General features: G+C 56.5%; 69 protein-coding genes, 1 tRNA gene and 1 pseudogene (1 of these 71 only partly in view). 55 read left to right on the top strand and 16 right to left on the bottom strand.

Features of this window, described 5'->3' with window-relative positions; all coding sequences use genetic code 11:
- Window positions 1-700: 700 nt before the first annotated feature.
- From EJA70_RS23670 to EJA70_RS23680, 3 genes are all read left to right on the top strand, one after another.
- Window positions 701-1,069 carry a hypothetical protein gene (locus EJA70_RS23670; RefSeq protein WP_158833904.1) on the top strand — a complete coding sequence of 123 codons (369 nt, stop codon included), beginning with the start codon at window positions 701-703 and terminating at the stop codon, window positions 1,067-1,069.
- Entirely contained in the window at window positions 1,066-1,311 is a 246-nt protein-coding gene (locus EJA70_RS23675; protein WP_158833906.1) for a hypothetical protein, read from the top strand. The genes EJA70_RS23670 and EJA70_RS23675 overlap by 4 nt, the downstream gene beginning before the upstream one ends.
- A gap of 464 nt (window positions 1,312-1,775) precedes the next feature.
- Window positions 1,776-2,072, top strand: a complete 297-nt coding sequence (locus tag EJA70_RS23680) for a DUF1654 domain-containing protein (protein ID WP_158833908.1) — start codon at window positions 1,776-1,778, stop codon at window positions 2,070-2,072.
- A 104-nt stretch (window positions 2,073-2,176) separates the two neighbouring features.
- On the opposite strand, the gene EJA70_RS23685 is transcribed toward EJA70_RS23680, so the two are convergent.
- The 3 genes from EJA70_RS23685 to EJA70_RS23695 all read right to left on the bottom strand — a co-directional run bounded on the left by EJA70_RS23685 (window position 2,177) and on the right by EJA70_RS23695 (window position 6,610).
- Window positions 2,177-4,396, bottom strand: coding sequence for a S8 family serine peptidase (locus EJA70_RS23685; RefSeq protein ID WP_158833910.1), 2,220 nt, complete (start codon window positions 4,394-4,396; stop codon window positions 2,177-2,179).
- Window positions 4,397-4,400: 4 nt separating this feature from the next.
- Complete coding sequence (locus EJA70_RS23690; protein WP_158833912.1) at window positions 4,401-5,516, bottom strand: AAA family ATPase; 1,116 nt, start codon at window positions 5,514-5,516, stop codon at window positions 4,401-4,403.
- A gap of 227 nt (window positions 5,517-5,743) precedes the next feature.
- Entirely contained in the window at window positions 5,744-6,610 is an 867-nt protein-coding gene (locus EJA70_RS23695) for a S24 family peptidase (RefSeq protein WP_158833914.1), read from the bottom strand.
- Between the two features lie 107 nt (window positions 6,611-6,717).
- Between EJA70_RS23695 and EJA70_RS23700 the strand changes: the two genes are divergently transcribed.
- From EJA70_RS23700 to EJA70_RS23745, 10 genes are all read left to right on the top strand, one after another.
- Window positions 6,718-6,924: a Cro/CI family transcriptional regulator gene (locus EJA70_RS23700; RefSeq protein ID WP_158833916.1), complete on the top strand. Its 207-nt coding sequence runs from the start codon at window positions 6,718-6,720 to the stop codon at window positions 6,922-6,924.
- A 79-nt stretch (window positions 6,925-7,003) separates the two neighbouring features.
- Complete coding sequence (locus EJA70_RS23705; RefSeq protein WP_158833918.1) at window positions 7,004-7,429, top strand: phage regulatory CII family protein; 426 nt, start codon at window positions 7,004-7,006, stop codon at window positions 7,427-7,429.
- Between the two features lie 151 nt (window positions 7,430-7,580).
- The gene (locus EJA70_RS23710; protein WP_158834097.1) at window positions 7,581-8,303 is read left to right on the top strand and encodes a Rha family transcriptional regulator; all 723 of its coding nucleotides are present in this window, start codon (window positions 7,581-7,583) and stop codon (window positions 8,301-8,303) included.
- 1 nt (window position 8,304) lies between these two features.
- Entirely contained in the window at window positions 8,305-9,276 is a 972-nt protein-coding gene (locus EJA70_RS23715; protein ID WP_158834099.1) for a phage replication protein, read from the top strand.
- Window positions 9,263-10,060 (top strand): hypothetical protein, encoded by a 798-nt coding sequence (locus tag EJA70_RS23720; RefSeq protein WP_158833920.1) that lies wholly within the window; start codon window positions 9,263-9,265, stop codon window positions 10,058-10,060. Before EJA70_RS23715 ends, EJA70_RS23720 begins: the two co-directional genes overlap by 14 nt.
- Window positions 10,057-10,416 carry a hypothetical protein gene (locus tag EJA70_RS23725; protein WP_158833922.1) on the top strand — a complete coding sequence of 120 codons (360 nt, stop codon included), beginning with the start codon at window positions 10,057-10,059 and terminating at the stop codon, window positions 10,414-10,416. The genes EJA70_RS23720 and EJA70_RS23725 overlap by 4 nt, the downstream gene beginning before the upstream one ends.
- Window positions 10,413-10,883 (top strand): hypothetical protein, encoded by a 471-nt coding sequence (locus EJA70_RS23730; protein ID WP_158833924.1) that lies wholly within the window; start codon window positions 10,413-10,415, stop codon window positions 10,881-10,883. Before EJA70_RS23725 ends, EJA70_RS23730 begins: the two co-directional genes overlap by 4 nt.
- A complete protein-coding gene (locus EJA70_RS23735; RefSeq protein ID WP_158833926.1) occupies window positions 10,880-11,461 on the top strand; it encodes a recombination protein NinG in 582 nt (193 codons plus the stop codon). Before EJA70_RS23730 ends, EJA70_RS23735 begins: the two co-directional genes overlap by 4 nt.
- The gene (locus tag EJA70_RS23740; protein WP_158833928.1) at window positions 11,458-12,003 is read left to right on the top strand and encodes a hypothetical protein; all 546 of its coding nucleotides are present in this window, start codon (window positions 11,458-11,460) and stop codon (window positions 12,001-12,003) included. The genes EJA70_RS23735 and EJA70_RS23740 overlap by 4 nt, the downstream gene beginning before the upstream one ends.
- 200 nt (window positions 12,004-12,203) lie before the next feature.
- Window positions 12,204-12,506: a hypothetical protein gene (locus EJA70_RS23745; RefSeq protein WP_158833930.1), complete on the top strand. Its 303-nt coding sequence runs from the start codon at window positions 12,204-12,206 to the stop codon at window positions 12,504-12,506.
- Window positions 12,507-12,597: 91 nt separating this feature from the next.
- On the opposite strand, the gene EJA70_RS23750 is transcribed toward EJA70_RS23745, so the two are convergent.
- Window positions 12,598-12,837 carry a hypothetical protein gene (locus EJA70_RS23750; RefSeq protein ID WP_158833932.1) on the bottom strand — a complete coding sequence of 80 codons (240 nt, stop codon included), beginning with the start codon at window positions 12,835-12,837 and terminating at the stop codon, window positions 12,598-12,600.
- Window positions 12,812-13,090: a DUF6555 family protein gene (locus EJA70_RS31170; protein ID WP_256677721.1), complete on the bottom strand. Its 279-nt coding sequence runs from the start codon at window positions 13,088-13,090 to the stop codon at window positions 12,812-12,814. Before EJA70_RS31170 ends, EJA70_RS23750 begins: the two co-directional genes overlap by 26 nt.
- A gap of 207 nt (window positions 13,091-13,297) precedes the next feature.
- On the opposite strand from EJA70_RS31170, the gene EJA70_RS23755 reads away from it, so the two are divergent.
- The 24 genes from EJA70_RS23755 to EJA70_RS23870 all read left to right on the top strand — a co-directional run bounded on the left by EJA70_RS23755 (window position 13,298) and on the right by EJA70_RS23870 (window position 31,071).
- On the top strand, window positions 13,298-13,627 hold the full coding sequence (locus tag EJA70_RS23755; RefSeq protein ID WP_158833934.1) for an MFS transporter: 330 nt from the start codon (window positions 13,298-13,300) through the stop codon (window positions 13,625-13,627).
- Window positions 13,624-13,971 (top strand): hypothetical protein, encoded by a 348-nt coding sequence (locus tag EJA70_RS23760; RefSeq protein WP_158833936.1) that lies wholly within the window; start codon window positions 13,624-13,626, stop codon window positions 13,969-13,971. Before EJA70_RS23755 ends, EJA70_RS23760 begins: the two co-directional genes overlap by 4 nt.
- A 53-nt stretch (window positions 13,972-14,024) precedes the next feature.
- Complete coding sequence (locus tag EJA70_RS23765; protein WP_158833938.1) at window positions 14,025-14,246, top strand: hypothetical protein; 222 nt, start codon at window positions 14,025-14,027, stop codon at window positions 14,244-14,246.
- Entirely contained in the window at window positions 14,243-14,434 is a 192-nt protein-coding gene (locus tag EJA70_RS23770) for a hypothetical protein (RefSeq protein WP_158833939.1), read from the top strand. Before EJA70_RS23765 ends, EJA70_RS23770 begins: the two co-directional genes overlap by 4 nt.
- Complete coding sequence (locus EJA70_RS23775) at window positions 14,431-14,685, top strand: hypothetical protein (protein WP_158833941.1); 255 nt, start codon at window positions 14,431-14,433, stop codon at window positions 14,683-14,685. Before EJA70_RS23770 ends, EJA70_RS23775 begins: the two co-directional genes overlap by 4 nt.
- A 324-nt stretch (window positions 14,686-15,009) precedes the next feature.
- Window positions 15,010-15,609: a hypothetical protein gene (locus EJA70_RS23780; RefSeq protein WP_158833943.1), complete on the top strand. Its 600-nt coding sequence runs from the start codon at window positions 15,010-15,012 to the stop codon at window positions 15,607-15,609.
- A gap of 1 nt (window position 15,610) precedes the next feature.
- On the top strand, window positions 15,611-17,101 hold the full coding sequence (locus EJA70_RS23785) for a terminase (protein ID WP_158833945.1): 1,491 nt from the start codon (window positions 15,611-15,613) through the stop codon (window positions 17,099-17,101).
- Window positions 17,101-18,561: a DUF4055 domain-containing protein gene (locus EJA70_RS23790; RefSeq protein ID WP_158833947.1), complete on the top strand. Its 1,461-nt coding sequence runs from the start codon at window positions 17,101-17,103 to the stop codon at window positions 18,559-18,561. The genes EJA70_RS23785 and EJA70_RS23790 overlap by 1 nt, the downstream gene beginning before the upstream one ends.
- Entirely contained in the window at window positions 18,479-19,591 is a 1,113-nt protein-coding gene (locus EJA70_RS23795; protein WP_178116966.1) for a minor capsid protein, read from the top strand. Before EJA70_RS23790 ends, EJA70_RS23795 begins: the two co-directional genes overlap by 83 nt.
- 8 nt (window positions 19,592-19,599) lie before the next feature.
- Entirely contained in the window at window positions 19,600-20,085 is a 486-nt protein-coding gene (locus EJA70_RS23800) for a DnaT-like ssDNA-binding protein (RefSeq protein ID WP_158833949.1), read from the top strand.
- Window positions 20,086-20,167: 82 nt separating this feature from the next.
- Window positions 20,168-20,941: a hypothetical protein gene (locus tag EJA70_RS23805; protein ID WP_158833951.1), complete on the top strand. Its 774-nt coding sequence runs from the start codon at window positions 20,168-20,170 to the stop codon at window positions 20,939-20,941.
- 3 nt (window positions 20,942-20,944) lie between these two features.
- Window positions 20,945-21,922, top strand: coding sequence for a phage coat protein (locus EJA70_RS23810; RefSeq protein WP_158833953.1), 978 nt, complete (start codon window positions 20,945-20,947; stop codon window positions 21,920-21,922).
- A gap of 57 nt (window positions 21,923-21,979) precedes the next feature.
- Window positions 21,980-22,285: a HeH/LEM domain-containing protein gene (locus EJA70_RS23815; protein WP_158833955.1), complete on the top strand. Its 306-nt coding sequence runs from the start codon at window positions 21,980-21,982 to the stop codon at window positions 22,283-22,285.
- Window positions 22,286-22,295: 10 nt separating this feature from the next.
- Window positions 22,296-22,673 carry a hypothetical protein gene (locus EJA70_RS23820; RefSeq protein ID WP_158833957.1) on the top strand — a complete coding sequence of 126 codons (378 nt, stop codon included), beginning with the start codon at window positions 22,296-22,298 and terminating at the stop codon, window positions 22,671-22,673.
- Between the two features lie 2 nt (window positions 22,674-22,675).
- Entirely contained in the window at window positions 22,676-23,065 is a 390-nt protein-coding gene (locus EJA70_RS23825) for a hypothetical protein (protein ID WP_158833959.1), read from the top strand.
- Window positions 23,066-23,067: 2 nt separating this feature from the next.
- Window positions 23,068-23,724 carry a hypothetical protein gene (locus tag EJA70_RS23830; RefSeq protein ID WP_158833961.1) on the top strand — a complete coding sequence of 219 codons (657 nt, stop codon included), beginning with the start codon at window positions 23,068-23,070 and terminating at the stop codon, window positions 23,722-23,724.
- Window positions 23,721-24,140 carry a phage tail terminator-like protein gene (locus EJA70_RS23835; RefSeq protein ID WP_158833963.1) on the top strand — a complete coding sequence of 140 codons (420 nt, stop codon included), beginning with the start codon at window positions 23,721-23,723 and terminating at the stop codon, window positions 24,138-24,140. The genes EJA70_RS23830 and EJA70_RS23835 overlap by 4 nt, the downstream gene beginning before the upstream one ends.
- 70 nt (window positions 24,141-24,210) lie before the next feature.
- Entirely contained in the window at window positions 24,211-24,867 is a 657-nt protein-coding gene (locus EJA70_RS23840) for a phage tail protein (RefSeq protein WP_158833965.1), read from the top strand.
- A gap of 3 nt (window positions 24,868-24,870) precedes the next feature.
- A complete protein-coding gene (locus EJA70_RS23845) occupies window positions 24,871-25,260 on the top strand; it encodes a phage tail assembly chaperone (protein WP_008076942.1) in 390 nt (129 codons plus the stop codon).
- A gap of 17 nt (window positions 25,261-25,277) precedes the next feature.
- Window positions 25,278-25,571 (top strand): DUF1799 domain-containing protein, encoded by a 294-nt coding sequence (locus EJA70_RS23850; RefSeq protein ID WP_142579744.1) that lies wholly within the window; start codon window positions 25,278-25,280, stop codon window positions 25,569-25,571.
- A 10-nt stretch (window positions 25,572-25,581) separates the two neighbouring features.
- Entirely contained in the window at window positions 25,582-29,208 is a 3,627-nt protein-coding gene (locus tag EJA70_RS23855) for a phage tail tape measure protein (RefSeq protein ID WP_158833967.1), read from the top strand.
- Complete coding sequence (locus EJA70_RS23860; RefSeq protein WP_158833969.1) at window positions 29,208-29,546, top strand: phage tail protein; 339 nt, start codon at window positions 29,208-29,210, stop codon at window positions 29,544-29,546. Before EJA70_RS23855 ends, EJA70_RS23860 begins: the two co-directional genes overlap by 1 nt.
- Before the next feature lie 9 nt (window positions 29,547-29,555).
- Window positions 29,556-30,305, top strand: coding sequence for a phage minor tail protein L (locus tag EJA70_RS23865; protein WP_158833971.1), 750 nt, complete (start codon window positions 29,556-29,558; stop codon window positions 30,303-30,305).
- 1 nt (window position 30,306) lies between these two features.
- Window positions 30,307-31,071: a C40 family peptidase gene (locus tag EJA70_RS23870; protein ID WP_158833975.1), complete on the top strand. Its 765-nt coding sequence runs from the start codon at window positions 30,307-30,309 to the stop codon at window positions 31,069-31,071.
- A 109-nt stretch (window positions 31,072-31,180) separates the two neighbouring features.
- On the opposite strand, the gene EJA70_RS23875 is transcribed toward EJA70_RS23870, so the two are convergent.
- On the bottom strand, window positions 31,181-31,459 hold the full coding sequence (locus EJA70_RS23875; protein WP_158833977.1) for a hypothetical protein: 279 nt from the start codon (window positions 31,457-31,459) through the stop codon (window positions 31,181-31,183).
- An 80-nt stretch (window positions 31,460-31,539) separates the two neighbouring features.
- Window positions 31,540-31,848, bottom strand: a complete 309-nt coding sequence (locus tag EJA70_RS23880) for a hypothetical protein (protein ID WP_158833979.1) — start codon at window positions 31,846-31,848, stop codon at window positions 31,540-31,542.
- A 241-nt stretch (window positions 31,849-32,089) separates the two neighbouring features.
- On the opposite strand from EJA70_RS23880, the gene EJA70_RS23885 reads away from it, so the two are divergent.
- The 8 genes from EJA70_RS23885 to EJA70_RS31180 all read left to right on the top strand — a co-directional run bounded on the left by EJA70_RS23885 (window position 32,090) and on the right by EJA70_RS31180 (window position 39,740).
- Window positions 32,090-32,596 (top strand): N-acetyltransferase, encoded by a 507-nt coding sequence (locus EJA70_RS23885; RefSeq protein ID WP_158833981.1) that lies wholly within the window; start codon window positions 32,090-32,092, stop codon window positions 32,594-32,596.
- 86 nt (window positions 32,597-32,682) lie between these two features.
- Window positions 32,683-33,084 carry a hypothetical protein gene (locus EJA70_RS23890; protein ID WP_158833983.1) on the top strand — a complete coding sequence of 134 codons (402 nt, stop codon included), beginning with the start codon at window positions 32,683-32,685 and terminating at the stop codon, window positions 33,082-33,084.
- A gap of 51 nt (window positions 33,085-33,135) precedes the next feature.
- Window positions 33,136-33,744 carry a tail assembly protein gene (locus EJA70_RS23895; RefSeq protein WP_158833985.1) on the top strand — a complete coding sequence of 203 codons (609 nt, stop codon included), beginning with the start codon at window positions 33,136-33,138 and terminating at the stop codon, window positions 33,742-33,744.
- A 58-nt stretch (window positions 33,745-33,802) separates the two neighbouring features.
- On the top strand, window positions 33,803-37,366 hold the full coding sequence (locus EJA70_RS23900) for a host specificity protein J (protein ID WP_158833987.1): 3,564 nt from the start codon (window positions 33,803-33,805) through the stop codon (window positions 37,364-37,366).
- A gap of 15 nt (window positions 37,367-37,381) precedes the next feature.
- Window positions 37,382-37,687 (top strand): hypothetical protein, encoded by a 306-nt coding sequence (locus EJA70_RS23905; RefSeq protein WP_158834103.1) that lies wholly within the window; start codon window positions 37,382-37,384, stop codon window positions 37,685-37,687.
- A complete protein-coding gene (locus EJA70_RS23910; RefSeq protein WP_158833989.1) occupies window positions 37,687-38,367 on the top strand; it encodes a hypothetical protein in 681 nt (226 codons plus the stop codon). The genes EJA70_RS23905 and EJA70_RS23910 overlap by 1 nt, the downstream gene beginning before the upstream one ends.
- A 24-nt stretch (window positions 38,368-38,391) precedes the next feature.
- Entirely contained in the window at window positions 38,392-39,609 is a 1,218-nt protein-coding gene (locus EJA70_RS31175; protein WP_256677722.1) for a hypothetical protein, read from the top strand.
- 2 nt (window positions 39,610-39,611) lie between these two features.
- Window positions 39,612-39,740 (top strand): hypothetical protein, encoded by a 129-nt coding sequence (locus EJA70_RS31180; protein WP_256677723.1) that lies wholly within the window; start codon window positions 39,612-39,614, stop codon window positions 39,738-39,740.
- 159 nt (window positions 39,741-39,899) lie between these two features.
- Here EJA70_RS31180 and EJA70_RS23920 read toward each other — a convergent pair whose 3' ends face one another.
- Entirely contained in the window at window positions 39,900-40,856 is a 957-nt protein-coding gene (locus EJA70_RS23920) for an acyltransferase (protein WP_158833991.1), read from the bottom strand.
- A 135-nt stretch (window positions 40,857-40,991) separates the two neighbouring features.
- Between EJA70_RS23920 and EJA70_RS23925 the strand changes: the two genes are divergently transcribed.
- The 3 genes from EJA70_RS23925 (at window position 40,992) to EJA70_RS23935 (ending at window position 42,332) form a co-directional block, all read left to right on the top strand.
- Window positions 40,992-41,417, top strand: coding sequence for a cell wall hydrolase (locus EJA70_RS23925; RefSeq protein ID WP_158833993.1), 426 nt, complete (start codon window positions 40,992-40,994; stop codon window positions 41,415-41,417).
- Window positions 41,417-41,920: a lysis system i-spanin subunit Rz gene (locus EJA70_RS23930; RefSeq protein ID WP_158833995.1), complete on the top strand. Its 504-nt coding sequence runs from the start codon at window positions 41,417-41,419 to the stop codon at window positions 41,918-41,920. The genes EJA70_RS23925 and EJA70_RS23930 overlap by 1 nt, the downstream gene beginning before the upstream one ends.
- Window positions 41,921-42,101: 181 nt before the next feature.
- Entirely contained in the window at window positions 42,102-42,332 is a 231-nt protein-coding gene (locus EJA70_RS23935) for a hypothetical protein (RefSeq protein ID WP_158834105.1), read from the top strand.
- A gap of 1 nt (window position 42,333) precedes the next feature.
- On the opposite strand, the gene EJA70_RS23940 is transcribed toward EJA70_RS23935, so the two are convergent.
- Complete coding sequence (locus tag EJA70_RS23940; protein WP_158833997.1) at window positions 42,334-43,014, bottom strand: SOS response-associated peptidase family protein; 681 nt, start codon at window positions 43,012-43,014, stop codon at window positions 42,334-42,336.
- A gap of 112 nt (window positions 43,015-43,126) precedes the next feature.
- Here EJA70_RS23940 and EJA70_RS23945 point away from each other — a divergent pair, with 112 nt between their 5' ends.
- The gene (locus tag EJA70_RS23945) at window positions 43,127-43,408 is read left to right on the top strand and encodes a helix-turn-helix domain-containing protein (protein ID WP_158833999.1); all 282 of its coding nucleotides are present in this window, start codon (window positions 43,127-43,129) and stop codon (window positions 43,406-43,408) included.
- A gap of 78 nt (window positions 43,409-43,486) precedes the next feature.
- Here the strand turns inward: EJA70_RS23945 and EJA70_RS23950 are convergent, their stop codons facing one another.
- The gene (locus EJA70_RS23950; protein ID WP_158834001.1) at window positions 43,487-44,209 is read right to left on the bottom strand and encodes a hypothetical protein; all 723 of its coding nucleotides are present in this window, start codon (window positions 44,207-44,209) and stop codon (window positions 43,487-43,489) included.
- A gap of 431 nt (window positions 44,210-44,640) precedes the next feature.
- On the opposite strand from EJA70_RS23950, the gene EJA70_RS23955 reads away from it, so the two are divergent.
- From EJA70_RS23955 to EJA70_RS31425, 4 genes are all read left to right on the top strand, one after another.
- Window positions 44,641-44,865, top strand: a complete 225-nt coding sequence (locus EJA70_RS23955; RefSeq protein ID WP_158834003.1) for a hypothetical protein — start codon at window positions 44,641-44,643, stop codon at window positions 44,863-44,865.
- Between the two features lie 131 nt (window positions 44,866-44,996).
- Entirely contained in the window at window positions 44,997-45,848 is an 852-nt protein-coding gene (locus EJA70_RS23960; protein WP_158834005.1) for an HNH endonuclease signature motif containing protein, read from the top strand.
- A 231-nt stretch (window positions 45,849-46,079) separates the two neighbouring features.
- On the top strand, window positions 46,080-46,646 hold the full coding sequence (locus EJA70_RS31185) for a hypothetical protein (protein ID WP_256677724.1): 567 nt from the start codon (window positions 46,080-46,082) through the stop codon (window positions 46,644-46,646).
- Window positions 46,647-46,672: 26 nt separating this feature from the next.
- Window positions 46,673-46,822 carry a hypothetical protein gene (locus tag EJA70_RS31425; protein WP_371924618.1) on the top strand — a complete coding sequence of 50 codons (150 nt, stop codon included), beginning with the start codon at window positions 46,673-46,675 and terminating at the stop codon, window positions 46,820-46,822.
- A gap of 51 nt (window positions 46,823-46,873) precedes the next feature.
- Here the strand turns inward: EJA70_RS31425 and EJA70_RS31275 are convergent.
- A pseudogene (locus EJA70_RS31275) lies at window positions 46,874-46,996 on the bottom strand (site-specific integrase); the annotation flags it as partial.
- A gap of 208 nt (window positions 46,997-47,204) precedes the next feature.
- Window positions 47,205-47,292, bottom strand: a tRNA-Ser gene (locus EJA70_RS23980).
- A 122-nt stretch (window positions 47,293-47,414) separates the two neighbouring features.
- On the opposite strand from EJA70_RS23980, the gene EJA70_RS23985 reads away from it, so the two are divergent.
- A complete protein-coding gene (locus tag EJA70_RS23985; RefSeq protein WP_008081508.1) occupies window positions 47,415-48,086 on the top strand; it encodes a Bax inhibitor-1/YccA family protein in 672 nt (223 codons plus the stop codon).
- 71 nt (window positions 48,087-48,157) lie between these two features.
- Here EJA70_RS23985 and EJA70_RS23990 read toward each other — a convergent pair whose 3' ends face one another.
- Together EJA70_RS23990 and EJA70_RS23995 are read right to left on the bottom strand one after the other, a co-directional pair.
- Complete coding sequence (locus tag EJA70_RS23990) at window positions 48,158-48,484, bottom strand: YceK/YidQ family lipoprotein (protein WP_158834006.1); 327 nt, start codon at window positions 48,482-48,484, stop codon at window positions 48,158-48,160.
- Window positions 48,485-48,542: 58 nt separating this feature from the next.
- Window positions 48,543-48,980, bottom strand: a complete 438-nt coding sequence (locus EJA70_RS23995; protein ID WP_158834008.1) for an Lrp/AsnC family transcriptional regulator — start codon at window positions 48,978-48,980, stop codon at window positions 48,543-48,545.
- 149 nt (window positions 48,981-49,129) lie between these two features.
- Here EJA70_RS23995 and EJA70_RS24000 point away from each other — a divergent pair, with 149 nt between their 5' ends.
- Window positions 49,130-50,029 (top strand): DMT family transporter, encoded by a 900-nt coding sequence (locus EJA70_RS24000; protein WP_158834010.1) that lies wholly within the window; start codon window positions 49,130-49,132, stop codon window positions 50,027-50,029.
- Here EJA70_RS24000 and EJA70_RS24005 read toward each other — a convergent pair.
- The gene (locus EJA70_RS24005) at window positions 50,026-51,927 is read right to left on the bottom strand and encodes an acyltransferase family protein (RefSeq protein ID WP_158834012.1); all 1,902 of its coding nucleotides are present in this window, start codon (window positions 51,925-51,927) and stop codon (window positions 50,026-50,028) included. The genes EJA70_RS24000 and EJA70_RS24005 overlap by 4 nt on opposite strands.
- 83 nt (window positions 51,928-52,010) lie before the next feature.
- Window positions 52,011-52,926: the 3' portion of an FUSC family protein gene (locus EJA70_RS24010; RefSeq protein ID WP_178116969.1), read on the bottom strand. The gene runs 125 nt beyond the window's last position; 916 of the gene's 1,041 nt are visible here — the last part of the coding sequence; its start codon lies off the right edge, out of view — the gene reads right to left on this strand; its stop codon occupies window positions 52,011-52,013.

The raw sequence follows: 52,926 nt of genomic DNA on the forward strand, positions 1-52,926 counted from the left end.
CGAGAAAGTCGTCTTCCGGGATGGGCTTGCGTAGAGCTGACATGGTCGTCTCCAGAGTGGCGAGGTGTTGATCCAACAAAACTCGGATGCACTCATCCGCTCCGCTGGTTGCCGTTGGGCGCGGAGGTGAGTGCATTCGGGTGGTGTCGGAGGATAAGGAAGGGAAAACGGAGTGGCGGGGCAGTGGGGCCGGCGGTGGAGTCTTAGTCCGAGCCGCCGGCAACGAGCATGGTTACTCTACGATGCAGATCCAGCGGTGGTTGTAACGGTAAGGAGCGCGAGTGAAGTGCACATCTGAAACCAGATTCATGCCTCGCTCTTGAAGCGCTTCGGTCAGTTGTACGAGTGTCTCTGCTTGGATAGTCATTGCTGTCACCTCGTCAGATTTACTGCGTTCATAATTCTTGACCGAGCGGGCAACTGGCTAATTCAATTTTTCTAGCTGAGCGTTTCGGGAAGCGCTATCGGTCTCAGGTGATTTCCCGTCTGGCCCTGTAGCCAAGGCCAGCCAGTGAAGTCTGTTTTCCATTCCATGCTTGGCGCCGCGGTTTCCCCACCTGGCCGGCGTCACACATTTCGTGTTCGGTGTTATTCGCCGGCTGGCTTGCATGGATTGGCGTCCTCCCATATGGGGAGTCCGGCAGGTTCCATAGCCTGCATGGACTGGTGCTACTCTGTGGATTCCAAGGGAGGGTGATTGATGGATTTCGATCTGCTTACGCATGAGCTGAAAAAGGCATTTGCTCAACTGGACGTAACTGAAAAGCAGGAAGCGGCGAAAGCAGAAAAGCTCCAGCGAAAAACCGAACGTGCTGCCCGGCGCAAAGCTGCGCGGAGAAAGCCGGTAACCGTCAAAACAACTCAAAGACCGCCTGCAACAACAGCGTGTAGTGATTGCGGCAAGCCCACGAAGGCAGATGATGAGCTTTACTTCATTCCGGTGCAGTGCAACCACTGCCAAGATCTCTCAAGGTCAATCGACTTGGGAATTCATCCAAGAAGCCCCGTTGATTTTTCATTTGTGCACATTGTTCCGGGAGGGGCCCCGGGACTAGGAAGGCGTAAATGACAACCAAGAACAATCCAGACGAATCCCCCCAAGAAAGGCTTGATCGATTCCGCAGTAATCTGGAAAAACTAAAAAAGCGTTTTGACGAAATGCCGCCAGGGCGCGGAGCGGGAATGCCCGGCGAGATCAGAGCTCTTGAGCAGCGTATTAAGAGGGAAGAAATGCATATCCTCTCCGGCTATTACGAGCACAAAGGGCGGCCAGTTGGCGGCGGATCACCCGGCGGCGGGCGTCGTAAGTAGTCAGCTTTCCACAAAGCCCTTTTCAAGGCTCTCTGGAGAGCTTCCTGCCCGTTTTATTGCGGGCAGGCGGTCTCTATTTCTTGCACAGGCCAACGGTCGCTTTCCCGTCCGTGATTTTCCAGGCGCCTGTTAGGGCCAAGCCGCTGTACTCATCACCACGCAGCTTCTCCAGCTACGCCCTCCGAATGAGGTTTCCTGTGCCCAGCGCCGACATGAGGTCGAATCGCTGCGTACCGTTGCGCGGTACGTCCGCTGGCTATGCATCGGCCAGCTCGGCGTCCATCAGATTGTTAAAGAGCGGCGGGTCTGTTGAGGCCCTTCGCAGTGGCTATGTATCAATGCGATGGATGTAAATTAACCGGCGGTTTCCTTGTCGTCAATACCGGCGGTTAATTTATTTTGCAAAGGATTTAGTTATGCTTCGGCTTTACTGTATGGATGTACAGCTATCAGGAGCGAAGTAGATGGCGATGACAAAAAAACAACCTGAGAGAGGCCCTATGTCAGGTCTGGAGCGGCTATCGCTCAGGGTGTCGTCAATGATCAACCATCCAGTTGCGCAGATTCAGCGCTGGGTAACGATTCACCGCCTGGACACCGATGGCAACCGGGAGTGGGGGGAGGTGATGGGACTGTTGACCGAGACAGATGGCATAGGCATGACGTTCAACGACGATGAATCGGTGACATTGAAGTGGGAAGCGGGCACCGATGAAGACCGGCCTATCGAGGTAATGGCCGAGGAGCCAGCACCTTTTTGAGGAGCAATAAAAAGCCCGCTCATTGGCGGGCTTCTGTATTTTCTCGACCGGAAAGCTTATGCGAAGTTGTAACGCGCTTCCGTTTAAAGCATGTGGCGGTAGCACTAAAGCTCAAGATTTATTTCTTGTTCAATGACTGCGCTCTCTACTTCGCTTCCAAGTTCGTTGACCATGCTGCCATATATATCGTCATTAGGATCTGATGATTTAAAAGTTAGCACGAACGAAACTTCTTGATCTCCGAGTTCTGAGTGATGAGCCATCTGGAATTGATAGAGATCTCTTGCAAAAATACGTGCATGAATGCGAGCAGTAGTCTTGCCCAGTATCTTCGAAGAAAAATCCTTAACATGTCGACGGATCGGGCTCCATTTGGCGAGATCTTCTCGGGCGGTGAGCTCTTTTTCTTTGTGTTCTTTCATTGATCCGAGCAAATTTTCAGTTTTTCCCGCGCGAGTCGTCCCCTGTAAGGCTACCTGTAAACGAGTGGAGAAGTAATTAGGCCCGGTTAGAGTTGAGACTATCGGTTTGATTATGGCGGTTAACGCTATCGTGCCGGATAGTTTTTTGTCTTCGATCATGTCCGGCGGTAAGGGTATGTCGTTCCAGTAGTAAGAAAATCCGGGTTTTATTTTAGCAGTCCAGGCGAGGGTGACTGTGCCGCTTTCGCACATCCAAGGCAGACTATCTGCGGTCCACGGAGTTCCCCATCCGAGACCACTATCGTGAGTGTGTAGCTCGGATGTGTTGATAAGTAGGGCGCGCACCAGATCAGGTGTGGGCTGCTTTAAATTATTAAATGTGTGGGCTGCTAGCGAAGAAACAAGAGGCGTACTGAAGCTTGTACCGGTCTCGATAACTCCACCAATCATTCTTAGTGTGGAAAACCAAGAAAGATCGGGTTTGATCATCCCCGCAGCAGCAGGCCCTTTCAGGCTTTGCTTGCAAGCAAGACCTGGTGTCCCGTCTGCTTTCGCGATGCGCCCACTTACCGTGAGTGCCGCCTCGCAGTCAGCGGGCGGGCACAACGTCCTGTCCCCAAGCGCTGCAACATTTCCAATCGAAATAATAGGTAGGATATCAAAATCGCGCGCAATCTTGCTTATTTCATGTCCGAGGTAACTAACTTCATTCTTAGAAAGCGACGGCTTTTCCTGATTGAAGGACATGTTCCACACTTTGGTATGGCTGGCGGTGTCTTTTGCTACTGTCTTGAGGTAGGCCACCAGTTGGTGGAGCGAGGGTGACTTGGTAGCGCCTCTTTTTGCAATGGCCTGTGCAGATATAAATTTGCAATTCAGCGGGGGCAGTGATCGGTTGTTGTTCCATGAGTGCGCTTGGCAGATTAGAGAAGCTACCTGATTTCCATGCTTTATGTCGGCGTGTACGTCGTCAACTAGTACATTTATCTTTGATGTATGCAGGTGGCTGTAGCTGGCGGCATTCACTCCGCCATCGACTACGAGTACCGTTGGCAAACTCTGGACGGAGATCGGGGGCGTTGGTTCCATGCCAATCCCAGGTGTAGCTACGAGGCTAACAGGGGTCACCGGATCGACCCGATAGATTGCTCCAGATCCTACCAAGGCTGCAAGGGCTTCTTCCGAGCGAAGCATTATCGAGGCCGTGGCATAGCCAGTCTTCAAATATTCAACAAGTACTGAATCTAATTGTGCGTCATCCAGTTGTTGTTGCGTTTTGTGGGTCTTCTGATCTGGATAGAACTCAATATCGCCAAAGCCTAAATGGTACTGCTTATGAATCGACAGCAAACTGCTTTTCACAGAATTACGTGAGGCCACGCTTGTGAATGGTAGTAGCCATACATTGAAGTATCCGCCGGAATTAGACTTTTCGGTCTCTAGCCAAAGGACGGAAGTGTCGTGGTTGCGGAGCGTCTCTTTTGAATTAAAAAGACCTACTTCGCTCACTCGTGATATGTCCACTTTCTCGTTTACAGTTTTGCTTTTTTTTATGTTCAACGCGAGTGACGAGAACTTTTCTGTCGAGATTTCTATCAGATATCCATCGTGTGCGGGTGCGACTATTCTACACCCGGAGTCCGACCCGAAAATATCGCTAGGTGTCCATGATGGAGCGTGGGAGTCATCAAACATGCGCGCGATCAAGTGCGTCATTCCGCTATGCACGATCTTTTGCTCTTTGGCAATTTCAAGCACTTCGTTTGAAAGCTTTTCCTGCTGTAATTGCAATCTTGCGCCGACTATGCTTTTGGCGCTTTTTCCGCCACCCGGTACAGTGGCCGGCGAAGGCTCACGCATGAAGCGTAGTACTGGGTTAACTAAAGGCTTCCCTGCGTTCATCTATCTAACCTCTGAGGTATCCGGAAACTGTCTGTCTACTAATATTAAGGACTTTAGATATTTCTATATGGCTTAAGCCAAATTTCTCATGCAAATAATTTGTAGCCTGCTTGTTAGACTTTCCGTGCCATTCATCGCCATTTCCCTCGGAGTTTTGCGTTTCGAACTCAATTGCTGCCATGGCTGCAAGGGAAACATCGACTTCAGAATCTTTTTTGATAGCGTCTCTTCTCGCTGCCATTGATATGGATTCAATATCTGCTCCTGAAAGAGACTTGGAAAGTCGAGACAACAAAGTTAAATTCAGCTCTATTCCCTTGCCCTTAAATAAAAAATGATCCCAGAGGTGTTTTTTTAAGTCGTTAGAGGGCAGCGCAAAATTCATTCTGTAAGGGAACCTCCGCCAAATAGCTCTATCTAGAAGCTCTGAGTGGTTTGTGGCGGCAATTAGGATTGCTCTGTCATCAAGGGCGTCAATGGCTTGGATGAGCGTATTGACCACCCTTTTTAACTCTCCGAGTTCGTGCTTATCGTCGCGCACTTTTGCAATCGCATCGAATTCATCTAGAAAGAGGACGCCGCCCATCTTCGGTACATAATCAAAAACCCCGCGGATGTTCTTAGCGGTATCTCCTAGAAGCGACGAGACTAGTGAGTCGAGCCGCACGATATATAATGGCAATCCAAGCTGTGCAGCGATGTGTCCAGCGACTAATGTCTTTCCTGTACCGGGTGGTCCTGACATCAGGAGATTAGACTTCCCAGCCAGACCATGCTTAGCCAATTTCTCGTGATGTTTTATATCGCTCAGAAAGGAATCAAAAACATTTTTTATTTTTTCCTCAAGAAATATTGGAGTCACGGGCCATGGCTGTTCTTCAACAAGTGGGGCTCTTGATTTCGGGTCAGTCGGTAGGCTTTCACTGTACCCCGACGTACGCAACGGAACCCCTCGCTTCTGAAGCGAGGTTTTAATGAGCTGCCCGATCTCTAGGTCGGCCTTGGCAGACTGTGCCGCCAGTTTGCTTCCAACCTTACGAACGTCTGAATAATTCGCTTCCAGGGCCGCGTTTACGAGTAAGACGAGGTCATGCCCGTTGATGGTTACTGGTGATTGCACAGCTGGGACCTAAAATTGGTGTTGAAGGGCTAGAACTGTCTGCTTCAGCGGTCGCCATGTCAAGAATTTAAGGCTGTATGTTAAGTATTTCCGGCGAGAGGTTATGTTATTCAGGGATTTTGCTTAAGAATCTCTACCTGTCGAGTGCGTTAAGCCCTGCCGATGGACCACAGAGCAGAGATTTCTGGATCTGCGAACTGCGCTATCACTGACGTTTCAAGAACCTTTCAGACGAGGTGAGCATTCCAAACCAGCAGCACTCGCGCCTGGATGAAGGTTTCATCCGCCCTGATCGTCTGCGGCGTGTGCCTTTCGTTATCAGAAATCATCTTTATCTGGTCGTCGCCAATCCACTGAAGGCGCTTGATGTAGAGATGACCTTCCCAAGAGAACATGTAGATCCCATCGCCGGCGAACTCACGGACGCTGACATCGACCAGAAGCGGGTCGCGGTGCTTAATCGTCGGCGCCATCGACTGGCCCCAGCCTGTAACCATCTTCAGGTGGAAGTGTTCTTTGAATTCAACGCCCATCTCGCGCAAATGCTGCGGGCTGACACGCACGTCCTGGAACATCTCGGGATAGTCGTGCGGGATCTGTCCGCCACCCATGGCAGCGCGCACGTCGTAGTGCGCAATCCACACTTCGTCACCCACAACTCCTGGCCGGTAGTAGTCAATCTCGATGGCGCCTCCGGCATCATCTGCTTCAGCGGCGGCCATCAATCTTTGTCTGGCTGTGTCAGTAAGCCCTTTGCCCTGCTTATCGAGCATCTGGCGGACCATATCAGCGGCTGAAATCGTCGAAGTCGACGGCGCTTCGGAGACACTTGTCAGGCCGCTGATCTCGCGCGCAAGGCGCTTGCTGAAGCGCTCGACTGGGACGCCAAGTAAGCGCGATAGAACCGCCGCAAACTTGGCGTTTAAAGAATTCGTTCCGTTCAGGTACATCGCCACCGCAGCGGCCGATATATCGGCCTCCGCAGCAAGACTCGCCTGGGTTAATCCGAGCGCGTTCTTTTTCGATACGAAAAGCGCCTTTGCGGCGTCGCACTCAGCCTTCAGTTCTGGGGACAGCTCTTTCTTTCTGCTCATCCGTGAAATTTAACCGTTGGTTAATTTTAATGCGGCAACCGCCGGTGTTGCTTGAAAACTAACCGGCGGTTAATATTGGGGCCGACAATGTTTGCTGAGGCAACGACATGAAAAAGACGCCACTGCCAGAACTGGTTGAGCGAATTGGTCAGTCCGCTGTCGCCAAGGGCCTTGGTGTCAGCGCTCCCGCCATTTCGAAAGCCTTGAAGGCGGCCAGGGAAATCCTGGTCATTGAACATGAGGACGGAAAGCTGACAGCGGAGGAGGTTCGTCCATTCCCGTGTCAGCTGGCGGTTCAAAGAACCGCCGCCTGACATCGAAGTCCGCCGTTCCTTGAGCAAATGATCGCGCCGCTGGTGGCGCAAAGCCACGTAACAATTTTCGAGGTGTGACATGCAGGAATTGATGAGAGCGATCTACGACGTGGTTGACGACCATGGCACCAAAAAGATTGCCGAGGGCGCGGACTTCAAATCCCGGACGTTGCTTTCGCAGAAGGCTAACCCTGACTACGACACCCACCGCATGAACGTGGAGGAGCTGCACCGGATCATGAAGTTCACCCGGGACTTCCGCCCGCTCAAGGTTTGGGCAGAGGTGTTCGGTTTCGACCTGGTCCCGAAGGAGCGGCCGGAAGGGATCAACCTCAACGCTGCTCTGCTGCGACTGCATGCCGATCTTGCCGACGTTACCCGGCTTGCGTTCGACGCACAGGCTGACGGTCGAGTCTGTTCGGTCGAGAAAACGAGTCTGCTCAAGGAGGCTGAGGAAGTAATCGTCAGCTTGGAAGTGTTCAAGCAGTCCGTGAAGGCAGCCTGAATTTCAGACACAAAAAAGCCGACGTACGAGGTCGGCTTTTTCAATAGCGGTAAAACAAGTGGAGCCGATTATGCACGCACAGCCACAACAGGACAATACCGGACGTGTCGCGACACGTTTTTCGAATTCTGAAAACATGTCGCGTACCGTTATGTCCTCTCGCGAGATCGCCAACGTCACCGGTAAGCGTCACAACAACGTGAAGCGGGACATTGCTGCGATGCTGAAAGAATTAAAATTAGATGTGCTCAGTTTTGAGCACATCTATCTGGACGGCCAAAACCGCGAGCAGGTTGAGTACATGCTTGACCGCGAGCACACCGACTGCCTGCTCACCGGCTACAGCGCGCCGATGCGCATGAAGGTGATTCGCCGCTGGCGCGAACTGGAGCAGCAACATGGCGCCCGCGAGCAGGTCATGCTTAACGGGACCAAAGTTGTCGGCGAGCTCGCAATCCTTGAATGCTTCACGCGTCTGCTGAAGCCCGCGCCATCCAGCCAAGTCATGATGCTGAATCAGATCGCCGCCAACAACGGACTCGATGCCAAGTTCTTGCCGGGCTATGCCGTGGACGCAGCACGAGACGCTGTGGGTGGCTCATCCATGCCAACCAAGGCTGTTACCGCCCTGATCAAAGACAACGCGATCAGCAGCACCGCGCCTGGCTTCAACCGCGCATTGGCGGCCCATGGCTTCCTGAAGACCGTGCAACGCAAAAACTCCAAGCAGGAGACGGTTGAATTCTGGTCGGTGACTGAGAAAGGCCTGGCCTACGGCAAAAACCTCACCAGCCCGCAATGCCCACGCGAAACCCAGCCTCACTGGTATGTGGATCGTTTCCCTGAATTGGCCAAACTGGTCGGGAAGGCCTGAAATGCAATTCACCGTTACGATCAATCAGGTGAAGGCGTTGGAGTGGGGGCTGAATTCTCAGCAGGCCCTGCTGTTCGCCTTCGTCTACGGATGCCCGAGCTGGACCAAGCCAATCAAGACTGACGACGGGATCTTCTTCGCGTTGAGCAAGGCCAAGATCACGGAGGAGCTGCCGCTGCTCACTGACAAGCCGGACACTGCCTACCGCATGCTGAAGGCCCTGGAAGAAGCCGGTTTGATTGAGCTTTCCAGCACTTCGAACATCACTCTGTTTCGCCTCACCGAGAAAGCAATCGAGTGGAACCAGAAGCTGGACGGGTCGGAAAAATATCCGACCCCACCAAAGAACGAAGGTCGGAAAAAAATTCGATCTACCTCGGAAAAAAATCCGAGCAAGGTCGGAGAAAAATCCGAACAAGGGTCGGAAAAATCTCCGACAAATCAGGATACCAATCATCAGGGTACCAATCAGGATACCAGTCAGGACTTGCAAGGCAGCCCGGACAAGCCGGCCTGCAATCTGGTGCTGGTGGTTGATCGTACCGATACGCCACGGGTTGAGATTCCCGCCGACATGCCTGGCCCGAAAGACCAATCCTGCAAAACCTTCAAGGTGTGGGCGAACTACGCCATGGCCTACCGCAAGCGCTACAGCACCTGGCCGGTGTGGAACGCCAAGGTTGGTGGCCAGCTCGGTCAACTGGTCGACCGCCTCGGCGCCGATGTCGCTCACCACGTCGCTGCACACTTCCTGAAAACCGCCGATGCCGCGGTGCTGCGCAAGTGCCACAGCCTCAACGAACTGCTGGCCAACGCAGAGAGCTACCACACCCAGTGGGTGACCGGTCAGCGCATCAACGGCACGACAGCGCGCCAGATGGAACGGACCGAAGCGAACGTCTCCGCCGCCGAGCAGGCCGCGCAAATGGTCTTGGCCAAGCGCCAAGCAGGGGAGCGCAATGAATACCTTTGAAATGAATGACCAACAGGTTGCCGGGCTAGCTGCAGCGATCTGCGCCACCGCCGAGGCCATGGGTCAGGAAATGAACCCAGGCACCGCGGCGATGATGGCGGAAGACCTCTGCGCTTACTCAGTGCCCACCGTGAGAGCCGCGCTGAAGGCCTGCCGTTTCGAGGTGAAGGGCAAGCTGGCCATGGCTGACATTCTCCAGCGCGTGCAGGCCGCTGACGGTCGCCCGGCCAAAGACGAAGCATGGGCGATCGCCATGACCACAAACGACGAGTTCGAAACGGTGGTGCTGACCGACGAGATCCAGCTCGCGCTGGCTGCCGCAAAACCGATTCTTGATGCTGGCGACAAGGTCGGTGCGCGCATGGCGTTCATCAGCGCCTACGAGCGTTTGGTGACCCGGGCTCGCTCGGATGCGGCTCCGCCAAGTTGGAGCGTATCGCTCGGCCATGATCCAGTTCGGAGGATCACTGCGATTGAGTCGGCTGTGCGTATGCAGCTAATTAGCCAACAAGCAGGCGATCAGCATCTAACAGATCTGCGGGTTTCAGCAGTTAGCGCTGACGGCCAAGCCATTGCCGGATTGCTGACAGGGCGAGTGGTCGACGCCTCTCCAAGAGTGCGAGAGAAGTTGGCAGAGGTCCGCTCGATCATTGAAGGCAACCAAAAACAGCAGGCGCGCCAAAGGCTGAAAAAAGCTCAAGCAGCGCGAGTCGACACATACCTGCGCCGGCGCCGATTTCGCGCACAGGTCGCAGCGTTGCAAGGAAGGGAAACCAGCAGATGACCATTGATAAAAAGAAGCTCCAGAAGCTGCTGTGGGCTGAAGCCGCATCGTGGAGCGCGGACTGCGCCGACTGGAAGCGCAACACCGAGGCGCTGCAGGAATTCCTCGGGGAGAAGACCGTGGAGGAGGTGGCGCTTGATCTGCTCGCCGAGAACGAGAGACTCACTGCATTCGAAGAGGCGTATGCAACGGCCTGCAACGTCCGCAACCGGCTGATCAAAGAGAACGAGGCGCTGCGCAAAGCAATCGCCGACGTCGACGGCGCGCTGGAGCGTGAATACTGGAGCGAGTACGCCGGGCTTGAAGAGACTCGCTCCATCCTTGACACCGCCATTGGCAAGGCGGCTCAGGCATGACTGACAAGATTAGCGTTAACTGCCAGGCCAAGCTCTCCGAAGCCATCACCGCGCTCAGCACCATGTTCCGCGACAAGAAGTTCGTCGTCGTATCGCTGCGCCCGGGAAAGGACCGCACACTCGACCAAAACCGGCTGTGGTTCGCGATGTACAAACGCATCGCAGAGATGACCCAGATCGGCGACGAGGCCGACGCTCGCCGGTACTGCAAGTTACACGTCGGCGTGCAGATCCTGCTGAACGAGGACGCCGGGTTTCAGGCTGAGTGGTACCGCGTCATGCGTCACCTCCCGTACGAGACGAAGCTGGCCATGATGAGCGGCTGCAAACTCTTCGGCCCGGACGGATTTCCGGTGACGAGCCTTTTCAATCGCGCCCAGGGCGTGGCGTATACCGACCGCATCGTCGCGCGCTTCGCACAGCAGGGCGTGTACTTCGATGATCTGCTAAGCCAGGAGGCCGCATGAGTCTCACAGCAAGGAAGCCACGCCCCAAAAAATGCGCAGTTAAGGCATGCAGGGCCTCATTCGTTCCGCATGTGAGTTTCCAGTCTTGGTGCTCGCCGGACTGCGCCGTTGTCATCGCTCGCGGTAACCAGGAGAAAAAGCGCAAGGCACTTGCCAGCATTGAGCGCCGTGAGATCAAGGTACGCAAGGAGAAGCTGAAGAGCAGGGCGGAGCACATGCGCGAAGCCCAAGCCGCGTTCAACGAGTGGGTCCGCCTGCGTGATTCCCATCGCCCTTGCGTGAGCTGCGGTCGCCACCACGAAGGCCAATACCACGCAGGGCACTACCGCTCTGTGGGGGCGAACCCCGAGCTACGATTCGAGCCGCTCAACGTGTGGAAGCAATGCGCACCATGCAACACATACCTGTCTGGCAACCTTGTGAATTACCGGCTTTCGCTCCTGCAGCTGATCGGCCCGGATAAGGTCGATTGGCTGGAAGGACCGCACCCGGCTCGCAAGCACTCCATCGAAGAAATCAAAACGATCAAGGCCGAATTTAGGGCAAAGACCAAAGAACTTAAGAGGGCTGCTGCATGATTTATCGTAACGTGATTTCCGCCGTAGTCCGAGCGCTCGCGGCTGAGACCATCACCTCTGCCGGTGGCTGCGACTTTGAGCCCAAAGTGCAGTGCGCCAAGCAGAAGGGGGAGATCGTTGGCAAAGAGGCGGCGCTGCTCCAAGACTGCTGGGTGTTTGGTCGGTTGCACAAGGCGCTTACTCCAGCGCACTGGCGGGCACTGGTAGCGAAGTACTCCACTCACGAAGAGCGGAAGCACAGCGCCATTCTGGAATTACTTAACTCGGTCAAGACGCCAGCGCCGAAGCGCTTCCGGGAATGTGCAGTTTTGACCTGGGCAATTCCTCAAGTCGCTGGTGCGGAGGGTAAGCGCACTGCCGCCGTACTGCCGGCAGCTTGGTACGACATCACCAACTGGGGCAACGACGGCAAGCCGGAGTCGACCCGGTATCGGTGGCGATCCTCTATCCGCAAGGCGCTGGACGATCAGGTAAATGAGGCGCTCAGCGCTGCTCAGGAGTTGCTTGACGCAGAGGGTTTGATCGAAAGTTGCGCGGCGTAGCAAAAAGCAATTGCAATGAGTGAGAAAGTGAGAGAATATTTATCCATCCTGACGATCTTGCGCGTTAGGGATTCATAATTCGAAGCCTCGCCAAAATGCGGGGTTTTTTTTCGCCCGCTCGTCGATGAAAATGCACTACGTGTATTCAATCCTTCTCTCAGTAGTAAGCGCAGCACCTGCGCCCCTGACGGGAGAACATTATGATCGAAGACAATAACGGCCCTGATGCGCCATACCCGGGGCCAAGCGAGCAAACGCCTAAAGCTAGTGAAGGACATGATTCGGGCTTAGAGAATGCCGAATCTGAGCCGAAGCAGGGCGCTAACGAACGGCCAGAAGATTGGAACCCACCACCCGGAAACCCAGGCTCTGATCAAGACGCCCAAACAAACCGAGGTAATGGCGGTGCGGCTCTTACTGATGATTCGAACTCGGTCGACCAGCGCGATGATTTGAAAGAACCGCGCGACGCTCCGGCGTCCGATCCTGAATCCGGAGCTTGAAATAGAATTTCCCATTGCCCGCTCCGTGCGGGCTTTTTTATGCGACAAATTGCGCTAGCCCCGCATATCGCGGGGCTTCGGAACAATCAATTCAATTCCTCATCGCGCGCTTAATTCGCATCCAGTCCTGATAACCGGCCGTTCGTTTTGCATCCGCAACAGCTTCTGCTTCAGAGAAGCGCGCCCAGGCTTCAGCACTTCCTCGGTCGTACTGGATGATCCTATAAGCAGCTTCATCGAGCGCGTCTGCTTGACGAAAAAGCTCGGTGTTGGCAGCTATCTCGTCGTCCCAATAACGCTCATCTCTAAAGCCCAGAATGCTCTCGGTCATTGGAGTGCTCCTCGTCCCAGGTGAGAGCTGATGACTCTCGCCACCGGACATCTGTAACGCCAAACCTTTCCGCCATAGGCTTGGAAAAACGTTTAAGCGGCGGCCGGCCTGGCTTGGGTATTGGAACGAGGCCTGCGTCGCAGCTCGCCCACTGCCACGCTTCCGTGTTGTTCATCAGCTTCGTTCGAATGATGAATGACTTCGGTTTCCCGTGAAGTCTGTATTCAATTACGAAAAGGTCTATCGGTTTCATGAGTCCTCCTATTGCTCATGAACTAATGATTTTTGCTAGACGAAAAAATTCAAAGAATTGTCCGACAATCTTTAACGGACTGATTTGGATAAAAATTCCGGCCTACGCCATCGCGTAGCCCTTTGTTTTCGGCTCCGCCACACCCATCGCCTCAAGCTGGGAGTGCAGCGGATGCCGACCTATTCACATGCCCACGGAGTCGAGTGCATGGATTCTTTGCACCGCCTGCTCGACAGGTTGGATCTGCTGATCGCCGGCCTGTTTGGCGTCATTGTCGCCAGCTGGTGGCACAAGGACGATCTGACAGATTGGCGAGCCTGGCTTATTTTTCTCACTACCGGCTTGGCCTGTTCCGTGTACCTGACTGGCATGGTGAGCGCTTACCTTGGTGTGACTGAGCCGAACATCGTCATCGGTGTTGGGTTTCTGCTGGGTACCTTTGGCGGATCGCTGCTCGCGGCCATCAATCGGGCCATCAAAGCTGCTGACCTCTGGGCGCTTATTCGCCAGCGGTTCGGGGGAGGCAATCCACCATGAATCTTGAACTGATCAACTCGATCGCCTGCGGCTTGATTGCCTTGTGGGCGACTTGGTGTGTTCTGAGTGGACGAGTGCGGGACGGAGTCCTCGGCAAGCTGATCTATTCGGCGATCGCCATCAGCGGTTTCGTCGTGATGAGCCGGGAGCAGAACATCTTCATGATGGGGCCGACCACCGCCGGGATTACGTTGCACGTATCGCTCGCGCTCGCAGGTCTGCGCCACATCTTCATGGTCATCTGGTGGCAGCGAGTGAAAGCCTGGCTCTGCCGGACGCTGAACTGCGAACACTGCCTGCGCTGTGACAAGGCGCCGGGCGTTATCGAGCGTCGATCCAAGTAAGTCGCGACACGTTTCGCGAATCAGCAAATTGTGTCGCGACACTGGAGAAGAGCATGAGTGATCAATCGGGCGAGCACGTTCACTGGGTTGCCGACGGCCGCGGCCGGCGGTTGGTGTTCATAGATGGTGTGCGCACCAACTGGGTGGCGTATGCCGACACCAAGGCAGGTATCGCTGTTGTCTTCGATGACCCGGTAAAGTCCTCAGATGGCGAGCACATCGATTTTCATCCTGTGTGGGGTGAGATCACTGTTGTTCCCGTGGAGGACGCATGAGCAACGTAACTCGCCTTTATCATGCGCTGCCGCTGAGCGCGGACATCAACAAGGCTGTGACGGATTTGGACACTGCCATCGCCGAGGCAATCGATGCAGACAAAGCTGCCGGCTTGCCTCAAGGTCTGGTGTTGGCAATCCTCCACGGACAGGCCCACGCCCAGACGCACGAAATGGTGAAGGCATGACCGCCAAGCTGATCGACTTCAAGCGGGAAGGATGGCGAGACGCTGCGAAGACACTGCGCAAGATCGCTGACGACCTTGATGCTGGCGTCCATCCGGAATGCACCGTAGGCGCGCTCACCCTCGTAGGGCCGAAAGGCGAGGTGACGGTGTTCGGTCTCGGGCCCAAGTGCGACGACCTGCAGTGCTTAGGTGCGATGCGCTTGGGTGAGCAGAAGCTGATTGATGTCTTGCTCGATGGCGGGGAAGGGTAGGTGTGCCGCAGGTGAGTGCGGCACGGGCAGATCACTTAACTTTCAATGCCTCTTGGATTTGGTCGGCATATTTAGAAAGGTTGTCAAGCTCTTGCGAGAGGTGAACCGACGCCGAGCTTGATGCGCGTGCTGCGATCAGTTCCAGTGCACTAGCGACGGCATGAGCGCGGGCGACTTCCGAAGGGATCCTTGGACCTACAGCGGTAGTGGAGGCGCTGTGAAGTGTTTGAGACATGTTTCTTTCCTTCCGTTGAGTTGATCCCTACCAATACCGGCAACCCGTCACTACTTCAATCCCTGCTTTAGACTTACCTGAGACAATTTATGACAACCAAGCAACCCGACTGGGAGGTGATCGAACGAGCCTACCGGGCCGGTTCGCTTTCCATCAGAACCATCGCTGAGCGCCAGGGCGTGAGCGACACCGCGATCAGGAAGAAAGCCAAAGCCCTTGGATGGGCGAGAGATCTTTCTGACCAGGTACGAAAAGAGGTTCGCAGCAAGCTGGTTCGCGGAGAGGTTCGCAACGACCAAGGCGCGAACTGCGAACTCGACGCCGAGATCATCGAAGAGGCCGCAGAGGAAGGCGCCCGGGTGGTTCGCAGTCACCGGCGAGACATTCGCAAGGCGACGAATCTTGCGAACCTGCTGATGGATGATCTGCTGTCGACCATTCAGCGCCGCGAAGAGATCGAAGAAGACATCGAGGCCGAGACCTCCGAAGACAACAACGGTATGCGTCGCGCATCAATGCTCGCCGCCGTCTCGCTGCCCAGCAATTCCAAAACACTGTTCCAGCTTTCCTCTGCAATGAAGAACCTGCAGGTTCTGGAGCGTCAGGCATACAGCCTGGACGAGAAGGAGAAGACGGACGAAGCCGACGAACTCTCGAAGATGATGGACGAACTATCGAAGGACGCCTGACATGAAGCCCGAGCACATGAAGCTGCTCCGGGATAAGCGTTGGAGGCTGAACAATCTCTACTTCATCACTGACAAGCAGGGGAAGAAAACCCGCTTCCGGATGACGGACGAGCAGATCGAATACTTCGACGGGATGCATACCCGGAACATCATCCTTAAAGCTCGGCAGCTGGGCTTCACCACCGAATGCTGCATCATTCAGCTCGACGCAGCTCTGTTTGAGTCGGCCAAGTGCGCGTTGATCGCCCACACCCTGAACGATGCCAAGCGCCTGTTTCGGGAAAAGGTGAAGTACGCCTACGACAATCTGCCGAAGGAGATCCGCGCCGCTAATCCGGCGAGCAACGACGCAGCCGGTGAGTTGGTGTTCAGCAAAGGCGGTTCGCTCTACGTCAGCACTTCGTTCCGGGGCGGCACGCTGCGTTACCTGCACGTATCCGAGTTCGGGAAGATCTGCGCCAAGTTTCCGCACAAGGCGCGCGAGATCGTTACCGGCGCGTTTGAGGCTGTGGCCACCGATTGCTTCGTCACGATTGAATCGACAGCGGAAGGCCGAGCCGGCTACTTCTTCGATTACTCGCAGACGGCCGAGAAGCAACTCCTGTCCGGTACGCCGCTCGGCAAGCTGGACTGGAAGTTCTTCTTTTTCAGTTGGTGGAAGAACAAGGCCTACTGGCTCGACCCGACTGAGGCGGTCATCCCGCAGCGACTGACCGATTACTTCAACGAGCTGTTCGCCAAGCACGGCATCGACACGAACCCGGGCCAGCGCGCCTGGTACGCCGCCAAGGAGAAGACCCTCGGCGACGACATGAAGCGGGAATACCCGTCTCTGCCGGCAGAAGCCTTCCAGCAGTCAATCGAGGGCGCCTACTACGCCAAGCAATTTACGAAGCTCTACGCCGCTCAGCGCATCGGCGCGCTACCGGACAACAGCCATCTGCCGGTGCACACGATCTGGGATATCGGCGTCGGCGACTCTACGGCGATCTGGTTTGTCCGGATCGTCGGCGAGGAATACCACGTCATCGACTTCTACGAGAACAGCGGTGAAGGCCTTCGGCATTACATGAAAGTGCTCAAGGATCGCAAATACACGTATGGCGATCACTGGGGCCCCCACGACATCGATAACCGAGAATTCGGCAGCGACGGCAAGACTCGCCGCGAGCTGGCACGCGAGGGCTACGAGATCGACGGGCAGAAATACAGCCTCAAGTTCAGCGTTGTTCCGAAGCTTGGCATCGACGAAGGCATTGAGCAGGTGCGGGAGATCCTTCCGGCCTGCGCCTTCGATGAGTCCAAGTGCGAACTGGGTATCTCCTGTCTGGAGAATTACCGAAAGGAGTGGGACGACAAGCGGGGCTGCTGGAAAGACAAACCACTTCACGACTGGTCATCGCACGGCGCGGACGCCTTCCGCTACTTCGCCGTATCGATGGGCCGACGCAAACGCACAGGCGGAACACGCCGAATTGGAGGCTTGGCCTGATGCCAGTGCAATCGACAAACCCCGATTACGACGCGCACATCGCCGAATGGGAAATGATGGACGACGCGCTCGAGGGTGAGTGCGCCGTAAAGCGCAATGAACGCAACCTGCCCAAGCCGAGCGGCATGGTCGAAGCTGAGAAGCTCGACGCTGGGGGCAACAAGTACCTCTACGAAAATTACACGAACCGGGCTCAGTACGAACACTGGGTGCGTGATTCTCTGCGCTCGATGATGGGCTTGGTATCTCGGCTGATCCCGGAGATCGAACTGCCCACCGGTTTGAAAGGGCTGGAGGACAACGCTACAGCGGACGGCTTCGGCCTGAAGCAGTTATTCTTCCGTATGGTGCGCCAGGCTATCTCGCACGGTCGGGTGCCGCTGGTGGTGAACATCGACGATAACGGCGAGCCGTATTTCTCGACGTACGCCACGCGCAACGCCATCAACTGGGACACCGCCGATCAAGGCGGCCGGCAGGACCTGGTGCTTTCTGTGTTCCGCGAGTTCCGCAAGAAGGGCGGCGACCGATACAGCCATGACTGCGACACGGTGTTCCGCGAGTTCTACATGCAAGGCGAGGTCTGTTACACCGCGGTGCGCAATGAAGGTGGTGAGCTAGTCGAAGATGAGAAGCCGTTGGGTACTACCGGCACCGACAACCGCCTGATCAAGGGCCTGTCGTATTTGCCTGTGATCTACTGCGGATCGACCGACAACTCTCCGGACGTCGATGAGGTTCCGCTTCTGACGATGGCGCGGGCGGCATTGAAGTCCTATCAGATCAGCGCTGACTACTTCAGCTCTTTGCATCAGACAAGTCATCCACAGCCATGGGTATCCGGCCTGGATGAGGCGGTAGAGTTGAGCGTAACCGGTCCATCCGCTGCCTGGGATCTTGGTCCGAATGGCAAGGCTGAATATCTGGAGTTCAAGGGCACGGGCATTGAAGCCAACCGCAAGGCGATGGATGACCAAAAGAACGCTGCGCTTGAAGCCGGCGCCAAGGTCATGGACGTGGCCGGTACGGAGTCGGGTGAAGCGCGCAAAACCCGCCAAAACGACCAGCACGCCACGCTACACAGCATCGTTATCACGGTGGCCGAGGCAGTAGAGCAGGGTCTGCGTTACGCCGCTGAGTGGAAGGGCTACGACCCCAAGCAGGTCAAGTTCAAGGTAAATCCTGAGTTTGTGACCCCTACGGTCGACGCCCAGGTGCTCGCGGAACTGCTTAAGGGTGTGATGGCTGGAACGATCAGCGCCGACACCTACTGGCAGTACCTCACCACCGGCAAGCTGCCGGAGCGCCCATACGAAGACGAAGCCGACCTGATCAGCGATGAGCGCGAGTCGGCCGGCATCAACCTGGACAAAGAAGATGCCAACAGCAAACCAGGAACAGGCGGACAGCCAACTGCTGGAGCAGACGACACGTCACTCGGTAATGCTGGAGCGGCTTAAGGCCGGCGAGGTCAAGAAGTTTGAGAAGTACTTGCGCCAGATCGACGCACTGGTGCGGGAGCAACTGACCCGCAAGGAGTTGACGACCTACAGTCGCGATCGCCTTGAGCAGTTCCTGGCCCGAGTCGACGGAAAGCTGCTGGAGATTTACAAGGCCTTCGGCGATGTTGTGCAGGTCGACCTGGTGGAGATTGCGCTGTATGAGTCCACCTTCGAGGCCAGCAGCCTCAGCCATGCGTTGTCGATTGATGCAGTTATCCCAGCCAACGTCGTGATCCGGGCCGCGGTGTTCTCGTATCCGCTTCAGGTCAAAGGGTTGGATGGCGGCAAGCTGCTGAAGAGCTTTCTCAGCGGCTGGACCAGGACTGAAACAATGCGGGTGACGAACACGATCCGGCTCGGCTTTGGTCAGGGCCAGACGAACGCCCAGATCATTCAGGCAGTGCGCGGCACCGCGGCGCAGAACTTCACCGACGGCATTCTCGCTGTGAGCAACCTTAACGCAGCGTCAGTCGTGCAGACGGCGATTCAGCATGTGGCTACGACTGCGCGGATGGAAACCCTCAAGGCTAACAGTGACGTGGTGCTGGGTTATCGCTGGTTGTCGACACTGGACCGCAAGACGTCTCAGCAGTGCAAAGGCTTGGACGGAATGCGCTTCGACCTGGGCAAAGGGCCGTTGCCGCCGGCGCACATCAACTGTCGCTCCACGACGGTGCCGATAACGAGGCTGTCAGAGATGTTTTCAAAGGGCGCCACGCGCGCATCGGTAGGCAATACTGGCGTTGGCCAGGTCGATGCCAGCATGAATTATTACGAGTGGCTGGCGACGCAGCCGGCGAGCTTTCAGGATCATGCGCTCGGACCGGTGCGAGGCAAGCTGTTTCGCAATGGTGGCCTGACGCCCGAGAAGTTTGCCATGCTGCAGCTCGACAAGAGATTCAAGCCGTTGACTCTGGCGCAGTTGAAGGATCTCGAACCTGACATGTTCACCCGGGCAGGCGTTACACTTGGGGCTCAACCAGGTTGAGATGACCGATGCAGATCATTGTTGAGGATGGGCAGGGAAGGGCAGATGCCAACAGCCTCGTGCCGCTGGAGAAGCTGACCTTCTACCGCGACTACTACGGCTTTCGATTCCCTGAGACGGAGGCTGATCAGGTCGCGTTGCTACTGCGTGCCGCGGCAGAGATCAACGCCCGGCAGTGGAAAGGGCGTAAGGCCAATCCCGATCAGGCCATGGCCTGGCCTCGACGTGACTGCAAGATCGAATACCAGACGCTTTCGGAGACGTTCGTGCCCTTTGAGCTTGAGTGGGGCCAGGTACGGCTGGCGGTCGAGCTGTACGCCGCCGAGCAGGGCTTCCAGATCGAAGAGCCAACTCACTGCACTGAGCCAAACGGCCGGCGCACGCGGTTGAACCGTGATACGCCAGGATTGCGCATGCGCCCGCCGCCATATGCCCCGAGCAGGACGCAGTTCGCTGATTACCTGGTCATGCGCGGGCTTTCGATAGTCCGATAAACCACAGAATTCACACCAAACCGCCCAATGGGCGGTTTTTTTATGCCCGTCAGGCGGGCCAACCAATCCCCAGGGGATACCCATGCCATTTGAATTTGACCCGGCCGCCGCTGGCCTCACCCTCGACGCAACTCAAACCGCAGCCCTCCAAGAGGTGCTTGGCGGAAAGGTTCAGGAGTATCTGGACAAGGAAGTAAACGGGCTCAAGTCCAAGAATCAGGAATTGCTTGGTTCTAACCGTACCATCAAGACCGAACTGGACAAGCTGAAAGGTCAATTCGAAGGCCTGGATATCGACGCGGTGAAGGGCTTACTCACCAAAGTCGGCCAAGACGAAGAAACGAAGCTGATTGCCGAAGGCAAGCTCGACGAGGTGATCAATCGCCGCACCGAGCGCCTTCGCACCGACTCCGAGAAGCAAATCAAAGCCGCCAATGAGCGCGCCGACAAGGCCGAAGCCTTCGCTGCCAAGTACAGCGACAAGGTACTGGCCGACTCCATCCGCGCTGCTGCCATCAAGGCTGGCGCGCTCCCCGAGGCAGCCGAAGACATCATCCTGCGCGCCCGGGGCACTTTCAAACTCAGTGAAGACGGCGAGGCGATTGCCACCGACCGTGACGGCGACGTCGTTTACGGGAAGGACGGGAAAACCCCGCTGTCGCCGCTCGAATGGGCGGAGTCGCTGCGTGAAACAGCAACACACCTGTGGCCAAGGGCTCAGGGTGCCGGGCAGACCGGCGACAACGGTGGCAAGGCCACGAAAAAGTGGGGCGAGTACACGGAAACCGAGCGCGCTGCGCTGGCCCGAGACAACCCCGATCTGTTCAAGAAAATCCAGGCCACCCAAGGAACCTAATTCATGGCAACTACCCAACTGACCGACATCTTCGTCGGCGAGTACTACGCCTCGCTGGCGCCGGTTAACAGCCCGGAAAAGACCGCTGTTTATGAGTCGGGCATCGTGACTCGCTCGCCTGTGCTGGATGCGATCGCCTCCGGCAGCCAAGGCACTGCCGAGATCAGCTACTGGCAGGATCTGAACGCTGATGAAGCCCCGAACATCAGCAACGACGACCCGAACGACCAAGGCGAAGTTGGCAAAGTCGAGCAGGACAGCATGCGTGCCCGCGTTCTTTACCTCAACAAAGGCTACGGCGTTACCGACCTGACCGCAGAGCTGGCCAACACCGAACCACAACAGCAGATCCGCAACCGCTTCGGCACCTACTGGACTCGCCAGTGGCAGCGTTACACCCTGGGAGCCGCTCGCGGCATCATCGCCTCAAACATCGCGAACAACGGTGGTGACATGGTCATCGACGCGGGCGCGACTATCAGCGCGAACGCCTTCCAGGATGCTGCGTTCACCGCGGGCGACGCGGCCGACCAGTTTGGCGCGATCGGCGTGCACTCGGTCGTGATGAACCAAATGGTCAAGCAGGATCTCATCGAGTACCTGCGTGACTCCGACGGCAAGATCATCCTGGCCACTTACCTGGGCAAACCTGTGTTCATGGATGATGGTCTGGTCTATGGCACTGGCAAGTACCTGTCCGTGTTCTTCGGCCAAGGCGCTTTCGGTTATGGCGAGGGCACGCCGAAGGTGCCGGTAGAACTCGAGCGTAAGCCGGGCGGCGGTAACGGCGGTGGTGCCGAAGTGTTGTGGGAGCGAAAGACCTACATCCTCCAGCCTGCTGGTTTCAGCTGGAAGGGTTCTGAAGCCCAGAACGCGAGTCCTACCGCTACTCAATACGCGGCCGCAGGGAACTGGCAGCGCGTGTTCAACCGGAAGCAGGTCCCGTTTGCTGCTGTTATCAGCGGTACCACCGCGCCGTAATTCGGCTTCCACAACCAGGCGCCTTTATCGGGCGTCTGGATGTTTTTGAGGTGACTCATGAAAGTGATTTATACGGATACGCCGGGCAATGAACGGGGCGTCTGCTACCGCCTGCTGAGCGAGTTCTTCGGCGTGATCGGCACCGCCAGCGAGGTGGTCGTCGATGGCGATGCGCAGGAGATCGTCGACGCATATCAGGCGGCTGGCATCAAGGTTTCCGATGGCAACGAGCAGGAAGCTACGGAAACCGACCCTCTGAAAATGAAGGTCCCCGAGCTGAAGGAGTGGCTGGCGGCCAAGGGCATCACCTTCGACGCCACGGCCAAGAAAGAAGACTTGCAGGCCTTGGTGCCGGCGGAATAAGGACAAACACATGACCGACTTCATCACCGTCGCCGATGTTGACGCCCAGCTCGGTTCTGGCTGGGCCGGCACCGGTGATCCGGTTCTTGCCGTGACCATGGCCAATGCCTGGCTCACGACCAAGATTAAGCGGGCTGTTCCTAATCCAGTTCCGACCGAAATCAAAACAGCTGGCGCTCAGGTCGCCAAAGACGCGGCGGCGGGCAAGCTATACACCTCCACGCAAAAGGAAGTGCAGAGTAAGACCGTATCGGCTCAGTCCGGCACGTCAGTGAGCAAGACCTACGTGGCGGGCTCTTCCGATCAGTCCGCGGGCGTGAATTTCGCTTTGGCGCTGCTCGATCCGTGGATCAAGCGCTCCGGCGTAATGATGCTCAAGAGGACCTGATCATGGGAATGCGCCAAGAGATCCAGGCCGAAATGGCTGAGGCGTTCGATGATCCTGATGGCCTAGCCGATGCGGTCAAGCCAGTGACAGGAGTGCGAAAGGTTGCGGGCGAGTATGACCCTGACCTGGGCGGTGCGCCCGAAGTGACCACCACCTACGGCGGTCGTGGAGTATCTGGCAGCTATCTGGCCAAGGAAATCGACGGGTCATTGATTCAGACAACCGATGAAAAGCTGCTGATTTTGCAGAACGAGTTGTACGTCACTGTTGGCGGAGCACCGACAGCGATGATTGCCGAGCCGCAAATCGGCGACATTATCGGCGGAAAGCGCGCTCTGAACGTCAGCCAGGACCCCGTGGGTGCCACCTGGACAATTCAGCTGAGGGTTTGAAGATGGCATCCAAGTACGCCGGCCAGTCCGGTAGCTTCGCCCTGAACCTCGCCGAATTCGCAGCCAAGGCCACAGAGGCCATCGACGCCAGTCTTCGCGAGATCGTCATCGAACTCGGTAACAGCGTCATCCGCATGTCACCAGTGGGCAATCCAGAAATCTGGGCTGCAAACGTCGTTCATCGCGAAGCGAACACCCGGGTGGCAGACGATTACGACTTCAAGATCAACATTCGCAACACGATCATCAATCTCGATGAGTCGAACTTCACGAAGGCCGGCAAGCTCCGCAGCGGTGTGAAATACGCCAAGCCGCTGACCAAGGCTGAGCGTGACCAGAACTTCAATGTGAATGGCTTGGTGGGTGGCAAGGGCTACGTCGGAGGTCGGTTTCGCGGAAACTGGATGTTCAGCATCGGCGCGGCGGACACTACGACGACGGAAGAAGTCGATCCGAGCGGTGCCAAATCAACGGCGCGAATCGTTGCCGGTGCCATTGAGTTCAAAGCAGGGGATACCTGCTACATCACCAACAGCCTTGGTTACGCGATTCCCCTGGAGTTCGGGCATTCCACTCAAGCGCCGGGCGGGATGGTTCGCATCACTGTGGCTCGCTTCCAGCAGATCGTGCTTGAGGCCATCAGGAACAATCAGGTATGAGCCACAACGTCATTGCTTCGATCTACGAAGCTAAGCTGATCGCCTGGGCGAAAGCGTTGCCGACTCCGCTGAAGGTCGTGGTCGAGAACGAGGCCTTTACTCCCGGCGACGACGCCACTTACCTGAGAGCTTTCACGCTGCCGGCCGACACCGCGAGCAACACACTCGGCGGTGATCACAGGCTTTTCACTGGAGTATTTCAGGTCAGCATCGTGACGCCCTCGGGCAAGTACCGGGGCGCAGCTGGAGCGCTGGCGGATCAGATCGCCGCGCTTTTCCCGCTGTATGAGCGAAACACGAAAGGGGCACTCACCGTTGTGACGTTGACCCCAGTTGACCAGGGGCCAGGCATTCCCGGCGACACAAATTTCGTAGTGCCGGTGTCCTTCCAGTACCGCGCTGACACCACAACTTAATCCGCCCATTGGGCAAACCCGGAACCCGCCATTGAGCGGGTTTTTTCATGTCTGAAAAGAGGAAAATCCCATGGCCGGCATTCAAATGCCCAACGGTGCAACCTTTGAGATTGCTTCCGCCTACGGCACAGCAATTCCATTTACCTCGCTGAGTAACGCCAACCCGGCGGTGGCCACGGCCGCAGCGCACGGCCTGGCCGAAGGTGACATCATCGCGGTTAATTCCGGCTGGACCCGCCTCGACGGTCGCGCCGTTCGCGTTGCCGATATCGCCAGCGGCACTTTCGCACTGGGTGGTGTGAACACCACTAACGTTCAGCAATATCCGGCAGGCTCCGGCGTCGGCTCTGCACGCGAAGTGACCTCATTCACCGAGATCTCGCAGATCACCGAACTGAACTCCACCGGTGGCGATCAGCAGTTCCTGACCTACGGTTTCCTGGCTGACGATGATGATCGGCAGATGCCAACCACCAAGAACCCGATCACGCTTTCCATCACGGTCGCCGACGATCCTTCCAAGCCCTATGTCGATGTCTGCGAAGCTGCGGACGATGACAAGCAACCGCGTGTTCTGCGCCTGAACCTGCCAGGCGGGAGCAGCATTGTTTACAACGGCTACGTGTCGATCACTTCCACTCCGACCATGTCGCGCAACAACCTGATGGCCCGCGTTATCAGCGTCGCGTTGACCGGCCGTCCTACCCGTTATGCGGCGGTGGTGTAACTCATGGCCAAGTTCAAGATTGCTCAAAACCCTACCTTCAAAGCCGACGTCGATATTCCTCGCGTCGGCGGCACCACGATCAAGGTGCCCTTTGAATTCAAGTACCGCGATCGTAAGGAGCTCGCGAAGCTTTTCGCTGGCTGGCAGGAAAGCGCGAAGGAAGATCAGGAGCGTTTCAAGGCCAAGGGTGACGACCTCACGCTGATCGAGATCACCGACTCTCACGTTGAGCGGCAGGTCGAGCAGGTGACTCAACTGGTCACCGGCTGGGGCTTTGAAGACAAGCTGAGCCCTGAATCGATTCGCGCCTTGGTGGAAACCTCGGCCGGCGCCGGTGATGCGATTGTCGATGCCTACCAAAAGGCCTTCTCGGCGGCCCGGCTGGGAAACTGACGAAGGTCGCCCGCCTGATGTACGAGCCTGGTCCGTCTGAGGCGGATCTGGCGGCGTTCGGCTTATCCATCTCTGACATCCCCGAGGAAGAGTGCGAAGTGCTGGCCGAAAACTGGCCGGCCTTCGTGCTCTTCAACGCCATGTCCACTCAGTGGCGCACGGGCATGGGCGGGGCTACCGGCCTTGATTACACAGCTCTTCGAGACGTCTCCGACTTTGTCGGCACATCCAGAAAACAACTCAGAGAGATCTTCCCAGACCTTCAGGCTATGGAGGTCGAGGCCCTGCTCGTCATGAGCGAATCAAAGTAATGGAGCACTCATGTCGGGCACTATCGCGCAGTTAGGCATCGAGGTTGACTCGGGCGATGCGGTCAAGGCAGCAACTGACCTCGACAAATTGGTCGATGCGGGCAAGGACGCGGAGGAGGCAGCAAAGCGAACTGGCTCGGCGTGGGAGCAAGCCCTTGCCAGCATGGCAGGTGACACCAAGCAGATCGTGAAAGAGCTGCAGCTTCTGAATGCCAAGCAGGACGCCACCGCCCAACTGATGGCTACGGTGGGACGCTCGCTTGCGGAGGTCACGCAGGGGCTGAAAACCACTACGGCGGCAACTACTGAGCTCACTACCGCCGAAGTGAAACTGGGAGAATCTACAGAGGATGCGAAAAGTCGCCTTTTGGCGATGGCCAAAGCGTCCTTGGAGTCGAGCGAGTACTACCAGCGCCTGACCACAAGCATGGAGAACAATTCGGCGGCAATGGATGCTTCCGGGTCTTCGGCCAGCAGTTTGGCGGCGCTTGCTCGTCGCCTGAAGGCTGATTCAGATGCGCTGGTTGGATCAACTGACAAGCAAGCCGACGCGGCGAAAAAGGCGGCCGCTGCCACCGGCGTTCAGGCAGAAGGTCTGCAAACACTGCTCGGCAAAATCAACCCTGCCATTGCCGCGCTCGACAAGCTGGATCAGCAACAGGCGCAGTTGCAGAAGTACAAGGCCGCAGGGCTGATCGACGCTGATACGTTCCGGGAGTACTCCGCTCGTATCGATGCCTCTCGGCAGAAGCTGGGCGACTTTGATGAAGGTCTGAAAAAAACCGGTGCCAGCTCGAAACAGACCGAAGCGGCGCTTCGCCAACTTCCTTCGCAGTTCACGGACATTTTCACCAGCCTGGTCGGCGGGCAAAACCCGCTCTTGGTGCTGATCCAGCAGGGTGGGCAGATCAAGGATTCGTTCGGTGGTGTGGGAGCCACCTTTGATGCCCTCGGGGCAAAAATTAAGTCGATATTCTCGGGCGGCGCCGGTGCGGCCGTTCTCGGCGAGTCGTTGGCGGGAATAGCTGTCAACGCCAAGGATATGGCTGAGAGCACCGGCAAGGCCGGCGAGAGCCTGTCCGATCTGGCTGAAGGTGCAAACACTGCAGCTGACGCTACTAAAAATGCCAAGGAAGCAACTGACGCCCTTAGAGCCGCAACACCTCCGCTGGGGGTTGGACTTGGGCTGATTCTTGGCGGCGCCGTTGTTGCAGCGGCAGCCATTGCGGCTTTGGGGTTCGCATACAAGCAGGGCAGCGCGGAGTCCACTGCATACACTACAGCTCTGGCGATGACCGGAAATACTGCGGGAACAACGGCAGCGCAACTAAGTGTTATGGCCAAGTCGGTATCCGAGTCAAATGGAACAATCAACGAGGCAGCTGCGAGCCTGGCGCTGCTCGCGGCATCAACAAGGATCCCGGTCACCTCGTTCGAAATGATCGCCACAGCGGCGGCAAATTTTGAGGACGCGACTGAAAAAGCTGCATCTGAGACCGTCGCAAACTTCGAGAAAATCGCCAAAGACCCAGTAAAGGCAGTTCTTGCCTTGAACGAGTCGATGAACTTCCTGACGGTCAGCACTTACGAGCAGATCACGTCTCTTGAACGCCAGGGCCGAACCCAAGACGCTGCGACCGTTGCGAGCAAGGCTTATGCCGACTCACTGAACACTGTTTCGGCGAATGTGAAAGCAAACCTCGGTGTTATCGAGGCTGCCTGGAAGGATGTTGCAGACGGAGCGAAAGGCGCTTGGGACGCGATGCTCAACGTTGGCCGAGAAAAATCCTTTGCTGACAAAATGTCGGATCTTGAAAGGCGCATAGCCGACTTCAAGGTACAGGGCGAAAGCTTGGGGGGGAGTTTTGGCGCTTCACTTTCGGCCAATGCCATTGCGAAACTCGAGGCCGAAAAAACTCAACTTTTGATAGAGAAGGGTGAGGAGGATCGCCGGGCCGCCGCTAAGGGCTTTGCTCAGGAGCAGGAAAAGAAAGCCGTATCAGCTGCAGAGCATATCGGCAAGGTTCGCGAGAGCTTCCAGAGCAATGAGCAGAAGCGCGACAAGGAGATACTTGATTATCGAAAAAGTGTCGAGGAGCTCAGAAAGAGGAATGCAACCAGCCCCCTTCTCGATGAGAAGCTCGTTGCGAAAGACATCCAGAACATCAAGGACAGATACAAAGATCCCAAGGCTCCATCCGCAGGCGTTGTTGACCTCACCGGTTACAACGCCGCACAAAATGCCCTGAAGGAGATCCAGGCCGAATACGCGAACACCCAGAAACAACTGGATGCCGCACAGAAGGCCGGGCTGATCTCGCAGCAGGAATATCTGCTGAAGCGCGAAGCGTTGATCGGCAACGAGAAGGACGAGGTCACGACCGCTTATGAGGCCGAGATTGCGGCGCTTGAAGCGGCGAAGGCCAAGGCCAGCACCACGGCCGAGCAGCGTATTCAGATCGACCAGAAAATCGAAGATGCGCGCGCGGATATGGTTCGGGCACAAAAGGCGGCGGACAGCGAACTGGATGTGCTGGCGAAGAATGAACAAGGCCGGCTCAGGAAGCAGGAGCAGGCGGTTCAAACCTACACCAACGCATTGCAGCAGCAAGTTGATACCTTGCGCGAACAAGGCCAGCGTGCCGCTGCGGGACTTGGCCAAGGAGACCGGCAGCGAGGCCTGGCGGATCAGCAGAACGCCATCGACGACCGCTTCAACTCGCAGAAGCTCGATCTGGCCAACCAGTATGGCGATGGCTCGCGCGGCATGAGCCTCGACGAGTACACCGAAAAACTGGCGGCGCTCAAAGCCACGCAGAAGGATCTGCACGACACGGTTCAAGCCAACTACGACGAGATGACGGCGGCCCAGGGCGACTGGAGCGCGGGCGCATCGTCGGCGTGGCAGAACTACCTGGAATCGGCCCGAGATGTCGCCGGTCAAACCAAAAGCCTTTTCACCAACGCCTTCAGTTCGATGGAAGACGCGATCGTCAATTTCGCCATGACTGGGAAACTGTCGTTCGCCGACTTCACCAAATCGATTCTGGCGGACATGGCGCGCATTGCCACTCGGCAGGCCAGTTCGGCGCTGCTTAGCAGCTTGGTTGGCGCTGCTACCAGCTACTTCACTGGTAGCGCAGCCGGGACCGGTAACGGCCTTGCAGCAGGCTCTGCTGGTGCCACCTCTTCAAACCTTGGCGCTTCACAGGCGGGTTATTCGTCGGCCTATCTACAAGCTGACGGCGGTGCTTGGGCCAATGGTGTGCAGATGTTCGCCAATGGTGGCGCCTTTACCAACTCCGTTGTGAGCAAACCGACAGCCTTCGGCATGGCTGGTGGCGGGCTTGGGGTGATGGGCGAGGCAGGGGAGGAGGCAATCATGCCTCTGACCCGAACCGCTGGCGGACAGTTGGGCGTCCGCGCACTCAGTGCTGGCGGCTCCGGAACGACGATCAGTATCAGCGCACCGGTCACCGTCGTAACGCAAGATCGCGGATCTGAGGGGATGCAAATCGACCAGCAAGCCCTGTCGAAAAGCCTGCAATCGCAGATGCAGTCGGTCGCTGAAAAGGCAGTGGCTGATTCTTGGCGTGCCGGCGGCACCAGCTTCCGCAATGTAAATGGGAGAGCCTGATGGCAATCGAGAAATTCACATGGCCAACCCAGCACGGCGACTCGCCCGAGATTACATATCGGGTGCGTACCGCGCAGTTTGGGGACGGCTACAAGCAGGAAGTGGGTGACGGCCCAAACAACAAGGAAGATTCCTACCCGTTCACCTACACCGGCTCGCAAGCCAAAGTGCTTGAGATCATGAGCTTCCTTGATCGTCACGCCGGCGCGAAAGCGTTTCTCTGGACGACGCCTCTGGGTCAACTCGGCCTATTCACGTGCAAGAACCCCGTGCCCACACCAGTGGGTGGCGGAGTTTTCAAACTCACTGGCACTTTCGAGCGTGCATTCCAACCATAAGGGGCAACCATGCCGCTGATCAGTGACATCCAGGTGCTTGAGCCTGGCAGCGAAGTGCTGCTCTTTGAATTGGACGGCACGGACTACGGCGCAGACGTTCTGCGCTTCCACGGGCACGCCATTCCGCACACGGCCGCCGAGCTGATCGCTGCCGGTGCCAATGCTGACCAATTGCCGGCGAAAGCGATTTACTGGCAGGGCAATGAGTACAGCGCCTGGCCAATGCAGATCGATGGCATCGAGGCGAACGGCGACGGCACTGCGGTGCGGCCGAATCTTTCAGTCGGCAACGTCAACGGACGAATCACCGCGCTGTGTCTGGCTTTCGAGGATCTGCTCGAGTTCAAGCTGACGATGCGTCACACGCTCGGCACCTACCTCGACGCGGCGAACTTTTCCGCCGGCAACCCAACTGCTGACCCAACCCAAGAGACGATTGAAGTCTGGTACATCGACCAGAAGACAAATGAGGACGGGGAAACGGTTAGCTGGGAGTTGGCCAGCCCGGGCGACGTCGGCAATGAATCCATTGGCAGACAGGCTACGACGCTGTGCCATTGGTGTCTCACCGGCGGCTATCGCGGGCCGAACTGCGGCTATACCGGGCCATACGTGACCAAGGACGGCATCGTCACCGACAACCCCGAGCTGGACGAGTGTGACGCCACGCTGGGCCGGGGCTGCATCCCGCGCTTCGGCGAGGGTAACCCGCTGCCGTTCGGTGGCTTCCCGGCTGTTTCCCTCATCGCACGGAGCTGACATGCGAAAGCACATCTTGAACGCGATCCAGGCACATGCGGCTGTCGAATACCCCAAAGAGTGCTGCGGTCTGCTGCTGGTGGTTGGCCGCAAACAGCAGTACTACTCGTGCCGCAATGTCTCCACCGAACCGAACGAAGAATTCCGCATCGACCCGGAGGAGTACGCGACTGCCGAAGATATCGGCGAAGTAATCGGTGTAGTTCATTCGCATCCGGACGCAACCAGCAGACCCTCGCCGCGCGACCTCGCCATGTGCGAGGCCACGGCTCTGCCCTGGCACATACTCAGTTGGCCGGAAGGCGATCTACGCACGCTCATGCCCTCCGGAGAAGTTCCGCTGTTGAAGCGACCCTTCGTGCACGGCGCGTGGGACTGCTGGCAGGTCTGCGCAGATTGGTACAAGCGCGAATGGGGCCTGGAGTTCGAAGCGTTCAAGCGCGCGGATGCCTGGTGGGAGAGCAAGAACAACACCAGCCTGTACGAAGCGAACTATGAGGCAGCCGGGTTCTACCGGGTCGACCAGCCGCAACGCGGGGACATGATCGTGATGGAGGTGGGGCGGACGGTTTACCCGAACCATGCCGGGATCTTCCTCGGTACTGATCCTGCACTACCAAGTGAGGATGCGGCAACGTTCGGCCCCGGGCCATTCCTGTTGCATCACCTGTACGGAAGACCGTCTGAGGTCATCGTTTTCGGTGGCCCTTGGCTCGACCGAACACGCCTGATTCTCAGGCACAAAAATGCACAACCAACCAAATGACGCGGCGAAGCCGCTCGGAGTTTGACTATGAACAACTTATCGGAGAAGGAAGCAGTTCAAGATGAACTGCTTTCAAAGCTTGCAGCTATGTACAAAGTTAAAGCGGCAATTAGCCCTTCGCGTGAGTCGCTACGTGATCATCAATCCCTTTAATAGTTGACTCGACGGCTTCAAAAGGGGTTTCGAAGAAATCGATTTCCTCCTTCCGGTTCCATTTGGCGATCGGATTCGCTTTTGCGCGAGCTAGCTGCTCTTTTAGGTATTGTCGCTCTTGAGGGGTCGATTTTTCATAAATGAAGCCGCTTAGAACTTGCAGTACAGAAAGCACCCCGTAGTTATACGAGCCGTCCAGCGTATCGTTTGTCATTGGCTCTTCAGCATTGCTCATTTCTCTTTCCTTGCGTTATCCGCGCCGAAATTGGCGTAATCCCAGTCCTTGGGCTTGCAGGCAAAGGACTGGGGAATCCTTTACCAGCCCCACGTAGAAGTCGAGTCAGACACGAACGTGGGCATTAAAACTTGGAACAAGTCCTTGTCTCTATACACAGTTTGGTAAGGCGAAATTCCAGTGACATTGCCCATGAAATCGCGCTGTGTGTATCGGGTACTTTCTATGGCGGTTTTTATCTGGGTTGCTGTGATGGGTTTATCCAACTGCTTTTCGAGATCCTGTCGTAGCACCTCTACATCAGTGTAGAAACCTGCTTTGCCCGTTTGGTTTTTGATCAGTAAATACTGGAATACAGCCTCATCTAAATCCATACCACTATTGGCCACGCCGATACCTCATTGCTTAGTTGATGTTGGCGGAACGCTACTACGAGTGGATCCAATTCTGCCACTGGCAATCCATCCACGCTGGATGCCCGGACAGGTTGCTGGTAATAGCTTGCGATAGAAGCCTTGCCATAGAACCTTATGAGGCGCTCGCCTCTATGAGCTGAGATCTAGGGTTGCAAGCTCTTACCAGGTACTATCTGAGACGTCATTAGGAAAATCCAACACAAGGAATGCGTGCATGAGTGTTTCGGTACTTGAACTGGAGTCAGTAGACCGCGCTGTTGCAATCGATGTGGGAACCAGCTGGCTGCAGAATGACCCGGATAGTCCGTTTCACGCAGTGATTGATGGTCAGGACTTGATAGAGGAGCGTTGCCTCTTGATCCGTGCTGATATTGAGACGCCTGAACGGAGAACCACCGGCCGTGTTGGATTTTGTAGCGTTCGAGTATGTGATGAGTTTGTAGAGCTGTATCGTTTCTATGTGGCTCCGCATTTTCGACGCTTGGGGATTGCTCGTAAAACATTGGCACTGTTTTCTGAGTATGTATCGAACGAAGGATTTTCCGAATTCTATATTGAGGTAACCAAAAAGGAAGCGCTGGAGTTTTGGAAGGTTGCAGCTCAGGATTTCGCTGTTACCCCGGCGGGCCACATGAAGTGGAAGCTGAGCTTCGCCCCAAAGGATCTTGAGTCAAGGGAGCAAAGCATGGGCAGCAGTGGTGCGAATGATAGTAGTGCATGACCTGCTGCTGCATGCGATGGATTGGTGCTCAGTTTTGCGCGTCGTGTGGCTATGGTAGATTCCTGCTATTAACAAGGAGCTAACACATGCGGATTTTGATAGCGGCGATAGCGGCAGCGTTGTTGGCTGGGTGTGCGACTTCGCCGGTTCCAGCGGATAAAGCTGACCCAGTCCCAGCCAATCGGCTCTACGCTTTCAGCGGAAAGTCTGAGGCACAACTGCTGGTCACCCGTGACAGTGGTCTCTATGGCTCGGGATGCAACTACCGGCTGTACATCGATGGCACGTTGGCGGCGGAGTTTGCTTCAGGTGAGGTCGCCCGATTCGGCGTGAAGGCAGGCAAGCACGTCCTCGGCGTTAAACCTAGTGCTGCGTGCGGCGGATGGGGTTTGGTCGAGCGCGAGGTGGACGCTAAAAATGGTGAAACTATCAGGCGTCGAATAACCCTTTCAGGCGACTCATTCGATATCTCACCAACTGCTATTTGAAATCATCCATCAAGCCCGCTGCTGCGGGCTTTTTTGTGCGCGGAGAAAAACATGGCTGCTTTAGCGGTTGCTTACAATCCAATGACTACGATCCTTCTGTCTGGGTCGCTGGCGAAGAAATTTGGCCGAGTTCATCGGCGCCAAATAGACAGTAAGCAGGTTTGGGAGGCTTTCAAAGCACTGAAGGCAACCCTGGACGGTTTCGAAAGTGAAATAAGACGACTTGACCGGCTAGGGATGCGTTTTGCCATCTTTCGCAATCGGAAGAATGAAGCGGCGGAGGCCTTTGATCTGGGCGGCACCCGAGAGCTTCGAATCGTCCCGGTTATCTCCGGCAGCAAACGTGCCGGGCTGATGCAAACGGTATTGGGCGTGGTGCTGATCGCGGTCGGTTTCTTCGCATATGGCTCTACCACTGCGCAAGGTGCAGCGTTGATCGCGGGCGGTATCGCCTCTACAGCAGGCGGTGTCATCCAGATGCTCAGTCCTCAGCAGGGCGGCTTGTCGCAAAGCTCATCCCCCGAAAACGCACCGTCCTATGCCTTCGGCAGCGCCAAGAACACCACGGCCAGCGGCAACCCGGTACCGATCTGCATCGGCGAACGCCGATGGGGCGGGATGATCATTTCAGCCTCGATCCTAGCTGAAGACAAAGTGTAATCAGGACAGCAGCACACCAACCGCCCGCGAGGCGGTTTTTTTATGCCTGGAGGAAAGCATGGGCGCAGCAGCACAGATCGATATCCACGGCGAGAAGGGCGGCAGCAGCAAGCCGAAGTCGCCGGTCGAAGCCAGCGACAGCCTGCGCTCGACCAACTTGGCGAAACTGCTGATCGCCGTGGGCGAGGGTGAGTTCGACAGCGTCCCGACGGATTACGACATCTACCTGGACAACACGCCGATCCGTGATGCCAGCGGCAACTACAACTTCCCGAACGTGCGGTGGGATTGGCGTTCAGGTTCGGTCGATCAAACGTATATACCCGGCATCCCGTCCGTTGAAAACGAGACGTCGCTGAACGTTGAGCTACGCAGCGATGCGCCTTGGGTGCGCTCGATCACCAACACTCAGCTTTCCGCAATTCGTATGCGCTTTGCCTGGCCGGCGCTTCAGCGGCAAGATGACGAAGGCAATGTCGGCGGCTACCGCATCGACTTCGCTATCGATTTGGCCACTGATGGTGGGGCTTATCAGCAGGTGTTTCCCGGCGCGGTGGACGGCAAGACCACTACGCGCTACGAGCGGTCTATCCGCGTTGATCTACCGGATGCCACCAGCGGCTGGCAGATCCGCGTGCGCCGCCTGACGCCAAACCAGAACAGCAACAAGATCGCCGACACCATGCTGATCGCCGGTTACACCGAGGTGATCGACGCCAAGCTGCGCTACCCGAACACCGCATTGCTCTACATCGAGTTCGACGCGGAGCAGTTCAGCAACATCCCGGCCGTGACCGTGAAGTGCAAGGCACGGCGCTGGATGGTGCCGAGCAACTACGACCCGATCCTGCGCACCTACACCGGGACGTGGGATGGCAGCATGAAGTCGGCGTGGACCAACAATCCGGCGTGGATCACCTACGGGGTGTGCACCGAAGACCGTTTCGGTCTGGGCAAGCGCATCAAACCGTTCATGGTCGACAAGTGGGAGCTGTACAGGATCGCGCAGTATTGCGATCAGATGGTGCCGAACGGTCTGAATGGTGTCGAGCCGCGTTTCCTGTGTGACATGAACCTGCAAGGCAAGGCTGATGCCTGGTCGCTGCTGCGCGATATCGCCGGCATTTACCGGGGCATGACCTACTGGGCTCAGGGCCAACTGGTGATGCAGGCCGACATGCCGCGCGCGCAAGACTTCGATTATGTCTTCACCCGCGCGAACGTCATCGACGGCAAGTTTTCCTATGGCAGCGCCTCAGCGAAGACACGCTATACCCGTGCGCTGGTCAGTTACGACAACCCGGCAAACAATTACGACACCGACGTCATTCCGTTCGCTGACTTGGAATTGCAGCGTCGGTACGGCGACCGGCCGACCGAGCTGAGCGCCATTGGCTGCACCCGGGCGTCGGAGGCGCAGCGGCGCGGCAAGTGGGCGATCCTCAGCAACAACCAAGATCGCACCGTGTCATTCAAGACTGGCATGGAAGGCGTGATTCCGTTGCCGGGCCACATCATCCCCGTGGCTGATTCGCTCTTGGCTGGTCGCGAGGTGGGCGGGCGTATCTCATTGGCGTCGGGCCGCGTGGTCACGCTTGATCGTAATACTCAGGCCAAGGCCGGTGATCGTCTAATCATCAACTTGCCCGGCGGCCGCGCCGAAGGCCGCACGGTGCAAAGCGTGAATGGCCGCGCCGTGACCGTAACGACGAACTACAGCGAACCGCCGATCGCGCAATTGCAGTGGGCGCTCGATGCCAATGACTTGGCGATCCCGCTGTACCGCGTGCTGCGCACTCGGCGCACCACCGAGGGCGATTTTGAGATCAGTGCGCTGCAGTACGACCCAAGCAAATTCGCTTACATCGACACCGGCGCGCGCCTTGAAGAGCGTCCGATCAGCGTAATCCCGATTACCGTTGTGCCGGCGCCGGCAAGCGTCACCGTCGTCTCCACCTCATCGGTTGTGCAGGGTCTGGCCGTAGCCACCATGACGATCAGTTGGCCGGCCGTGGATGGCGCGGTTGGCTATGACGTTGAGTGGCGCAAGGACAGTGGCAACTGGATCAAGCTTCAGCGCACCGGCATGACCAACGTCGATGTGGTCGGCATCTACGCGGGCGCCTACGTGGCCCGCGTACGCGCGGTGAGTGCGTTCGACATTTCGTCGATCTGGCGCAACTCGATCCTGACCAACCTCAAGGGCAAGCAGGGTTTGCCACCGGCACTCAGCTATCTGACAGCTACGCCGCTGCTCTTTGGCATCTACCTGAAGTGGGGCTTCCCGGTTGGCGCCGAGGATAGTCAGCGCACTGAAATCTGGTACGGGCCGACGACTCAACTGGACGCGGCCACGAAGCTGACCGACCTGGCTTACCCGCAAAGTGACTTCTCCATGCTCGGCTTGCGTGCCGGCGTGACGTTTTACTTCTGGGGGCGGATCGTCGACAAGATCGGCAACATCGGGCCTTGGTATCCGATCGGCATGGGTGTGCAGGGCCAGTCGAGTTCAGACGCGGCGGCAATTCTGGAAATGATCGCAGGGGAGATCGGTCGTACAGAGCTCGGCCAGGACATTCTCGACGAGATCGACAAAATCCCGGGACTTCAGGCGCAGATTGATGCGCTGGACGGGCTGAAGACTTACAACCCAGACGACACCTACGAGGAATACGACCTTGTCGTGGTTGGCAAGAGGATCTACCAAGCCACAGGCCCGGTGCCGATTGAAACCCCACCACCCAATCCTACCTATTGGCTGGACGTTGGTCAGACCGTGCAAACGGCGAACGGGTTGGCTCAGCAGGTTGCGACCAATACCGCCGAGATTACCGAACTAGACGGCGTAGTTACGGCGCAAGCAACGGCCTTCCAGGCTCTTCGTGCATCTTTCCGAGACGACGGCGGGGAGGGTGATCTCGCTGATGCGCTGCAAGGCTGGAACAGTACCTCCAGCATTGCGACCGAGTCGAAGGTGAGGGCGTCGGAAAACGAAACGACCGCCCGAACCATGACAGAACTGACGTCGACCGTCGGTGAGAATCAGGCGGCTGTTGTTGACCTGCGGCAAACCGTGGCAACCGATAAGGAAGTCACGGCACAGGCAATCACCCAAGTTACCGCGAAGGTCGGCGAGAACACTGCCGCCATTCAGGAAACTTCGACTGCCTACGCGGACACCAGCGGAAAGCTCACCACGATGTGGTCGGTGAAGATGCAGGTCACGCAGGACGGAAAGTACGTCGCGGCGGGTATTGGGCTTGGAATCGAAAATACCGGCGCCGGATTGCAGAGCCAGTTTCTGGTGAGCGCGGATCGATTCGCCATCGTCAACACCATTGCCGGCGGCGCGATCTCGGTACCGTTCGCGGTGCAGGGCGGCCAAGTGTTCATGAACTCGGCGTTCATCGCTGACGGGACGATCACCAACGCCAAGATCGGCAGCTACATCAGCTCCATCAACTATATCGCCGGCCAGCAAGGCTGGATTCTCAATAAAGACGGAACGCTGGAGATCAACGGCATCGTGCCTGGACAGGGTCGGCTGGTGATCAACTCGCTGAACGTCTCGGTCTACGACGTCAACAACGTGTTGCGTGTGCGTCTCGGCTATCTGGGGTAATCAATGGCTCATGGCATGCGGATCTGGGGCGCCGACGGGGCGCTTCAGGTCGATGAGAATTCGTTCACCATCCGGGTGGTGTTTTCGACGCTGGTCACTTTCAGCAATGCTGCGAAGACCAACCAAGACTTCTCCGTCCCGGGCGTCGGACCAGCAAATGGCGCTGCAATCGTGGTGCCGATTGGGGCTTATACGAATCAGCAAATGCAGTTCGAAACAGAGCTCATCGACAATGTGGCACGGGTCTATAACCACACGCGTGGTTACGCAAGCACGATCGCGTCCGGGACGATGCGACTGATCGTCATGAGGTTCAACTGATGGCCTATGGACTCGAATTCACCAACAACAGCAACGTGGTCACCATCGACTCGGAGTTTTCAAGGTTGATGGTAATTGCCAGCGGCAGATACGCCCCGACCGAAGAGGGAGGTATGGGGTCGACTACTTACTTCGCAAGGCCGGTGACTTCGCAAGAGCCACCTCTCGTATTTGTCCGCCCTGATACCGTCGCGGGCATCGCAGGCTTGAGCAGCATGAGGCTGATCGGATCGGCTGGAAACTGGACTGGCTTCTATGTTCGGGCTTACAGCACCGCTACCGCCCAGCCCAATGGTCGCTATTTTGTTGGTGCTTTCGCCGCTCAAGCAGTGGCTCAGTACGGCATGCGGCTGTGGGATGGGACCGGCAAAATGCTCTTCGATTCAGGAACCCCCAACGCGACTTTCACGCGCAGTTTCCAAAACTGGACCTACGTGAAATCCGATATGACTGATCAAGGCCTGTACCGGAACTACTACTCGGTGCCGTTCAGCTTCCCGCAAAACGAATTCATGCTGATCAATAATTTCGGCATGAACATGGTGTCCGGCGGGACGATTCCCAGACAGCTGTATTGCACGTGGGATTTCGTGGGAAACACGCTTTACGCCGTAACTGTCGCAGCCAACAACCCCTTCAATTTTTTCCTTCTAGCGGTTTTTGCCAAGCAAGCCGTCTAAATTCGCTTTCTATAGGATGCTGCCATGCCCTGGTACAAATCAGGAACGGTCTCTGTCACCCAAAATTCCAACGCGGTCATCGGTGCCGGCACGGCGTTCATTGCTAATAGCCGGGTCGGCGACGCATTCCGTGGGCCTGATGGTGGCTGGTACGAGGTGACGAACATTGCCAGCGACACGGCCATGTCGATCTCACCGAACTATCAGAGCGCCACAAACGCTGCCGGCAGTTACGCGGTGGCGCCGATGCAGGGCTATGTCAAGGACTCGGCCGATGCGCTGCGCTCGTTGGTCAATCAGTGGGGCCAAAAGCTGGCGGCGCTCGGTACGACCGGCAACTATGAAATTCTTCCAATCAGCAAAGGTGGCACGGGCGGCGCAACATCGGGCGAGGCACTGACGGCGCTCGGGTTTTCCAACTTTGGTAAATCGCTGATAGACGATGCAGACGCCGCTGCCGGGCGTGCGACTCTTGTCGCGGCGAAGAGTGGGCAGAACTCCGACATCACGGAGATCACAGGGTTGTCGAAGCCGCTGACGATTGCGCAGGGCGGAGTTTCTCCCGGTTACATTGAGGGGCTTCTGCTGTCCTGGAACAGCGCGAATTCGCTTTCTGTTGGTACCGGGGCGGCATACATCCCCGGTACCGGGAAGGTCGTGCAGGTGGCTGCTGCGCTGACGCTGTCCGCATTGAGTTTGGCGGCCAACACCTGGTATCACATTTACCTGTACGACAATGCCGGTGTCGCCGCGATAGAAGCAGTAACCATCGCGCCAGCCACACCGTATTTCAGCAGGGCCCGCAATAAAAACAGCGATTCGAGCCGACGCTACCTGGGTTCAATGGTGACGAACTCATCAGCCCAACTTCACAAGATCATCCACCTGCAGAACAGCACAGTGTTCTATCTGGAATCGCTGAACCTTGCACCTTTCCTCGTGGTTGCGGGGGCGGCGACAGCGTTCACTGCAGTTGATTGCAGCTCGATCGTACCGTTGACGTCCAAAGAGGCGAAGACCAACTACCTGCTGACGACCAATGTCGGTAACGCGTTTATTGCCAATTCCGAGGTCAACTTCACGCCCAGCGCCAGCAACTATCTGCTGGCGATCACCTTAGGCTCGAGCGGTTCGGCAGATTTGGTGCTGGATGCAAGCCAACGATTCACTTACGCGCTCGATGCGACCCCGGGCAGCGGCCTGTTTCGGGTGCGCGTGTCCGGCTATCGATTTGAGAGGTAACCATGCCTTACGCAACTACCGATTACGGCTGGCGCGCGGTCGGCGCCGAATTCACCCAAGCGGAGTTGGCTCGGGGTGAAAGCCTTGTCGAGGAAATTCCCCAGTCATTAATCGACGCCATCGCTGCTTAAGATTTGTTGCGCGAGACGACGGCTGACTTGAACGCCCGCACACGCCAGGCAACAGCGCGGGTAACCGCGTTGCAAGGTCGAGTCGACGCAATCAACGATACCATTGCTGGCGTTACGCTCTGCCCTTCGTGAGTTCACGATGCGATTCCCAAGCCTGATTTAGCTTGATGCCTCCCTTGCCCTAATTGCTGTGCCTACGTGATTGCGTCGTTTAAATCTGATGCATGGTTGCTCAATTAGAAACCAGCTTGCGATGCAGGTCGGAATCAGGACAACTACCAAAATTACGCTAGCGTTTAATATGTCAGTGATTCTTAATTTTTCGGTTATGAAAAGAAGGATTGGTATGTGGTAAATATATATACCGTAGCTGATGTCGGGCAGTTTCCTGCGAATTAACGGGTATCCGCTAATGCCGACCAATACAATAGCTGCAGCCTGAAGTAGCGGGCGCATAGGGAAAGGTGGAGAGACCAATAGTGCAATCAGGAAAACCCAAGGTAGCACCAGACCGAACACCTTAAGCCTCGCTCTATATAAAAACGCGAGATTCCCCACAAAAAAGGCTTGTGCTAATAGCGCTAGCGTGATGCTTAGTGGGTCGCTTCTGTAAGCAGATAAAGAAAAAGCGATGACGGTCGTAAGTGCAAGAGCGCCCCAGATTAAGATTGGCTTTTTGTATGCTCCAATAAACCAAAGAAAAGCCAGCATTAAATAGGAAAGTTCTTCCCAAGCTAGTGACCAGAGGGCTTGATTGGTATAGCCATTTTTTGGTAGATAAATTCCGCCAGTCAGCCATGTTGTAATTGAGTTTTTTGTAACAGTGAAATCAAATAGAAAATAGGTAAGTAACAGAGAGGCCGTAAGCGCTGGGATGATTCTCAGGATGCGCCGTATAGCAAAATCTTTTAGTGATGTTTTCTCGCTATAACTTTTTAAAACGACAACGCCACTTATCGCTAGAAATGCAGGGACGGCCATTATCCAAGCTTGCCAAGATCTGTTTGGAGTGCAGAACAGATAAAGATGTGCGACGACTACAATAAAAGCTAAGAATAATCGCAGTACATCAAAGTTTGGGTATCTTTCTGCGCTTGCAGTATCCATTTGTTTCATGGGTATTCCATTGCAAATTCGGCTAAATAAACCGCGTGATGTTAACCCAAATCCTCTGTAGCAACCATTTGCACTTGCTGCAGGTCCACCAGAACACCTGCCTCGAGCGGGTATTTTTTTGCCTGGAGAAAAGTGATGGCAGCAACTGAAAAAGACCGCGACATCCTCGCCCGCACGCTGTGGGGCGAGGCTCGCGGGGAATCACCGGCCGGGCAGGTGGCCGTGGCCTGGACGATACGAAATCGTGTGTTTGATGGGAAGACTATTTCGTGGTGGGGGGAGGGATACGCCGGTGTGTGCCAGAAGCCGTACCAGTTCAGCTGCTGGAACAAAAACGACCCGAACTTCCCCTACCTGAGCGGGGCGAAGCAGATCCCGTTTCGCGAACTGGCGCAGGCGCGGATTGCAGCAGACCAAGTGATCGACGGAAAGGTGCCTGATCCTACTGGTGGAGCGACGCACTACTACTCGATTGCCATGAAGACGGCCCCAGCATGGTCGGCGAAAGCCAAGCAGACGCTGAGGCTGGGCGGGCACGTTTTCTTCAAGGATGTGCCGTGATGACCGTGCCGTGGAAGCTGGTCGGAGTGCTGGCGCTGGTGCTGAGCGGCGCCGGCAGTGCTTGGCAGTTTCAGGATTGGCGCTACGACAGGCAGCTGGCCGAGCAGGCGCGGCAGCACGCCGACACCATGAATCAACTGACTCAGGCTGCCGCCACCGCGCAACAGGCCGAGCAGGAAAAGCGGCTGGCGCTCGAGCAGAAGCTGGCAGCCAGCGAGCAAACCCACTTCGAGAAAATGACCAATGCACAAAAGGATCAGGCTCGCCTGCGCGATCGCCTTGCCACTGCTGATGTCCGGTTGTCAGTCCTCCTCGACGCGGATTCAGCCGGTGGCTGTTCAGTGTCTGCCGCCCCCGGCGCCGGCGGCGTGGATCATGCAGTCGTACGCGCCCGACTTGACCCGGCGTATGCTCAGAGAATTATCGCAATCACCGACACCGGCGACCGCGGACTGATCGCGCTGCAGGCTTGCCAGGCGTATGTGAAGAGTCTGCAGCAGTGATGGCGCCGCGCCATTCTTGCGAGGTCGCAAGCCGTGAACCATCATTTAGACTCGGACGGGACGAATGGTGAACATGGACAAGCAACTGGCGGGCTACTCAATTTTGATGACGATTATTTGGGTTTCAGTCGTCCTTTCCGTCATGTATTGGATGTCGTAGTGAAGGTAATAGGTGGCTGAATTGGAAGGCGTAGTGCTGAGCGAGAAGATGCAGAGAGAAGCGGATCGGCTGCTGGCGCAAATTGTCCGAGCTGATTCGATGATCATCGCTGTAAAGGCGGGAGCACGAGCGGATGGCTTCGTGCTTGGGCTGGAAACCGGCGGGGCTCTGCGCGCCGGTGATGCTGAAAGGCTGTACATCATTTTTGAAGCTGCTCTGGTGGAGCGTCTGACATCACTGGCAAAGGGTTGAGTCAATCCGCTGGTTTGATCAGGTCTGGTCCCTGATTTCTGACATTCCCCACGGCCCGGTCAACCTTGAACCATTCGAACATTTCTGTCGGCTCACCCTGGTGCAGCACCATCTGTTCAGCGCGCTCATTCGGCGTGTCCGGGTCAAACCATTCGCGGGCGAGTTCAGGTGATAGTGTCACTGGCCGCCGATCGTGAATGTCGACCATTCCGCCTGCGCTGTCGGCGGTGATGATCACAAAGCCGTCGTGTTCGCTGGCGTCATGCTCGTTATTCGGGTATTGGCCGATGGCGGCGCATAGAATGGGTGAGCCATCCCGGTGCCGGATCAGGTAGGGCTGCTTCTTTGGGGTGCCTTCGTCGACCCACTCAAACCAGTTATTGATCGCGATGATCGCCCGGTGCGGCCAGATCGCGCGGAAGAACGGGCCGTGGGCGACTTTCTCGACCCGCGCATTGATCGGCGCGGCGCGATCCTTCGCCCAATGCGGGCGCCATCCCCATCGGACCATGTCGGCGTGAAGATAATCGCCTTCCTGATGGAAGAGGACGAGTTGCGCGGTAGGTGCGGCGTTGTATCGCTCGAGAGGTTGCTCGCCCACCGAGCTAATTAGGGCATTCGGCATGCTGAGCGCTGCAACGAAGTCATGAATACCGCTGTACTGGGTAAGTCGTCCGCACATTATAAGATCCTCGCATGATGCTTTCAGCGTAGACCTAAGACGCAGGGTTGTTTTTACGTAATGAGGGTTCGCTGGTAGCATCCAAAAAATCTTAAAAGAGATGGGTGCCTGAATGAAGGATGGTCGCTTTTCAGTTGGCCCTGATGCAGCTGTTACAATCGGTGATCGTCTTCGCCGGGAGCGTGCGAGGCTTAATATGAGTCAGCATGAATTCGGTTTAATCGGTGGCGTCCAGACAGATGCGCAATACAAATATGAGCGAGGTCTTCGCATTCCAAAAGCAGACTACCTCGCTGCCTTGGCGAAAATAGGTGTGGATATTCTTTATGTTGTCACAGGTACCAATGCGCCAATGAGTCCGACAGATGCCGCAAAAAAATCAGCACGAAGCTAAAAACGCCGTCTACCATTGAGCTTGTCCTGCAATATCTTTGGCCCGCGCGCCCTTTCGCGGGCTTTTCTTTTCTCGGCATTAAATTGAAGCGGGTGGTGGCTTCGTCACAAATCCATTTCCAGCGCAGGTCGGGCAATCGTCACGCACACCAAAGTGATCGAGGCAGCCGGGGCAGATGCAGAAAGCTGCCGACTCAATATGAGGTCGCACTTTTTCAAAGGTGCGCAGATCCCGTTCTTCCTGTGCAACCTGAGCCGCATCTACGAGCGCCCGATAGGCGTCAGGGTCAGAGAGAGGGTGGTGGGTTATGCCGGCAATCATTCGTTCGGTCTCGACCAACTGATACCGGCGCCCGTTCATTTCCAGCACCAAGCCTGAAATCTTCCCAATCTTTCTGGAAAGCCCCAAGGTCAGCCGCACACTATCCGCGTCAGAGTAGACCTTGCCGTCGTAGGCGAAGGAGGCACCGCGAGGCTCGTCATTCGCGAAGTTGAAAATCGAGCGGCTGATCGTCCCGAGTAGCTTTCCGTTATCTGCCTGCACGACGTCATAAGTCGATGCGCCGCGGTAATGGCCTGGCGAACTCTGCAACTCCTCGACAGCATGCCAATAGGCCGCGTCTGCCATCTCGTTCATGTCGAATTGCTCAACTTGATCTATCAACCCTTCGGCTTGCAAGGCTGTCGCCATTTCGTGAAGAGTTTCACGGTGCCCCTCGGGGTTTTGCATACGGAAGTCTTGGTCGTCGAGTGTGTCGCGCCAATGCTTGAGCCGGAGGTTTTTCGCCTGGTCGAAATTCATGCTGCGTGATTCGCTGTACAAGTGCTGTATGCATGTACAGTAATTGAGGGGCGGCAAACCTGCGAGAGGGAGGCGACGAAATGTAAAAAATTCGCAGCTTTCTGCCAGATCGAACAGCTCTACTCGCTGCAGTCTGGACTAGGGGCGCGCCTCCAGGCACCAAACGGTTAGCGGCGTTCTTCGCGTTGTTTTTGCGATAAGAGAGTTCGAATCTCTCCTTCACCGCCACATTCAGTAAACGCAAACCCCTGATTTTCCTAGAGAAAGTCGGTGGTTTGTGGTTTTTGGTGTCTGAAAAAAGGCCATATGGGACTGAGATGGGACTGGGGCGCTGTTTTGGTGCGTAAATAAACGCGCTGGATGGCCGACTGCCCTTCGTCTGCAATCGGATGAGCTAGGCTCTTGCGAGCCCAAATCCAAGGAACACTTCTATGCCACATGATTCAGACGCAAACATTGCCACTGCAGATGCGCTGACATTGCTTCTACACAACCAGCACGCGCTCGGGGCGGCAATAGAAGAGGTCACGAAATGGCTTTCAGAGAATGGTGTAGAGACAGTTGCAGAAAATGCGGTCGCGGCTATGGAAACCTTGGATAAAAACGCAAAAGCGATCACAGATGCCATTACACGGCTACGGCTGGCATCGCCCTGACAGGTAGCAACCGGACAGGGTTAAACGCTTAAGTCATTGGCTACGCTAAAGTAGACTCTCAGGGTATAAGGTTTAGATCAAAAAATAATCTATGGCTCTAGCCCCTGGTTAGATTAATTCTGGAGAAGATAATGGCAGTGATAGCGCGACGTATCCCAAGAAAGATTAGGGAAGGCTTACTGCATGAATCTAATGGCAAATGCGCCAACCCAGGCTGCAACAACTCCCGTGTTGAGATACACCACATTCGTCAATGGAGTATCTACAAGGCGCATGATAGTGAACACATGATTGCAGTATGCCCAACTTGTCATGACGCTTGCCATAACGGAACCTTTAAGATCAGTGACGAGTTGCTATATCGATGGAAGAACGTAGTCAAGGAGCGGCCTCATGCTGAAGCCAATATTTTTGTTCCGTCTGCTGAGGTGACTAGGCTCAGCATGGGAACTGTCTCCCTGCAACAAGAGAAAGAGAGAGATACAGTAGTCTTTAATCTGTCAAGTGGAAACAAGTTGAGTTTTTCTGTAAAAAACAATTGGTTGAAAGTAAGCGCTAAATTTGTTGATGATGTAGGAAACACTGTCCTTGAAGTTTCAGAAAATAATCTCAAGGTGCATCGAGACAAGGACGTACTATTAGAACAAAGGCCTGGTAGATTCAGGGTTACTGCGCCCGTTAACAAATTTTATCTGCCAGCCACCGCACTATTACTCATGAGAAGATCAGAGCCTCAATATGCATCAGACGGAAAGGTTACGATGCTTGATCTAGAGGTGATACAAGAAGGGCAAGTTCGCGTTCAGGGGGTTTGGCCATCAGGGAACTCTGCTATTGTAGTTACTGAGAAAGCAATAAATGTATGTAATGCTCTTGCTTTAAACCGAGTCAACTCTATGCCATTAGTAGTGAGTGGCGACGGCGATGACAGTGTTCTTGTGTTTACCGGTCCCATAGATGCCGCTATGTTTGGTATTGAATAAAGTAAAATTCTCCCGGTTTTTTTCACAAAACTGAAGCTAATTATTGCCGATATCGGTTTCGACGATCGGTACATTGAATTCCAGCCTATGTTCAATCGGCCCCCACACCTGACCCCGGTGTGGGGGCCTTTTTTGGTGGCCGTGGAAACCGGCCCCCCACAGGCTGGTCTACAATTAACTGACCCTCTGGTTTTCCCTCGACGCCTACTGACTCGCTTAGGAACCCGACTCATGTCTCACGTCTTTGAAGGCTTGGCCACCGTTGCCGTGATTGCGCGGTACGCGGGGCAGCCGCCGGCAGAGCTGACGACGCTTGAATGTCCAGTCCGCTTGAAAACGGCCGGCTCGGATCGTACCCGCGTGGAACTGGCGCGCTACTTGGAAGGCCCCAAGGATGCCAACATGCTGCGGGTGATCCTGCCCGACGGCCAGCTGGTGCAAGGTCCGATCGTTGATGGCTGCAATGCACCGCTGGGCGGCTGGTTGCTGATCGATGTCAATCCCGGCGATCTGGAGTTTGCGCCACCGGCGGCCGTCACCGATTCGCTAGAGGATAGCCCGGAGAAAGCATTGGTCGCGTTAGACCTGCCGCACCCGGTGGAGAGTGAAGCCCAGAGACTGCTGCAACAAATTGCCCAAGCGCACACGGTGGAGGATCTGTCTCGCGCCAGTGATCGCGCCGACGGTTTTGTGCTGGGCCTTGAGACGGTGAAGGTGTTGAACGCGGCCAGTATCGAAGGTTTGTACAAGACCTTTGAGGCGGCGGCCACGGCGCGGCGCCTAGAGCACGCTCAGTGATCGGCGAAGGCATTCATGAGGACGTGTTGCGCGCCCTGGTTGACCAACAGGCGGTGCGTGACTGCCTGGTGGCCAAGGTCGACGGCGGCCCCGACTGGGGCCTGTCGATTCGCCTGGGCGGCAGCGGGGCACGCTGGGTGCCGGTGCGCTCGCGGCGTGAGTCGCTGCGCACCTGACTAGCCTGACCGCGGTGGGGCGTTTTGCCGACAGCGTCGGCCTGAGCGGATTCAGTGTAGAGCTGTAACCGGTGACAGCTTCAAGGCCATTTGCAGCACGCCGACCACGTCGGGTCCGTCCTCATTGACCCACGTCCCGTAGTGCTGGCGGATCACGTTGCCGTTGGTTATCCCATCTGCGAATACTCCAAGAAAAAGACTTGTAGCACCGTGTTACATGAAGAGTGTTTTACGTTTGGCGGGACGCCAGAGAAGGGAGAGAAAGCAAAAAGTTTTGTAACGCGTATCAAAAAGTTTTGTAACGCCTGAATGAGCGCAGCAGAAATCTCAATCGCCAGAAACGACAAAGCCCTGAATAATCAGGGCTTTGTCGTACATAAGATGGCGGAGGCGATGGGATTCGAACTCATGGACCTGTTACAGTCGACGGTTTTCAAGACCGTTGCCTTAAACCACTCGGCCACACCTCCGTTGCGTTGCGGGCGCCATAATACCTGAATGAAACACACTGTCAAACTCTCTGCATGGCTTGTTACAGAGCGTCTGTTATGATCTTTGCGACTGAACGTTTCAAACCAACAGGAGTGTCGCCATGCGCGAACAGGATTACGCAGTTAATAACAGCGTGCAGGCTGAGCAGCTAGAGGTTAGCCGCGTCCTGCGCAACACTTACGGCCTACTGGCGCTGACCCTCGCATTCAGCGGTGTGATGGCTTTCGTCGCTCAGCAGATGCGCGTCGGCTACCCGAATATTTTCGTGGTGCTGATCGGCTTCTACGGGCTGTTCTTCCTCACCAACAAACTCCGTGATTCCGCGTGGGGCCTGGTATCCGCGTTTGCGCTGACCGGTTTCATGGGTTTCCTGCTCGGCCCGATCCTCAACCGTTACCTGGGCATGCAGGGCGGCGCTGAAGTCGTCAGTTCGGCGTTCGCAATGACGGCGCTGGTGTTCGGTGGTCTGTCGGCTTACGTGCTGATCACTCGCAAGGACATGAGCTTCCTCGGTGGTTTCATCACCGCCGGTTTCTTCGTCCTGCTGGGTGCAACGCTGGCGAGCTTCTTCTTCCAGATCAGCGGCCTGCAACTGGCGATCAGCGCAGGTTTCGTGCTGTTCTCGTCCGTGTGCATCCTGTTCCAGACCAGCGCCATCATTCACGGCGGCGAGCGTAACTACATCATGGCGACCATCAGCCTGTATGTATCGATCTACAACCTGTTCATCAGCTTGTTGCAGATCTTCGGCATCATGAGCCGCGACGACTGATCGCAGCCTGTGAAGCAACAAAAAACCCGCTTAGGCGGGTTTTTTTTCGGCTGCAGGAAAGCACAGGGGGATTAGTTGATGACGATGCTGCCGTCGGTACTTTGCCGATACAGGGTATAGGGCAGCAGCAGGGTATCGAGTGCTCCGGACACCACCGCGTCAACCAATAATCCTGGGACAGCCGTGTTGTAGTCGTTTGCGTCCTTGCCCTCGCCCAAAGGCGCATGCAGGCTGCAAAAATCGTACATGACACCGCTGTAGATCCGAGGGACTGCGCCGCAATAGGATTTCTGCTTCTTCAAGCCATCCGCTGCCGCCTGATCGCTGCGCACGACCGTCTGAACCGTGCCACAACCCACCAGCATCAACGCTGCCAGCACCATTAACTGAATTCTCATCGCCGCCAATCCTTCGCCGGAAAAAACTCAATCTACGCTGAACGTGCAGAAATAGCACTTAAGCCATCGGCGGCAGTCGGCGCTTGACGGGGGTCTTCTTGACGATCGAGGTATTGGTTTCCGCCAAGGTGTTCAAGCGGTCGAGGAGGGTGTCCAGTTGCTCCATCGAGCGCACGTGCAAGCGGGCGATAAAGCAGTCCTCACCGGTGACCTTGTCGCACTCGGTGAATTCGGGGATGGACATGATCTGCCGCTCCACCTCTTGCAATTGCCCCGGCAGTGGCCGCACGCGCACGATTGCCTGCAACTGGTAGCCAAAGCATTTCGGGTCGATCTCGACGGTGTAGCCCTTGAGCACACCACGTTCCTCCAGGCGCCGCAGGCGCTCGGCCACGCTGGGCGACGACAACCCGCTGATGTGCGCCAGCGCCTTGAGCGAGCGCCGCGAATCCTCCATCAATGCGCTGATGAGGATCTGATCAATATCGTCGGTCATGGGGAAACTCCTGGATTAGGCAAATGAGCAAAAATACCCACGATAAAAAAGGTAGATGGCGAGTTTAGCCTGCTTTTTACGCTGGAGCGGTTCCGTGTCGGCTTGGCATACTTTTGCCATGCTTTCGCCTAATGCTCAGGAGATAAATGATGGACAAATCCACCCGTCGCGGCTCGTTGGAGATGACCGCTGCCATGCTGATCTCCGGAACGATCGGCTGGTTCGTGCTGGTGTCCGGGCAACCCGTACTCGACGTGGTGTTCTGGCGCTGCGTATTCGGCGCCGCGACTCGGTTACTGATCTGTGCGGGATTCGGCTGTTTGCGTCCGGGCATTCTGACCCGTACTACCTTTCTGCTCGCCATACTCAGCGGCGTAGCCATCGTCGGTAACTGGCTGCTGCTGTTTGCCTCGTATTCGCGGGCCTCGATTGCCATTGGCACGGCGGTGTACAACGTGCAGCCGTTCATGTTGGTGGGATTGGCGGCGCTGTTCCTTGGCGAAAAAATCACCCTGCAAAAGTTGTTCTGGCTAGGCATTTCTTTTGCCGGAATGCTGGCGATTGTCAGCGCTCATGGGACGCAGGGCGAGAGCGGCAGCGACTATTTGCTGGGCATTGCTCTGGCGTTGGGCGCAGCCTTGCTCTATGCGATCGCGGCACTGATCATCAAGCGCCTGACGGGCACGCCGCCACACCTGATCGCGCTGATTCAAGTGTGCACCGGGGTGTTGCTGCTGGCACCGTTCGCGCAGGTCAGCGCGTTGCCGCAGGCGCCGAGCGCCTGGGCCAGCCTGATCACTTTGGGCATCGTACACACCGGCCTGATGTATGTGCTGCTGTACGGCGCGATTCAGAAATTGCCGACGGCGCTGACCGGCGCGCTGTCTTTCATCTACCCGATCGCCGCGATCTTCGTTGACTGGTTCGCGTTCGGCCACCACCTGCAGCCACTGCAATGGCTCGGCGTGGTGGCGATCCTGCTGGCGGCTGCGGGCATGCAACAGGGTTGGGGCTTCAAGTCGAGAGCGCGTGTCGTCGCGCGCCCTTAAATGGACTTGATCAGTTCTTTGAACACGCCTTTGAGTTGCTGATTGCCGGCATCGACCAGATGGTTGTCGTCGAAATACAACGGCACGCCGTCCCGCGAGCCCATGCAGTTGCCGTTCGGGCACAGGTAAGGCGTTGGATCGATCACCGTTGCATTGCACTGTTTGGCGGCGGCTTCAATGGTGAAATTGGCGATTCTGTTGCGTTTTTGATAGTCGACCAGCGGGACGGAAATGTCGGACGCCTGCTGAAACAAACGCTGATTGAGATTCAAGCCTTTGTAAACACTGAAAGGCATTTCCGGGATCGGCCTGACGATGTAAACCGGGTGGTTTTGCGCAATCTCGCACACGGTTTTGCTGTATTCGGCCACATAGGCATCGACAAAAGCCGATTCGCCGGGCGCCACTTGCTCGGGAAAGTGAATGCGGTAGCTGTTGTTTCTGCCTGGATCGGCATACAGCGCCGCCCGACTGAACAGCACCACCGGCACCCCCTGGTATGAGTGTTTCAGCACTTCAAGCTTTTCGTGATTGAAGGCAAGGCACTGGCTTTGCAGAGGCTTGTCGCGCATCTCGAAGTTCTGCAGGGGCGGGCAGCCGCCGCGGGACCACGACAGGGCGGCTTGCGGGTTGTCTATCTGTACGGCGGCGGCAGTCGATTGCGCATGACTGTCGCCGAACAAAATCACCGAGACTTCACCCGTGCCCAGTTTGCAGTCCGCCGCCGCGTAGGCGTTCGGGTAGCATTCCTGCGGGTACAACTTGCTGGTGTACTGCGGTTGCCCGAGGTCGACAAACGCCAATCGCGCGCCTGGATATTGCTTGACCAACGATGACGTCATCGCCGCCAAAGCGACGACCCCGACCGTCAGTGAGGCAAATTTGAACAGCGTTCGCGGGGCTGTCGAAACCTTCTTGACCTTCGATTCGACACAGTAGAAAGACAGGGCACCCAGCAGCAATGAACAAGCGATTGCCCCCAGCACATGCGGCCAACTGCTCAACAGACCACACAGGTACAACAGCACCACCAGCGGCCAGTGCCAGAGGTAAACGGAGTAGGAGATGCTGCCGATAAACTGCAAGCCTCTGCTGCGACTGAACAGCGACTGGGTGTTGCCGTAGATCACCAGCATCGTCCCCAGTACGGGCAACAGCGCCAGGTAACCCGGCCAGAGATCATCCTCGGAAAAGCACAGCACGCTGATGAAGATGGCGACCAGGCCCAGGCCTTCGCAGAGTGAACCGTTGCGCTGGCTGAGACGCAGCGGAAACAGGAAGACCAGGCCTCCAGCGATCATTTCCCAGGCACGCGCCGGCAGCATGTAAAAGGCAAAAATCGGCTTTGTCTGCGACAACACCACCGACGCCCCGAACGAAATCAATGCCAGCACGAGCAGTGCACGTCTGGTTTTTTCTGCGCCCAGGTATTTGTAGAGCCCCATGATCAGCACGGGATAGAGCATGTAGAACTGCCACTCCACCGACAGCGACCACGTGTGCAGCAGCCAGTTCTCGTGCAAGGGCGCGTCGAAATAATTGCCGTCTTTGGCAAACAGGAAATTGGAGCTGAACAGCAGGCTGCTTTTGATCGTGCGGATCGACTCGCGAAAATCATCCAGCGGCAGGTACACGTAACCGAAGATCAGCAGTGCCACGCACAACGTCAGCAGCGCTGGAATGATCCGCCGGGCTCGGGAGGCGTAGAACTCGAGGAGGGAGAATTTCTGTTGTTGCAGGCCTGTGAAGATGATTCCGGTCATCAGGAATCCGGAAATCACGAAAAACACGTCGACGCCGGCAAACCCGCCGTCAAAACCCTGGATCTTGAAGTGAAAGAGCACCACCGAGAGAACGGCCAGTGCTCGTAACGCATTGATATTCTTCCTGAACTGCATATGTGCATCCATGTCACTGACGTTGCGATGGCGCATTGTAGTGATCATGTCGGCGTTGTTACATGGAAATTATGCCGAGTGGCTCAGATGTTCCAGTGCGGGGCGGTTTTCGCCAGGCGTTGGCGCATTTCGCCGATGTTGGCGGCCAGTTGCCGCGTCAACAGTCGGTAGCCATCCAGCGCGCTGTACACCGGTGCATCGAGGCTGGCGTCGGGTAACTCCATTGGCCGCTCCAACCGCTGCGAGGCGCCGCTCTTCAACGCCCGCGCCATGCCGATCAACTGCACCCGAATCTGGCGATGTTCGGCTTTGAGTGCCGATTGCAGGTGGGCCATTGCTTGCGGATCGCTTGCGTCCGGCCGGGTGTTGCCGAGGATCTCCAGGGTGCTGATGCACATGCGCAGGTTGCGCTGGATGGCATCGAGTTCGGTCATTGAGATTTTCACTTCCTTGGACACCGACGGCATCAGTGAACGCAGCTGCACCATCACCGCGCCCAGCCGGCCCATCAGCTTCAAATGTTCGTCCGCGCTGACGGGCTGGCCGCTGATGATGCGTCCGTACACCGTGGCACAGTCACGCAAGGCATCGGCGAGGTTGTAGCGCCATGAATACACGGCATACAGCGGCAGGGCGAAGGAAAACGCCAAGGCCAGGGCGATGCCGATGAGAATGTCGACGCCGCGCCACAAACCATCGGTGATCGGGTTGTCGCCATGCCCGGCGACGATAAACACGGTGATCGCCGAGAGCAGGGCGGTGTAGCCCCCTTTGCCGATGGCGTGATAAGAGAAAAAACCGCAGACCACCGCCATCGCAAAATACGTCAGCCAGGGCATGCCGAGCCACGCCTGCTGCGCCACCAGCAGCAAACCAACGCCCGCGCCGATCAAGGTGCCGGTCGCCCGTTCCGCGGCTTTCTTGCCAATGTTGCCGTGATGCTGCAAACCGCCGATCACTACCAGCATGGTCACCGAGGCCCATTCACCGTGGGGCAGG

The organism is Pseudomonas sp. PB103 (genome assembly GCF_009764635.1).
In the GTDB taxonomy this organism is placed as follows: Bacteria; Pseudomonadota; Gammaproteobacteria; order Pseudomonadales; family Pseudomonadaceae; genus Aquipseudomonas.

Coding starts and splice junctions, on each gene's coding strand:
- EJA70_RS23705 (WP_158833918.1), top strand. CDS start 7,004: ATGCAGGAATTGATGAGAGCGATCTACGACGTGGTTGACGACCATGGC.
- EJA70_RS23795 (WP_178116966.1), top strand. CDS start 18,479: ATGCCAACAGCAAACCAGGAACAGGCGGACAGCCAACTGCTGGAGCAG.
- EJA70_RS23780 (WP_158833943.1), top strand. CDS start 15,010: ATGACAACCAAGCAACCCGACTGGGAGGTGATCGAACGAGCCTACCGG.
- EJA70_RS23710 (WP_158834097.1), top strand. CDS start 7,581: ATGTCCTCTCGCGAGATCGCCAACGTCACCGGTAAGCGTCACAACAAC.
- EJA70_RS23995 (WP_158834008.1), bottom strand. CDS start 48,980: ATGACCGACGATATTGATCAGATCCTCATCAGCGCATTGATGGAGGAT.
- EJA70_RS23755 (WP_158833934.1), top strand. CDS start 13,298: ATGGATTCTTTGCACCGCCTGCTCGACAGGTTGGATCTGCTGATCGCC.
- EJA70_RS23835 (WP_158833963.1), top strand. CDS start 23,721: ATGAGCCACAACGTCATTGCTTCGATCTACGAAGCTAAGCTGATCGCC.
- EJA70_RS24005 (WP_158834012.1), bottom strand. CDS start 51,927: ATGCAGTTCAGGAAGAATATCAATGCGTTACGAGCACTGGCCGTTCTC.
- EJA70_RS23990 (WP_158834006.1), bottom strand. CDS start 48,484: ATGAGAATTCAGTTAATGGTGCTGGCAGCGTTGATGCTGGTGGGTTGT.
- EJA70_RS31180 (WP_256677723.1), top strand. CDS start 39,612: ATGCCTTACGCAACTACCGATTACGGCTGGCGCGCGGTCGGCGCCGAA.
- EJA70_RS23860 (WP_158833969.1), top strand. CDS start 29,208: ATGGCAATCGAGAAATTCACATGGCCAACCCAGCACGGCGACTCGCCC.
- EJA70_RS23875 (WP_158833977.1), bottom strand. CDS start 31,459: ATGAGCAATGCTGAAGAGCCAATGACAAACGATACGCTGGACGGCTCG.
- EJA70_RS23770 (WP_158833939.1), top strand. CDS start 14,243: ATGAGCAACGTAACTCGCCTTTATCATGCGCTGCCGCTGAGCGCGGAC.
- EJA70_RS23745 (WP_158833930.1), top strand. CDS start 12,204: ATGATCGAAGACAATAACGGCCCTGATGCGCCATACCCGGGGCCAAGC.
- EJA70_RS23680 (WP_158833908.1), top strand. CDS start 1,776: ATGGCGATGACAAAAAAACAACCTGAGAGAGGCCCTATGTCAGGTCTG.
- EJA70_RS23750 (WP_158833932.1), bottom strand. CDS start 12,837: ATGACCGAGAGCATTCTGGGCTTTAGAGATGAGCGTTATTGGGACGAC.
- EJA70_RS23930 (WP_158833995.1), top strand. CDS start 41,417: ATGACCGTGCCGTGGAAGCTGGTCGGAGTGCTGGCGCTGGTGCTGAGC.
- EJA70_RS23825 (WP_158833959.1), top strand. CDS start 22,676: ATGGGAATGCGCCAAGAGATCCAGGCCGAAATGGCTGAGGCGTTCGAT.
- EJA70_RS23810 (WP_158833953.1), top strand. CDS start 20,945: ATGGCAACTACCCAACTGACCGACATCTTCGTCGGCGAGTACTACGCC.
- EJA70_RS23900 (WP_158833987.1), top strand. CDS start 33,803: ATGGGCGCAGCAGCACAGATCGATATCCACGGCGAGAAGGGCGGCAGC.
- EJA70_RS23800 (WP_158833949.1), top strand. CDS start 19,600: ATGCAGATCATTGTTGAGGATGGGCAGGGAAGGGCAGATGCCAACAGC.
- EJA70_RS23790 (WP_158833947.1), top strand. CDS start 17,101: ATGCCAGTGCAATCGACAAACCCCGATTACGACGCGCACATCGCCGAA.
- EJA70_RS23720 (WP_158833920.1), top strand. CDS start 9,263: ATGAATACCTTTGAAATGAATGACCAACAGGTTGCCGGGCTAGCTGCA.
- EJA70_RS23960 (WP_158834005.1), top strand. CDS start 44,997: ATGGCAGTGATAGCGCGACGTATCCCAAGAAAGATTAGGGAAGGCTTA.
- EJA70_RS23675 (WP_158833906.1), top strand. CDS start 1,066: ATGACAACCAAGAACAATCCAGACGAATCCCCCCAAGAAAGGCTTGAT.
- EJA70_RS23855 (WP_158833967.1), top strand. CDS start 25,582: ATGTCGGGCACTATCGCGCAGTTAGGCATCGAGGTTGACTCGGGCGAT.
- EJA70_RS23725 (WP_158833922.1), top strand. CDS start 10,057: ATGACCATTGATAAAAAGAAGCTCCAGAAGCTGCTGTGGGCTGAAGCC.
- EJA70_RS23920 (WP_158833991.1), bottom strand. CDS start 40,856: ATGAAACAAATGGATACTGCAAGCGCAGAAAGATACCCAAACTTTGAT.
- EJA70_RS23805 (WP_158833951.1), top strand. CDS start 20,168: ATGCCATTTGAATTTGACCCGGCCGCCGCTGGCCTCACCCTCGACGCA.
- EJA70_RS23940 (WP_158833997.1), bottom strand. CDS start 43,014: ATGTGCGGACGACTTACCCAGTACAGCGGTATTCATGACTTCGTTGCA.
- EJA70_RS23885 (WP_158833981.1), top strand. CDS start 32,090: ATGAGTGTTTCGGTACTTGAACTGGAGTCAGTAGACCGCGCTGTTGCA.
- EJA70_RS23840 (WP_158833965.1), top strand. CDS start 24,211: ATGGCCGGCATTCAAATGCCCAACGGTGCAACCTTTGAGATTGCTTCC.
- EJA70_RS23925 (WP_158833993.1), top strand. CDS start 40,992: ATGGCAGCAACTGAAAAAGACCGCGACATCCTCGCCCGCACGCTGTGG.
- EJA70_RS23910 (WP_158833989.1), top strand. CDS start 37,687: ATGGCCTATGGACTCGAATTCACCAACAACAGCAACGTGGTCACCATC.
- EJA70_RS23830 (WP_158833961.1), top strand. CDS start 23,068: ATGGCATCCAAGTACGCCGGCCAGTCCGGTAGCTTCGCCCTGAACCTC.
- EJA70_RS23760 (WP_158833936.1), top strand. CDS start 13,624: ATGAATCTTGAACTGATCAACTCGATCGCCTGCGGCTTGATTGCCTTG.
- EJA70_RS23865 (WP_158833971.1), top strand. CDS start 29,556: ATGCCGCTGATCAGTGACATCCAGGTGCTTGAGCCTGGCAGCGAAGTG.
- EJA70_RS23765 (WP_158833938.1), top strand. CDS start 14,025: ATGAGTGATCAATCGGGCGAGCACGTTCACTGGGTTGCCGACGGCCGC.
- EJA70_RS23945 (WP_158833999.1), top strand. CDS start 43,127: ATGAAGGATGGTCGCTTTTCAGTTGGCCCTGATGCAGCTGTTACAATC.
- EJA70_RS23845 (WP_008076942.1), top strand. CDS start 24,871: ATGGCCAAGTTCAAGATTGCTCAAAACCCTACCTTCAAAGCCGACGTC.
- EJA70_RS24000 (WP_158834010.1), top strand. CDS start 49,130: ATGGACAAATCCACCCGTCGCGGCTCGTTGGAGATGACCGCTGCCATG.
- EJA70_RS31170 (WP_256677721.1), bottom strand. CDS start 13,090: ATGAAACCGATAGACCTTTTCGTAATTGAATACAGACTTCACGGGAAA.
- EJA70_RS31175 (WP_256677722.1), top strand. CDS start 38,392: ATGCCCTGGTACAAATCAGGAACGGTCTCTGTCACCCAAAATTCCAAC.
- EJA70_RS23820 (WP_158833957.1), top strand. CDS start 22,296: ATGACCGACTTCATCACCGTCGCCGATGTTGACGCCCAGCTCGGTTCT.
- EJA70_RS23735 (WP_158833926.1), top strand. CDS start 10,880: ATGAGTCTCACAGCAAGGAAGCCACGCCCCAAAAAATGCGCAGTTAAG.
- EJA70_RS23695 (WP_158833914.1), bottom strand. CDS start 6,610: ATGAGCAGAAAGAAAGAGCTGTCCCCAGAACTGAAGGCTGAGTGCGAC.
- EJA70_RS23890 (WP_158833983.1), top strand. CDS start 32,683: ATGCGGATTTTGATAGCGGCGATAGCGGCAGCGTTGTTGGCTGGGTGT.
- EJA70_RS23715 (WP_158834099.1), top strand. CDS start 8,305: ATGCAATTCACCGTTACGATCAATCAGGTGAAGGCGTTGGAGTGGGGG.
- EJA70_RS23950 (WP_158834001.1), bottom strand. CDS start 44,209: ATGAATTTCGACCAGGCGAAAAACCTCCGGCTCAAGCATTGGCGCGAC.
- EJA70_RS23700 (WP_158833916.1), top strand. CDS start 6,718: ATGAAAAAGACGCCACTGCCAGAACTGGTTGAGCGAATTGGTCAGTCC.
- EJA70_RS23905 (WP_158834103.1), top strand. CDS start 37,382: ATGCGGATCTGGGGCGCCGACGGGGCGCTTCAGGTCGATGAGAATTCG.
- EJA70_RS23670 (WP_158833904.1), top strand. CDS start 701: ATGGATTTCGATCTGCTTACGCATGAGCTGAAAAAGGCATTTGCTCAA.
- EJA70_RS23775 (WP_158833941.1), top strand. CDS start 14,431: ATGACCGCCAAGCTGATCGACTTCAAGCGGGAAGGATGGCGAGACGCT.
- EJA70_RS23815 (WP_158833955.1), top strand. CDS start 21,980: ATGAAAGTGATTTATACGGATACGCCGGGCAATGAACGGGGCGTCTGC.
- EJA70_RS23870 (WP_158833975.1), top strand. CDS start 30,307: ATGCGAAAGCACATCTTGAACGCGATCCAGGCACATGCGGCTGTCGAA.
- EJA70_RS23785 (WP_158833945.1), top strand. CDS start 15,611: ATGAAGCCCGAGCACATGAAGCTGCTCCGGGATAAGCGTTGGAGGCTG.
- EJA70_RS23685 (WP_158833910.1), bottom strand. CDS start 4,396: ATGAACGCAGGGAAGCCTTTAGTTAACCCAGTACTACGCTTCATGCGT.
- EJA70_RS23955 (WP_158834003.1), top strand. CDS start 44,641: ATGCCACATGATTCAGACGCAAACATTGCCACTGCAGATGCGCTGACA.
- EJA70_RS23730 (WP_158833924.1), top strand. CDS start 10,413: ATGACTGACAAGATTAGCGTTAACTGCCAGGCCAAGCTCTCCGAAGCC.
- EJA70_RS23740 (WP_158833928.1), top strand. CDS start 11,458: ATGATTTATCGTAACGTGATTTCCGCCGTAGTCCGAGCGCTCGCGGCT.
- EJA70_RS31185 (WP_256677724.1), top strand. CDS start 46,080: ATGTCTCACGTCTTTGAAGGCTTGGCCACCGTTGCCGTGATTGCGCGG.
- EJA70_RS23985 (WP_008081508.1), top strand. CDS start 47,415: ATGCGCGAACAGGATTACGCAGTTAATAACAGCGTGCAGGCTGAGCAG.
- EJA70_RS23850 (WP_142579744.1), top strand. CDS start 25,278: ATGTACGAGCCTGGTCCGTCTGAGGCGGATCTGGCGGCGTTCGGCTTA.
- EJA70_RS23895 (WP_158833985.1), top strand. CDS start 33,136: ATGGCTGCTTTAGCGGTTGCTTACAATCCAATGACTACGATCCTTCTG.